The organism is Shewanella sp. S1-58-MNA-CIBAN-0166, assembly GCF_040310085.1.
Taxonomy (GTDB): domain Bacteria; phylum Pseudomonadota; class Gammaproteobacteria; order Enterobacterales; family Shewanellaceae; genus Shewanella.
In genome coordinates, this window is sequence record NZ_JBEOPN010000011.1 from 1 (window position 1) to 57671 (window position 57671).

General features: G+C 41.9%; 43 protein-coding genes and 1 pseudogene (1 of these 44 running past the window's edge). 19 read left to right on the top strand and 25 right to left on the bottom strand.

What is annotated here, in order from left to right; genetic code table 11:
- Positions 1 to 487 precede the first annotated feature (487 nt).
- The gene (locus tag AAEY99_RS08560) at positions 488 to 2977 is read right to left on the bottom strand and encodes an EAL domain-containing protein (protein WP_335691147.1); all 2490 of its coding nucleotides are present in this window, start codon (positions 2975 to 2977) and stop codon (positions 488 to 490) included.
- Between the two features lie 419 nt (positions 2978 to 3396).
- Here AAEY99_RS08560 and AAEY99_RS08565 point away from each other — a divergent pair, with 419 nt between their 5' ends.
- The 3 genes from AAEY99_RS08565 (at position 3397) to AAEY99_RS08575 (ending at position 6602) form a co-directional block, all read left to right on the top strand.
- Complete coding sequence (locus AAEY99_RS08565) at positions 3397 to 4047, top strand: hypothetical protein (RefSeq protein ID WP_350978964.1); 651 nt, start codon at positions 3397 to 3399, stop codon at positions 4045 to 4047.
- 245 nt (positions 4048 to 4292) lie between these two features.
- On the top strand, positions 4293 to 5270 hold the full coding sequence (locus AAEY99_RS08570; RefSeq protein ID WP_157822763.1) for an ABC transporter substrate-binding protein: 978 nt from the start codon (positions 4293 to 4295) through the stop codon (positions 5268 to 5270).
- Between the two features lie 3 nt (positions 5271 to 5273).
- The gene (locus AAEY99_RS08575; RefSeq protein WP_101085175.1) at positions 5274 to 6602 is read left to right on the top strand and encodes a diguanylate cyclase domain-containing protein; all 1329 of its coding nucleotides are present in this window, start codon (positions 5274 to 5276) and stop codon (positions 6600 to 6602) included.
- Here AAEY99_RS08575 and AAEY99_RS08580 read toward each other — a convergent pair.
- Positions 6572 to 7126, bottom strand: coding sequence for a hypothetical protein (locus AAEY99_RS08580; protein ID WP_197708403.1), 555 nt, complete (start codon positions 7124 to 7126; stop codon positions 6572 to 6574). The genes AAEY99_RS08575 and AAEY99_RS08580 overlap by 31 nt on opposite strands.
- 487 nt (positions 7127 to 7613) lie before the next feature.
- Between AAEY99_RS08580 and ubiD the strand changes: the two genes are divergently transcribed.
- The 3 genes from ubiD (at position 7614) to AAEY99_RS08595 (ending at position 10581) form a co-directional block, all read left to right on the top strand.
- A complete protein-coding gene (gene ubiD / locus AAEY99_RS08585; RefSeq protein ID WP_101085174.1) occupies positions 7614 to 9095 on the top strand; it encodes a 4-hydroxy-3-polyprenylbenzoate decarboxylase in 1482 nt (493 codons plus the stop codon).
- A gap of 80 nt (positions 9096 to 9175) precedes the next feature.
- Entirely contained in the window at positions 9176 to 9874 is a 699-nt protein-coding gene (gene fre, locus AAEY99_RS08590; RefSeq protein WP_101085173.1) for an NAD(P)H-flavin reductase, read from the top strand.
- A 128-nt stretch (positions 9875 to 10002) separates the two neighbouring features.
- Entirely contained in the window at positions 10003 to 10581 is a 579-nt protein-coding gene (locus tag AAEY99_RS08595; RefSeq protein WP_101085172.1) for a nucleoside triphosphate pyrophosphohydrolase family protein, read from the top strand.
- A gap of 141 nt (positions 10582 to 10722) precedes the next feature.
- On the opposite strand, the gene AAEY99_RS08600 is transcribed toward AAEY99_RS08595, so the two are convergent.
- From AAEY99_RS08600 to uvrD, 4 genes are all read right to left on the bottom strand, one after another.
- Positions 10723 to 11742, bottom strand: coding sequence for a hypothetical protein (locus AAEY99_RS08600; protein ID WP_350978963.1), 1020 nt, complete (start codon positions 11740 to 11742; stop codon positions 10723 to 10725).
- Positions 11743 to 11896: 154 nt separating this feature from the next.
- Positions 11897 to 12817: an alpha/beta hydrolase gene (locus tag AAEY99_RS08605; RefSeq protein WP_350978962.1), complete on the bottom strand. Its 921-nt coding sequence runs from the start codon at positions 12815 to 12817 to the stop codon at positions 11897 to 11899.
- Between the two features lie 33 nt (positions 12818 to 12850).
- A complete protein-coding gene (gene ubiA / locus AAEY99_RS08610) occupies positions 12851 to 13711 on the bottom strand; it encodes a 4-hydroxybenzoate octaprenyltransferase (RefSeq protein ID WP_101085169.1) in 861 nt (286 codons plus the stop codon).
- Positions 13712 to 13748: 37 nt separating this feature from the next.
- Positions 13749 to 15932 carry a DNA helicase II gene (gene uvrD / locus AAEY99_RS08615; protein WP_011638834.1) on the bottom strand — a complete coding sequence of 728 codons (2184 nt, stop codon included), beginning with the start codon at positions 15930 to 15932 and terminating at the stop codon, positions 13749 to 13751.
- 431 nt (positions 15933 to 16363) lie between these two features.
- Here uvrD and AAEY99_RS08620 point away from each other — a divergent pair, with 431 nt between their 5' ends.
- Entirely contained in the window at positions 16364 to 17242 is an 879-nt protein-coding gene (locus AAEY99_RS08620; protein ID WP_351010077.1) for a LysR family transcriptional regulator, read from the top strand.
- A gap of 197 nt (positions 17243 to 17439) precedes the next feature.
- On the opposite strand, the gene AAEY99_RS08625 is transcribed toward AAEY99_RS08620, so the two are convergent.
- The 3 genes from AAEY99_RS08625 to AAEY99_RS08635 form a co-directional block, all read right to left on the bottom strand.
- Positions 17440 to 18378, bottom strand: a complete 939-nt coding sequence (locus tag AAEY99_RS08625; protein ID WP_101085167.1) for an SPFH domain-containing protein — start codon at positions 18376 to 18378, stop codon at positions 17440 to 17442.
- Positions 18378 to 19307: an SPFH domain-containing protein gene (locus AAEY99_RS08630; protein WP_101085166.1), complete on the bottom strand. Its 930-nt coding sequence runs from the start codon at positions 19305 to 19307 to the stop codon at positions 18378 to 18380. The genes AAEY99_RS08625 and AAEY99_RS08630 overlap by 1 nt, the downstream gene beginning before the upstream one ends.
- 232 nt (positions 19308 to 19539) lie before the next feature.
- Positions 19540 to 20001 carry an NfeD family protein gene (locus AAEY99_RS08635; protein ID WP_351010080.1) on the bottom strand — a complete coding sequence of 154 codons (462 nt, stop codon included), beginning with the start codon at positions 19999 to 20001 and terminating at the stop codon, positions 19540 to 19542.
- A gap of 509 nt (positions 20002 to 20510) precedes the next feature.
- Between AAEY99_RS08635 and AAEY99_RS08640 the strand changes: the two genes are divergently transcribed.
- Positions 20511 to 21263: an outer membrane protein OmpK gene (locus tag AAEY99_RS08640; RefSeq protein ID WP_351010082.1), complete on the top strand. Its 753-nt coding sequence runs from the start codon at positions 20511 to 20513 to the stop codon at positions 21261 to 21263.
- Between the two features lie 186 nt (positions 21264 to 21449).
- Here AAEY99_RS08640 and udp read toward each other — a convergent pair whose 3' ends face one another.
- Positions 21450 to 22208, bottom strand: a complete 759-nt coding sequence (gene udp, locus AAEY99_RS08645) for a uridine phosphorylase (RefSeq protein ID WP_011638840.1) — start codon at positions 22206 to 22208, stop codon at positions 21450 to 21452.
- Positions 22209 to 22647: 439 nt separating this feature from the next.
- Here udp and AAEY99_RS08650 point away from each other — a divergent pair, with 439 nt between their 5' ends.
- A complete protein-coding gene (locus AAEY99_RS08650) occupies positions 22648 to 22869 on the top strand; it encodes an HP1242/YdcH family protein (RefSeq protein WP_351010085.1) in 222 nt (73 codons plus the stop codon).
- A gap of 62 nt (positions 22870 to 22931) precedes the next feature.
- On the opposite strand, the gene AAEY99_RS08655 is transcribed toward AAEY99_RS08650, so the two are convergent.
- Complete coding sequence (locus AAEY99_RS08655; RefSeq protein ID WP_011638842.1) at positions 22932 to 24107, bottom strand: type III PLP-dependent enzyme; 1176 nt, start codon at positions 24105 to 24107, stop codon at positions 22932 to 22934.
- 358 nt (positions 24108 to 24465) lie between these two features.
- On the opposite strand from AAEY99_RS08655, the gene AAEY99_RS08660 reads away from it, so the two are divergent.
- A complete protein-coding gene (locus AAEY99_RS08660) occupies positions 24466 to 25299 on the top strand; it encodes a mechanosensitive ion channel family protein (protein WP_351010088.1) in 834 nt (277 codons plus the stop codon).
- Positions 25300 to 25913: 614 nt separating this feature from the next.
- Positions 25914 to 27131: a ribokinase gene (rbsK, locus tag AAEY99_RS08665; protein ID WP_351010090.1), complete on the top strand. Its 1218-nt coding sequence runs from the start codon at positions 25914 to 25916 to the stop codon at positions 27129 to 27131.
- A 137-nt stretch (positions 27132 to 27268) separates the two neighbouring features.
- Here rbsK and AAEY99_RS08670 read toward each other — a convergent pair whose 3' ends face one another.
- Entirely contained in the window at positions 27269 to 28243 is a 975-nt protein-coding gene (locus AAEY99_RS08670; protein ID WP_351010092.1) for a nucleoside hydrolase, read from the bottom strand.
- A 463-nt stretch (positions 28244 to 28706) separates the two neighbouring features.
- Between AAEY99_RS08670 and AAEY99_RS08675 the strand changes: the two genes are divergently transcribed.
- Both AAEY99_RS08675 and AAEY99_RS08680 read left to right on the top strand, forming a co-directional pair.
- Positions 28707 to 29123 (top strand): hypothetical protein, encoded by a 417-nt coding sequence (locus tag AAEY99_RS08675; protein ID WP_101085159.1) that lies wholly within the window; start codon positions 28707 to 28709, stop codon positions 29121 to 29123.
- Complete coding sequence (locus AAEY99_RS08680; protein ID WP_162023905.1) at positions 29120 to 29314, top strand: helix-turn-helix transcriptional regulator; 195 nt, start codon at positions 29120 to 29122, stop codon at positions 29312 to 29314. The genes AAEY99_RS08675 and AAEY99_RS08680 overlap by 4 nt, the downstream gene beginning before the upstream one ends.
- 156 nt (positions 29315 to 29470) lie before the next feature.
- On the opposite strand, the gene nhaC is transcribed toward AAEY99_RS08680, so the two are convergent.
- Positions 29471 to 30883, bottom strand: coding sequence for a Na+/H+ antiporter NhaC (gene nhaC, locus AAEY99_RS08685; RefSeq protein ID WP_351010095.1), 1413 nt, complete (start codon positions 30881 to 30883; stop codon positions 29471 to 29473).
- 506 nt (positions 30884 to 31389) lie between these two features.
- On the opposite strand from nhaC, the gene AAEY99_RS08690 reads away from it, so the two are divergent.
- Complete coding sequence (locus AAEY99_RS08690) at positions 31390 to 32523, top strand: ADP-ribosylglycohydrolase family protein (protein WP_351010202.1); 1134 nt, start codon at positions 31390 to 31392, stop codon at positions 32521 to 32523.
- Here the strand turns inward: AAEY99_RS08690 and ovoA are convergent.
- From ovoA to AAEY99_RS08710, 4 genes are all read right to left on the bottom strand, one after another.
- Positions 32495 to 34657 (bottom strand): 5-histidylcysteine sulfoxide synthase, encoded by a 2163-nt coding sequence (ovoA, locus tag AAEY99_RS08695; RefSeq protein WP_335691177.1) that lies wholly within the window; start codon positions 34655 to 34657, stop codon positions 32495 to 32497. The genes AAEY99_RS08690 and ovoA overlap by 29 nt on opposite strands.
- Positions 34658 to 34772: 115 nt before the next feature.
- Positions 34773 to 35906, bottom strand: a complete 1134-nt coding sequence (locus tag AAEY99_RS08700; protein WP_351010098.1) for a MalY/PatB family protein — start codon at positions 35904 to 35906, stop codon at positions 34773 to 34775.
- A gap of 101 nt (positions 35907 to 36007) precedes the next feature.
- Positions 36008 to 36667: a thiopurine S-methyltransferase gene (locus AAEY99_RS08705; RefSeq protein WP_182743103.1), complete on the bottom strand. Its 660-nt coding sequence runs from the start codon at positions 36665 to 36667 to the stop codon at positions 36008 to 36010.
- Between the two features lie 98 nt (positions 36668 to 36765).
- Positions 36766 to 37113 carry a hypothetical protein gene (locus AAEY99_RS08710; RefSeq protein WP_101085154.1) on the bottom strand — a complete coding sequence of 116 codons (348 nt, stop codon included), beginning with the start codon at positions 37111 to 37113 and terminating at the stop codon, positions 36766 to 36768.
- Positions 37114 to 37404: 291 nt separating this feature from the next.
- Here AAEY99_RS08710 and AAEY99_RS08715 point away from each other — a divergent pair, with 291 nt between their 5' ends.
- The gene (locus AAEY99_RS08715; protein ID WP_350978948.1) at positions 37405 to 39237 is read left to right on the top strand and encodes a protein kinase domain-containing protein; all 1833 of its coding nucleotides are present in this window, start codon (positions 37405 to 37407) and stop codon (positions 39235 to 39237) included.
- Between the two features lie 150 nt (positions 39238 to 39387).
- Here the strand turns inward: AAEY99_RS08715 and AAEY99_RS08720 are convergent.
- From AAEY99_RS08720 to AAEY99_RS08730, 3 genes and pseudogenes are all read right to left on the bottom strand, one after another.
- Positions 39388 to 41783, bottom strand: a pseudogene (locus AAEY99_RS08720) (zinc-dependent metalloprotease).
- Between the two features lie 40 nt (positions 41784 to 41823).
- Entirely contained in the window at positions 41824 to 45534 is a 3711-nt protein-coding gene (locus AAEY99_RS08725) for a response regulator (protein ID WP_192114159.1), read from the bottom strand.
- A gap of 281 nt (positions 45535 to 45815) precedes the next feature.
- Entirely contained in the window at positions 45816 to 47210 is a 1395-nt protein-coding gene (locus tag AAEY99_RS08730) for a PhoH family protein (RefSeq protein WP_351010102.1), read from the bottom strand.
- A 331-nt stretch (positions 47211 to 47541) separates the two neighbouring features.
- Here AAEY99_RS08730 and rapA point away from each other — a divergent pair, with 331 nt between their 5' ends.
- Entirely contained in the window at positions 47542 to 50448 is a 2907-nt protein-coding gene (gene rapA / locus AAEY99_RS08735) for an RNA polymerase-associated protein RapA (protein WP_192114157.1), read from the top strand.
- Between the two features lie 129 nt (positions 50449 to 50577).
- Positions 50578 to 51453 carry an alpha/beta hydrolase family protein gene (locus AAEY99_RS08740; RefSeq protein ID WP_243756324.1) on the top strand — a complete coding sequence of 292 codons (876 nt, stop codon included), beginning with the start codon at positions 50578 to 50580 and terminating at the stop codon, positions 51451 to 51453.
- Between the two features lie 51 nt (positions 51454 to 51504).
- Here the strand turns inward: AAEY99_RS08740 and AAEY99_RS08745 are convergent, their stop codons facing one another.
- Positions 51505 to 52311 carry a crotonase/enoyl-CoA hydratase family protein gene (locus AAEY99_RS08745; protein ID WP_350978942.1) on the bottom strand — a complete coding sequence of 269 codons (807 nt, stop codon included), beginning with the start codon at positions 52309 to 52311 and terminating at the stop codon, positions 51505 to 51507.
- 434 nt (positions 52312 to 52745) lie between these two features.
- Between AAEY99_RS08745 and AAEY99_RS08750 the strand changes: the two genes are divergently transcribed.
- Positions 52746 to 53741: a response regulator gene (locus AAEY99_RS08750; RefSeq protein ID WP_101085144.1), complete on the top strand. Its 996-nt coding sequence runs from the start codon at positions 52746 to 52748 to the stop codon at positions 53739 to 53741.
- A 15-nt stretch (positions 53742 to 53756) separates the two neighbouring features.
- On the top strand, positions 53757 to 54713 hold the full coding sequence (locus AAEY99_RS08755; RefSeq protein ID WP_162023916.1) for a GGDEF domain-containing protein: 957 nt from the start codon (positions 53757 to 53759) through the stop codon (positions 54711 to 54713).
- Between the two features lie 83 nt (positions 54714 to 54796).
- Here the strand turns inward: AAEY99_RS08755 and rraB are convergent, their stop codons facing one another.
- From rraB to AAEY99_RS08775, 4 genes are all read right to left on the bottom strand, one after another.
- Positions 54797 to 55225, bottom strand: coding sequence for a ribonuclease E inhibitor RraB (gene rraB, locus AAEY99_RS08760; protein ID WP_351010105.1), 429 nt, complete (start codon positions 55223 to 55225; stop codon positions 54797 to 54799).
- A 101-nt stretch (positions 55226 to 55326) separates the two neighbouring features.
- Positions 55327 to 56061, bottom strand: a complete 735-nt coding sequence (locus AAEY99_RS08765) for a 1-acylglycerol-3-phosphate O-acyltransferase (protein ID WP_101085141.1) — start codon at positions 56059 to 56061, stop codon at positions 55327 to 55329.
- Between the two features lie 160 nt (positions 56062 to 56221).
- Complete coding sequence (locus AAEY99_RS08770; RefSeq protein ID WP_351010108.1) at positions 56222 to 57007, bottom strand: metal ABC transporter permease; 786 nt, start codon at positions 57005 to 57007, stop codon at positions 56222 to 56224.
- A 4-nt stretch (positions 57008 to 57011) separates the two neighbouring features.
- A protein-coding gene (locus tag AAEY99_RS08775) for a metal ABC transporter solute-binding protein, Zn/Mn family (RefSeq protein ID WP_351010111.1) crosses the window boundary here: on the bottom strand, positions 57012 to 57671 show its 3' portion. The gene runs 246 nt beyond the window's last position; the window shows 660 of its 906 coding nt (coding positions 247-906); the start codon falls outside the window, past its right edge; it ends in the stop codon at positions 57012 to 57014.

The window sequence follows — 57671 nt, forward strand, 5'->3', positions numbered from 1 at the left end:
TAATCCAATAACGTCATTTTTATTAAGGTGTTTTACGGATCTAAATATCAAAACCGTTTTGGCAAGGATGTTTGACCATGTTAACAACGCGTCCCCAAGCAAGTTGATAACGTACAGCAACAAACATTCTAATAATAAGCGCAAAATATCTTGCATCCTTGCCGCTTTATCGCTCTACCGTTAGTAGTCAAGAAGACAGCTAACATAACAGTTCAGGCGTTATTGGGTCCCCAGACTCTATAATCCAATAACGTCATTTTTATTCCAGCCTCTGGCTGACAAGCTCAAAACAATAATAATCACGAGCTTGATAACACTCTGGAGCATCAATGGGTACAGGTTGATAGCATTGGAGTGTTGGATACCCTAGTGGCATAAATATAACCACAGACAATGCAAACAAAAGCCCCAACGCAAAGGATGCAATGGGGCTTTTTCATTTCTATTAACTCAAAAACAGCTTAAGCTTAACTGAATAAGCCACCGCTTATTCATCGACGGAATTTACACCTTTAACACATTTACTGCTCTGCGATATGAAGGCTTCAAAATCAGTGCTATTGAGTGGGCGACTAAACAAATAACCTTGACCCATAAAACATCCTAATTCAACTAATGCGTGGCTTTGCGCTTCAGTTTCAACACCTTCGGCAATTAGCACTAACCCCATCGACTTACCCAACGAAATAATCGTCTTCACAATTTCATAATCATGTTTATTGTTGAGCATATCTTTCACAAACGACATATCAATTTTCATTACATCAACATTAAACTTTTTCAAATAGGCCAAGCTGGAATAACCAGTACCAAAATCGTCAATAGCAATCTTAATCCCTAATGATATTAACTCACTCAACTTGTTTTGCATGTCCGCTGCATCAATCATCAATGCAGTTTCGGTAATTTCCAATTCAAGTAAATGTGCCGGTAAATTATGCTCCAATAGTGCTTTCTTGATCATATCGGCTAAGTCGGGATCAGCAAACTGTGCCGCGGCCACATTTACCGAAATAGGAATCGTATAGCCCATTTCTAACCAACGTTTAGCTTCAGCACAGGCCTTATTAAGCACTTGTTTACCTAGCATAATAATTAAACCGGACTCTTCCGCTAATGGAATAAACTCTGCGGGAGAGATAAGCTCACCCTCATCATTGGCCAGTCTAACGAGAGCCTCAGCACCAATAATAATGTTTGTCTGTAAATCAATTTTAGGTTGATAATGCACAAAAAGTTCATCATTAATTAATGCTTTTCTTAAACGAGTCTCTAAATGATGGCGCTCCATAAGCGAACTTTCTAAATCATGCGAGAAAAAGCAGAAGCGATTTCGGCCTTCCTGTTTGGCACGGTACATTGCCACGTCCGCATGCCTCATTAACTCCTCGGCATCTAAAGCATCATTTGGGAACACACTAACACCAATACTTATCGACACATTAAACTTCTGATTATCAAGAATAAAAGGTTCATGCATCGCTTCAACTAATGTAGATGCTAATTGCGAAGAGGCCTCAACAGAGCGAGTCTCGCTCATTAAAATCACAAATTCGTCACCACCTAATCTCGCTAATGTATACGATGCAGGTATTAACGAGCGTATTCGTCTTGCCATCATACAAATGAGCTCATCACCATATTGGTGGCCTAAGGAATCATTAAGGTATTTAAAATGATCAATATCGATTAATAGTGCAGCTGCTTTGGTGCCATAAGATCTTGCTGTAGAACACGCCACGCTCAGTCTGTCCTGGAGTAATATCCTGTTTGGTAAATCAGTTAACTGATCATGGTTGGCTAAATGGCTCATTTTCATCGCCATCGCCATCGCTTCACTCACATCATGAAACACCATAATGGCGCCAATCATTTCACCATTCTCATTACGGATTGGCGCGGCTGAATCCTCCACATAAAAAACATGCCCTCCACGTGACGTAAGTAGGCTGTTTAGCGCCATTGCCACAATGCGCTGCTCGCGAAGAGCTAAATATAACGGGTTCAATAATGGCTGCTGAGTATCAGAATCTTTCAAATGCATCACATTTTCAATTTTTTGATGTAATGCCTCTTTTAACCGCCAACCCGTCATGCGCTCCGCAATTGGGTTCATAAAAGTAATAAGCCCTCTTGTGTCGGTCGCAATAACAGCATCACCAATAGAATTGAGTGTTACTCGAAGACGCTCCTTTTCAGAGTACAGCGCTTGCTTAGCATGCTTTACTTCAGAGACGTCAACAACAGTAACCAAGTAGCCATCGACTCCAGCACTTGATTTCATTTTGGACTGAAAGACTTCATAAAAGCTCATACCGTCACGGTTAGGGACTGTGACAATGTACTTTAATGCATCTGAGGTAATATGACGGTGATGATTTAAAATTGCATTACTGAGCGCTTCAGGAAAAATAGTCGAAATATGCTTGTTTTTAACATCACCGACCAAGCTATCAAACCACAAACCAGTGTTGTCATTACTAAATAAATTCTGACCTAAATCATCCCAATAGGTAATAAGCATTGGGACTTGATTAACTAATTGTTGTAGCTCTTCTTTAGCTTTAATAATTAATTGGTTTTGCTGCCTAAATTTAAGTTGTGTATGGACTCGTAAACAACAAATAGAAGCGTTAAAAGGTTTAGTAATAAAATCGACCCCACCACTTTCTAGCGCCAATCTTTCAAATTCAGGCTCAGTGTGGCCGGTAATAAAAATAATTGGAATATCGCTAAATAATGGATTAGCTTTGAGTGCACGACACACTTCCCATCCATCCATGTCAGGCATCTCAATATCGAGTAAAATGACATCAGGCTTAATTTTATCCACTAACGCGAGTGCATTAGTGCCAGACTCTGAAAAAAAGATATTACCAAGAGGCGACAAAATATCTTCCAGCATAAATATATTTTGAATATTATCGTCAATAATCAAAATTTTATAAACAGTATTGGATAAACCCGATAACAACATAGAAAAATAACTCCCTTATTTTCAGCTAGATAACATCCATTTAATCTTAAGGTTATCTGTAACCAACATACATTTATAATAGCTTAATTTTTTTACGTCTATCAATAATAGGCAGCAACGTAACCCACTACCTTAATTTAATGAAAACAACACCTACATAATAAGTACATTATGTTAACTTAGTCGATACCAAATGTGCTTGACCATAAAAGATATGAATACGCGAAAACGACATAAACACAAAAATGGTACACAGTTTCGTTAAGTAATATATTTGCACAGCATGTATCCAACGTGCATCTTAATATCTGCCTACATACTAGCGCGACCATATTCAGATAGACAATTGAGTTATCGTTATTGAGAGGCTGTTGAAACACTCATAGGCAATACAGGTAGACTAATTAGATGAGTTTGAAATGAACATGAGTAATACTGAACGACGTATCACGCTATTTTGTGCAGAACATCAGCTTGAATATCATCAGGCTGTTAATCGTTTTAGCGGCAATAAAGCCACCTATTTTAAGTCTGTTCAGCTGTTTATTAATGACTTAACCTTGTATATCCAACAAACAATGGCTTCACCGAACATTCCGGCAGACTTTGCACCTATGCTGCATACACTAAAAAGTTCTGCTGCTACTTTAGGTTTCACCGAATTAGCCTGCTACGCACGAAACCATGAAATTAAACTAGCACACTACTCTCCTACTGAATTTAGCCAGTTTCATAAGATATTATTGGCAAAATTAACCACGAATAAAGATCTAGCGATAATGCTAGCCTCCTTGCTAGAAATGGAATTACAAGCATCAAATAGCCAAGAGAACATACCGATATTAGCAGTGAACAGCGAATTTATTATGATATATGACACGCTAATGGAAGAAGTTAATCACTATAATATGAATGCCATTAATACATTTGCCAAAATAGCCAATACACTTAACCTCATTGCACCACAACATATTGAATTATTAACACAATCAATTAACCAATTAAAGTTTCAACAAGCAGAAAATATATTAGCTGAGATATATCCCCGCATATTGAATATTCAACAGTGACACAGACTCATCAGGAAAATCATAATGCATTGAAATTAATAAACAAATAAAATATAATCTTGCTTTCCCTATTGCTCACTATAAATAAATTAATGTCATCACTCATACCTTAGTACTAACGCTATTGATTGATATTATTAAAAAATCTTTTGTTTGCAAAAATTTAACATCAAAAAAAAATACATTCGCTACACTTAACCTTATTCACTCCTTATTGAAGTATCTTTATGATCAAAGTGTTGAACATGTTTATCTTAACTTTCATATTAATCGGCATTGTCAGTTGTGACCTTGGCACAAGCAAATCACTTACCGCTTCCGCCCTAAAAGACCCCATTAAAATTGCGGTATCTGGCACACCTCTTTCTGCACCTTTTTTTATTGCACAACAACAAGGTTACTTTAGAGCGAATGGGCTTAATGTTGAGCTAGTGAGATTCGACAGCGGAGTGAAATGCTTTGACGCCCTTAAGAATAAACAAGTTGACCTCGCCACGGCCTCAGAAACTGTGGTCATGTTTAATAGCTTTAAACAAACAAACTTTTCTGTATTAGCCAGTTTTGTCGAATCAGATAATGATCTAAAATTACTGAGTTTAACACCGCAAAAATATCAACAACTGGATAATTTAGCCCACGCACGCATAGGGATAGTAAAAAGCAGTGCCAGTGAGTTTTTTTTCGATAGTTTATTGATTATGTATAACAAAACTCAGCAGCCAATCGAGCGAGTATATTTACCTGCGGAGCAGCTTATTCCGGCGTTATTAAATAATGAGGTTGATATTATTTCAGCTTGGGAGCCCTTAAGTTATTTGTTAACACAACAAGTCCCCTCAAATACCAACGTCATCAGCAGTCGCGGCCTATACCACTTATCGTTCAACTTAATCGAGCTTAAAGAGACAAGGCTATCAACTACAGAAAAGTTAGCGCTACTCAAATCAATTAACGACGCAACCGATTATATTCATACACACCCAGATCTTGCTCAGACGAAAATTAGCCGTGTATTAGATATCGATCAATCCCAACTTAGTTATTCCTGGAATGACTATACTTTTCGGTTATCACTCAGTAATGCACTCTTTTCTAACATCCAAACTCAAAGCCAATGGGCAATTGATAATAAATTAGTCTCTGAAGAGAATAGTGTTGATTTTAGGCAGATTCTTGACCGAAAATTGTTTGAAAAGTTCACCAGTTTAGAGGCGGGATGGTAATTTATGATGTTATCTAAACGTCTAAAACTGACCGCAACACTCTGTTCACTGCTTACATTGATTGTCGGCTTGTCATTGATACAAGTTCACTATTATCAACAACAAATATACCGCCAACTCAATTACTCAATGAAGTTACAAATCAACATTGATAGTTTGCGTAGTCAACTGTGGCTTTACCAAGAGTATACAGATGACCAAGGGTTATCAGAGTTAAATATACGCCAAGCTGAACTGGCCAAAAACCTCTCAGAAGACATTCAATGGGGTACGCAACAAAAACTCATTATTGGAAACCTGAATAGACTGAATACCAATATTAGAGCACTTATTAATACTCAAAATAGCTTTCATAGTAAACAAGTCGATGTGTCATCCACCCTCACAGCAGAACGGTTATTTAAAGCAAAATACAGCATGGTTATTGAAGAGATGACTGAAGAAATGTTTAATCTTCATCAATTATCGATTAAACAAGCGAGCCAAAAACAACAAACGTTATTATTCCTTGTCGGAATGGTGCTATTGATATTAGCGATTCTGGTCACCGTATGGTCATTTATGACACTCATTCGATTTAAGAAAGGGTTAGCCTCACTCAACCAAGGGATGGAAGCACTTGCGGCTGGAGACCTAAAGAGTCAAATTAATTTCAGTGATACCGATGAGTTATCTGCACTCGCCCATAACTTCAATAGAATGAAGCTTTCACTTGCTCAAATCACCATTAAAAAGGATGAATTAAAGCAAGAAGTAGACAGCCAAACCCGTAAATTAATTGAACAACAAGACCAACTCATTTTCTTAGCTGAACATGATGAACTAACCGGTATTTATAACCGTCGCGCATTCATAAAACAAATTGATACTGCTATAGCAAGGGATTTACGCGGAGAAAATCAAGCGGCACTATTATTTATTGACCTTAATAAATTTAAAAATATTAACGACACCCTGGGCCATAGTATTGGTGATGAAGTGATCATGACCATTGCAAAACGTTTGGTTAATAGTCTACGCGCTACCGATATAGTGGGCAGACTCGGCGGCGATGAATTTATCGTTTGGCTTGATATGCTTCCTGAACCAATTGATATTGAACATAAAATAAACCAGCTATTAGCCAGTATTAAGCAACCGATTATTATTGGGAAGCATACCTTAGAAGTTGGCGCCAGTATCGGAATTAGTGTACTGCCAGAACATGGTTTAAATAGCCGAGAACTCATCACTGCAGCCGATACAGCGATGTACCAGGCTAAAGCAGACCATAGCATTGAGTATTGTTTCTATGCAGGCAGCTATGGAGCCTCTACTTTGGCTACCTCATAGGTTTGAGTGTTCCAGTCAAAATAATATTCAACGCCTTGCCATTCATAAACGGTACCGTTCGCGCGCTGAATCACTTTGGCATTTTCAGGTAAACGACTTAACCCAGAAGCATATTGAACTTGAGTAGTCGTTCGCTGCGGCGCAGATATCACTGCAGGTTCAACGACTTGGTAGCTTTGGCGAGGTGCAATATTAACCGTTCGATAAGGGTAATAATTATCGTTGTTGCGACGATATTCGTCTATACCCCAGCGATTGTCATATCGACTGCCATAGCCATTATATCGACTAAGCCCAATCGTCGGCCCCCAAACACTATTCCAACCAAATCCCCAGCGCCATGGGTCACGATAATGCGAAGAATGACGTCGACCTTGATGTTGATAACCTACCGAATGTGACACTCTATCGCCTAGAGCAATATCCAATGGCACTTTCGCCTGCACAGACAGAGTCAAGCTGCATAGTAAACAAACTCCACTCCCAAAAGACCATAGCAACACAGGGAATCTATTAATCGGCATACATCACCTCCAGCACATTATCGACACCCACCAGTTTACGCTAAGTCGAGTTAAAGTCGATATCCGTTATGGCTCTGAAATGATAGGTCTACTCAATTATTATTCACACCTATAACCATCATTCACTCCAATAGCATAATCAAACGACTTAGAGAATTTCATTCACTCGATAAACTCTCAATTGATGCCTCCTCAATTGATGTGATTATATTATTGGTATTAACGCTTATAGCCTTTCAAAATGATTAGTTAATAATCAATAACAGTTAATGGTGTGGCACAATAGCCTTAGATAGCTGACTACCTGATGAACTGATTAAATGACATTCAGATATTTACTCTCAAACGAAAAGAACTAATATCCAATCTAACCAGTATTGAACCCCGCAGAGCAATACCAATTTATATGGATTGGTATTAACCCTATATTAGAAAAATGCTATAGTGCGCGCCATATTGGTTTGGATTTCATTTACAGGCGGTAAACATGAGTTTTAAAGATTTACGCAGCTTTATCGATCATTTGGAAAAAAATGGCGAGTTAAAGCGCATTAGCTACCCTGTTGACCCTCATTTAGAAATGACAGAGATCGCCGATCGTGTTTTACGATCTGGAGGCCCCGCACTGTTATTTGAGAATCCGACCAACCATACCATGCCAGTACTGGTTAACTTATTTGGCACGCCTAAACGTGTTGCTATGGCATTGGGTAAAGACGACCCTTTGGCTTTGCGTGAAGTCGGTGAATTATTAGCATTCTTAAAAGAACCTGAGCCACCAAGTGGCTTTAAAGATGCCATCGCCAAAATACCTATGTATAAACAGGCATTAAATATGCCGCCTAAAACAGTGCGTAATCCGCCTTGTCAGCAAGTGGTTAAAACCGGTGATGAAGTTGACCTAACATCGTTGCCAATCCAACATTGCTGGCCTGGAGATGTCGCCCCATTAGTGACTTGGGGACTCACCATCACCAAAGGACCGCGTCAAAAAAGACAAAACCTAGGTATTTATCGTCAACAGTTATTAAGTAAAAACAAGCTGATTATGCGCTGGCTTGATCACCGTGGCGGAGCCTTAGATTTTAAAGACTTTAAACAGCTTCATCCGGGAGAGCGTTATCCTGTCGTAGTGGCATTAGGTAGCGATCCGGTGACCATTTTAGGGGCTGTCACTCCTGTGCCAGACTCCATGAGTGAATATGCTTTTGCAGGTTTACTGCGCGGCGAAAGAACTGAAGTCTGTAAAGCCATTAGCTGCGATCTTGAGGTGCCAGCCACCAGCGAGATTATTCTTGAAGGTTATATTGACCCAGATGAGACAGCAGTAGAAGGTCCATATGGCGATCACACTGGCTACTATAACGAAACTGACTCATTCCCAGTATTTACCGTAACTCACATTACTCATCGTAAAGACGCCATTTATCATAGTACCTATACCGGTCGTCCACCTGATGAGCCGGCCATGTTAGGCGTGGCGTTGAACGAAGTATTTGTCCCCATTTTACGTAAGCAGTATCCAGAAATTATTGATTTTTATCTGCCGCCTGAAGGTTGTTCATATCGTATGGCTGTGATTTCAATCCGTAAGCAATATCCTGGTCATGCTAAGCGTGTCATGATGGGGGCCTGGTCATTCTTGCGCCAGTTTATGTATACCAAATTTATCGTTGTTGTTGATGACGATGTCAATTGCCGTGATTGGCAAGATGTTATTTGGGCCATTACTACACGAATGGATCCTATTCGCGATACCATGATGGTAGATAATACTCCAATAGATTATCTTGATTTTGCCTCACCCGTTGCTGGTTTAGGATCTAAGATGGGTTTAGATGCCACTAACAAATGGCCTGGTGAAACCACGCGAGAATGGGGAACCCCTATCGTGATGGATGAAAAGACAAAACAGAGAATTGACCAAATTTGGGATGATCTCGGCATACAAGATATGCCAACATTGTAACTACAGCGATCCGATCCGGGCGTAAATAGCTATAATTAACTCGTTGATAAAAAATTATAAAAGGGTTTAAAGGACGTTAGATGAAAACCATTCGTTGTCAGATAGAAAAAGTCACCCCGTTTAATGACGCTGTATACCAAGTGTTCCTTAAACCCGAAGCAGCCTTTGACTTTAAGGCTGGCCAATACCTAACTGTGGTCATGGGTGAAAAAGACAAACGTCCTTTTTCTATTGCTTCCGCGCCTAATGCAGCGTTAATTGAGTTGCACATTGGTGCCGCGGTTAGCGAAAGTTATCCAATGCAAGTTGTTGAACGCTTACAAACAGCGACACATATTGATATTGAAGCACCTGCTGGCGAAGCTTTTTTACGAAGTGAGAGCCATCGACCACGCATCTTAATTGCGGGCGGCACGGGTTTCTCATACATCAAAAGTATCGTTGAAGCACAGATTGCTAACGGCGAAACCATTAATACTAAACTGTATTGGGGTTGTCGTAACGAAGAAGCTATGTACTATCAAGACATCGCTCGTCAATGGCATGCCGATCATTCTTGGTTAGAGTTTATTCCAGTAGTAGAACTTGCTGACGGTAATTGGGAAGGTAAAAAAGCTAATCTACTCGAGCAGATTAAGCAGGATTTTGTCAGTTTGAATGGCTACGATATCTACATTGCTGGCCGTTTTGATATGGTTGGCACTGCACGAGAATTGTTCCGTGAGCTTGGCATTGAAGAAGCCCATTTGTATGGTGATGCTTTTGCATTTATCAAATAGGCTTTCCCAATAAAACCATTAAAACCGGCTATCTTGCCGGTTTTTTTATCGGTAAATCGACTGATTGCCTTTGTATTCCATGGCTCATTTATTTAAAATTAGCGCACATTTATTAATAAGGTACTCCAATGAAACTCAGTCAACTCACTCAGCCTATCTATGACCATTTATATCGCGATATTTTTGAGTTTCGCAGTACTTTTGATTTACCGGTTAACGACAGTGCTAGCCTAGACGACAAAGCTGATACCTTACACACCTCATTAATTATTGAAGAAATGACCGAGCTTGCAGAAGCAGACTCTCGCATGGAACAAGCTGATGCGATTGTTGACTCTGTCTATGTGTTAATGGGTCGTTTAGTGCACATAGGTGCGTCTCAGGTAAGCGATCGTCTAGAGATCAGCTATCTTATCGATTTATTGCTTAACGTGGCTAAAAACCGTGAAATAGACTTTATCCAATGCTGGGATGAAGTGCACTCAAGCAACATGAGCAAAGTATGCCGTAACCAGCAAGAATTGGATGAAACCATCGCCTTTTACGCCAAGCAAGGTGTTGAGATAGTCGGTAGCACTAAAGGTGAGTTTATTATTGCTAAGTGCGCTAAAGATGTCGATATGGCGGGTAAAGTGGTTCGCCAAGGCAAAGTATTAAAATCAGTTTATTATCGCCCTGCAGACTTAACTAAGTTAGTACGAGACTAGGTTAGTGCAAGATTAAGTTAGTACGAGACTAAGTTAGTGCGAGACTAATCAGCCAATCAACTACAGGGCTTTCACTTGCGAGTACTGATTTACCCATAAAAAAATGCGCTTTTATCAGCGCATTTTTTATGACGTTTCCGGTTACACAGCCACCGAGATTTTAGCATTATTAAGCGCCTGAATGAATCGCTGCGGCTCATCCACACTCAAATGCACCGTTTTCATCGGTTCGGGTAACTGACCCATACCACCATGATAAATGACCGGACGGTTGAAGGTAATAGTGACATTACTCTGCCCACGGCCAATCATAATGGTTTCTGGCTCATCTTTATTTAATTCAGTTGATTGTTGATCAGCGGCACTAGCAATATCGGCAATGTTCACTACCATAAATCCCCACAATGAATTATTGATCACTAAGTTATCCCTGATTAAATACAAAGAGTAATAACGTGATAATCGATGGTTAGCCACGATAGACATTAAGGTATAGGCAATAATGCTCGAGACAATAATCGCCACCCACTCACTCCACGATGCCAGTAATACGTAACTCAGACTCGACGCACCAACACAACCAATTAGCATTAACCACACATGCCAGCGTGTCGCGCTAACAAGATTGATATTGGCAATTACTGGTGGATGATGACGTGAGAACCATGGGATAGAATAAAACCAGTTAGTGGCTTCACTGGCGAGAATAAGCGCAATAGTTAAGCTTTTATCATCGCCATCCCGATACGTTTCTACCGCCCCAACTCTAGGATCGCCCTTAAGCTTTCGTACCTTAATCAAGCCACGAACAACACTCACCACCAAATACAACTCAATGACCAACAGCACCGCAATAATCGGATAGCGTAACCATGCAATAAACTCAAAATAATGCGCGACTTCAGCAGGAAAACTTAACCGAGCAACCAAGCTGCTCAAACTGAAAATAACAATCAATTTCCACAGTTTCTGGCCACCCATTTTAATAATGCAATACCAGTAGCTCAGTGGCAGTAACACAAAATACAATCCGCAAATAAGATATAACGACCACTTGTCAGCGTCACTTGTTAACGACTCTGGTGTCCACTGAACGCCTATCACAAAGCTCAACACCATTAAGACTAAAAAGACTAACCGATACTTAACCGTGGCTCTCATTGAATACTTATCCCTGTATATGTTACTGACCCACGCCATATCATTATTCTTAATATAAACGTGAAGATACAAGTTGTTAACATATCAGCAAACATTAGTTTCACCGCTATTGATTGGCACAAAAATTGTTACTAAAAATTGCCGTGAACGGGTATCAAGATAAGTTGCGCTTGAACAGCCAAGTTAAACCATGAATCGCGGTGGTAGGAAAAGCCATCGAATGATCGGCCTCGGGGATGACTAGCAGCTTGAGTGCTAAGTCACCAGATTGCGCCGATGGATGGGATTGGAGTCGTTTAAATAAAGCCTGCGCATCTGCAACCATCTGATGACCATTATCGGTATAAGGTGGTTTTTCTAATTCGCCAATGCCAATAAACACCTTGGCAGATATTGCTGATGTTTGACTAAAACGCTGAGCAAACTGCTGCAATAATTGTTTATTGTCAAACCACAGAGATGGACTGCCCAATACGTAATAATTAAATAACTTTGGCTGTTCTAATAAAATATAAGCACCCATTAACCCGCCTAGCGAATTACCCACAAAGGTGTTTTGTTGGCTGTCGACCCGATAGTTTTTTTCAACGAAAGGCATAACAACCTGGCTGATAAAAGCAACGTGTCGCTTGGCCTCGCCAGTGGGTAGTTTCCAACTCGCATCGTGACTTGGGGTATAGTCGCGGATCCGACTCGCCGAACCTTTGCTTGGCCTCTGATAGCCTATAGCGACTAAAATAGCTTGCTGCATCATGTTACTGTTCATTGGAAATCGCGTCGCACCAGACACCACTTGCAAGCTATACATGGAGTCAGTCATGTATATCACTGGATATTGATGTGAACTATTTTGCTGGTATTTTTTGGGGAGCTTGATCATCACTTGATAGTCACGATCGCCATCTTTAAGCACAAATTGGCGGGTACGAGGAATATTGACTACTGCAGCTGTGGAATGCACATCGACAGCGTTGCTTGTTAAGCCTGGCAGTACAGCATCATTGTTAGCTGACGCACTGGCTAGAGATAGCCCACAACACATTATCGCGCCGATTAACCCATAAATTGTTTTCATGCATCCCTGCCCTATGGTAATAAACCACAAACGTTAAATCATATAATCCAACGCAAGTGCGATAAACAATACCATTCCGGCCCAGTTATTATTTAAAAAGGCTTTAAAACATGGTGCACGTTCACGACCAAAAATTAATCGTTGCTGATACACGGCAAAACCAATAAAGCTGATAATACCTAAGCCGTAAATAATCCCACGGTCGGCCACCAGCCCAGCCATCACAAAACACCCTAGTGCAGCAAGTTGAAACAAACCGATAATCTGTCGATCAAAGCGACCGAATAAAATAGCCGTTGATTTAATGCCTACTTTTAAGTCATCGTCACGATCGACGATGGCATACATGGTGTCGTACGCTACCGTCCAACACCAATTGGCCATAAATAACCACCACGCTTCAACTGGCACTTCACCAAGTTGAGCGGCATAGGCCATCGGAATTGACCAACTCCACACAATGCCCAAAAACATTTGTGGCATGTTGGTCACCCGTTTCATAAACGGGTACATCACCGTTAAAATAATCCCCACCACAGATAACTGCACTACCAGTGGATTAAGCCATAATACTAAGCAAAACGCAGCCAAACCTAAGAGGGTAAATAGAGTCAGTGCCTCTTTAACAGACACTTCCCCCGACACCAACGGTCGCATACTCGTACGCTCAACATGAGCATCTAGTTTACGATCGGCAAAGTCATTAATAATGCAGCCATTGGCGCGCATAATCACCACGCCAACAATAAAGATTAACAACACCTTAATGTCTGGCAGCCCTTGAGCCGCTAACACCAGTGCCATTAAACACGGCCATAGCAGAAGCAAGGTACCAATAGGCCTATCTATCCGCATTAATCGTGCATAAGCACGAAGCTTATCTTGCAATGTCATTGGCGTCATCTCTCCATGATTTAGCAAGCGAAACACGTTAACAACGCTCTAGTTTTGCTAACGACACCAACAGCCATTTACTGCCAAAATCGACAAACTCAACCTGCACACGTCCTTTTTCACCAGAACCTTCAAAGCTAGTCACGACCCCTTCACCAAACTTAAAGTGCTTCACTTTAGAACCCACTTTATGACCGGTGTCGTTAAAACCATGAGGTTTTTTAGTGGCAACCGTAGCCTTAGCAGGAAAACGCTGACTAACTGACGGCTTAACCTGAGCACGTATACGGATTTGCTCAACAAACTTTTCGGGAATTTCGTTAATAAACCGTGATGGGCTAGCATAATCTTCACGGCCATAAATACGACGAGACTCAGCATAACTGATGTACAGTTTTTGCATAGCACGGGTCATACCGACATAACACAAACGGCGCTCTTCATCTAAACGATCGCCTTCATCCAGTGCCATCTTGCTCGGGAATAATCCTTCTTCAACGCCCGCCATAAACACCATTGGGAACTCAAGCCCTTTGGCTGAATGCAATGTCATCAACTGCACGGCATCGGTAAAGGCATCAGCCTGACCTTCGCCAGCTTCTAATGCTGCATGAGACAAAAAGGCATTAAGTTCGCCCATGTCTTCAAGCTCTTCAGGCATTTCAAAACTGCGCGCAGCAGTAACCAACTCGTTTAAGTTTTCAATTCGAGCTTGGGCTTTCTCGCCTTTTTCGGCCTCGTACATGGTACGCAAGCCTGAACGGTCAATCACATCATCAGCCATCCGGTACAGCAACATATCTGCCGTATCCGTTCGCATCGCAATAATCAGTTCCATAAAGCCATTGATGGCATTAGCCGCACGCCCGGCAAGGACTTTCTCTTCGATTAAACTCACGCAAGCTTGCCACAGCGTCAGTTCATGCTGTCTAGCGGTTGAGCGGATGATATCCAAAGTACGATCGCCGATACCACGAGCTGGCGTATTCACCACACGCTCGAATGCCGCATCATCATTTTGGTTATTAATCAGACGCATATAGCCCATAGCATCTTTAATTTCTTGTCGCTCGAAGAAGCGCAGACCACCGTAAATACGATACGCTAACCCTTTGTGTAAAAAGGCTTCTTCTAATACTCGCGATTGCGCATTTGAACGATATAAAATGGCGCACTCGCTCAAACTGCCGCCCTTTTCATGCCAGTCGCTAATGCGTCCAACAATAAATTTGGCTTCATCCATTTCATTAAAGGCGCAATAGACCGAAATGGGCTCGCCATCTTTATCTTCGGTCCATAACTCTTTGCCCAAACGATCTGGGTTATTGGCAATCACAGCGTTAGAGGCATTCAAAATATTCGCTGTTGAACGATAATTTTGTTCTAAACGAATGGTTGTTGCACCTGAGAAGTCTTTTAAGAAACGATGTAAGTTTTCAATTTGCGCACCACGCCAACCGTAAATAGATTGATCGTCATCACCGACAATCATCACATTGGCTGTGTTACCGGCTAACACACGGATCCACGCATATTGAATCGCGTTGGTATCTTGAAACTCATCGACTAAAATATGACGGAAGCGTTCTTGGTAATGTGCCAGTAAATGCGGTTTATTGAGCCATAATTCATGAGCTCGTAGTAAGATTTCGGCAAAGTCGACCAAACCTGCGCGATCGCAAGACTCTTGGTAAACCTTATAAATATTCAGTAAATTTTGTTCAATCGGAAAACCGCCCGCATCGATATGCTTAGGACGTAATCCTTGGTCTTTTTTGCCGTTAATATAGCCTTGGGCCTGACGAGGAGGATATTGCTTCTCGTCTAAATTAAGGCTTTTAAGAATGCGTTTCAGTAAACGTAACTGATCGTCAGAATCGATAATCTGGAAACTTTGCGGTAAATTGGCATCTTGATAATGGGTTCGCAATAACCGATGCGCTAAACCATGGAAGGTACCGATCCACATCCGCCCCATGTTAGTGCCCACGACCTTTTCCACCCGTTCACGCATTTCTGCCGCGGCTTTGTTGGTAAAGGTGACTGCCAAAATAGAATATGGACTTTGTTGTTCAACTTGCATTAACCACGCAATACGATGGGTTAATACACGGGTTTTACCACTGCCGGCACCCGCTAACACCAACATATTTGAAAGTGGCGCGCCGACTGCCTCACGCTGTTTATCGTTTAGGCCGTCTAATAATGATGATACGTCCATTTTTCCTCCCAGAAATCTGCGAGGCATTATATCTTAAATAGCGAGATAATGGCGTGCAATACTTCAGCTATTTTATGCCCACTATCACCTTAGGTAGCAGAGTGAACCTTTAGACGACATTAATATCAAAGTCACTAAAATCACTCACTTGTGATGTTCTAACCGCGAAAATCACACCTAAATTGACAAAGCTGTAAGCGAAAATTACTATATAAAATAAACAATTAATTAATGTTAGCGTTAAGTAATTGGCCTAATAGGCTATTAAACACTCACATTCATGACTAAAGAAACTAGATTAAGTTTGCTTTTTATGGCGAGTAAATCTGGTGACATGTCGGTTTATGATCGATATGTTCAATGCCATTAATACTAAAAAGTCCATTAAAATGGATTTATTGTCCACAGTTTCAGCTGTATAGGTTGCCATATTGAATATCAAAGATTTAGAGCTATTCATTGCTGTAGCAAAGTTAGGCAGTTTTTCAAAAGCGGCAAAATCTTTTGATACTCGCAGAGCATTAGTCAGTCGCCGGATTGGAGAAATAGAAAAACAGCTCGGGGCTCCGTTATTTACCCGCACAACAAGAGTCATGGCCTTAACCTCTGCAGGTCGACAATATCTTGCTCAAATCGAACCTTTAGTGAATCAATTAAATCATGCCGGATATGTGTTTAAACATCGTCATGATGAAGTACAAGGTAATTTACGCATTGGTTTATTGCCTTTCGTCGACAAGTTGATGGATGAATATATCGCTCACTTCATTCATGCGTATCCGCAAGTCCAATTAGAGGTGTTAATTGTGTCTGGTGGCAGTAAAGAGCTCAATCGTTTAGGGCTCGACTTGATTATTGATGTCGGTCAAGTAAACGGTGCAAATATTGCTGTACATAAGTTGACGACTTTTGAGCGTAAAATTTATGCTAGCCCAAGTTATTTAGAAAAATCATCACTGATCGAAAATACCGATGACTTACAATACCATTCATTACTAGGCTTTAGAGATGCACATGGGCAACTAGAGCAGACTTGGCATTTTCAGCATGCAAATGTACCAACTCATTATAAAGTTATCTGCAGCGACTTTAACTCGTTATATCACTTATGTTTAGCCGGGGCGGGTATCGCTTTATTACCTCATGTTATTGCTCACGAGGCAGTAAATCAGGGACGATTAATTAATATTCTACCGCAACACAGCATTGGCTTTGCCGATATCAGCTTGGCCTATTCGACCAAAAGTCTTCAATCGCCTGTGGCAAAAGCCTTTTGCGAACATTTACTTCGAGAGATGGTTCCCAGTTAAAGCGGTAAAAGCGGTAAAAGCGGTAAAAGCGGTAAAAGCGGTAAAAGCGGTAAAAGCATAATTAAAACAGACTGCAGCGGTAAAGGTATAATTTAAATAGACTGCGGCGGTAAAAACAATAAAAAAGGTTAGCGAAATCGCTAACCTTTTTTATGTAATGTTCGTCACGCGGTGGCGTGACATAGCAGTATTAACGATTATTTTTTATCGTCTTTTAAGCCAATACTTTGCATCCAGTATTCAAAATTAACTAGATTACCCGGTAACACAATACGGCTATCAGGTTTGCTTAAACCATCTAGCTGCTTCATATACTGTTCACCAAGTTGCATACGCAATGCACTTTGTCCGCCTTCAGATGAAATAACCACCGCTAATCGTTCTATCGACTCAGCAGTTGCTTTCGCTAAAGTGAGAATTTCTTGCGCTTTACCTTCGGCCTCATTAATGCGGCGTTGCATCTCACCTTCAGAACGGTTAATGGTTTCTGCCATTACACCTTCTGAACGATTAATCTTACTTTGCTTGTCACCTTCACTTTTAGCTAATAATGCCCGACGTTCACGCTCGGCATTCACCTGCATTTCCATGGCGTTTTTAACTGTTTCTGGTGGGGTGATATTTTTAATCTCATAACGATGCACTCGAATGCCCCACATAGAGCCAGCTTCGTCGAGAACTTCAACCACTTTGGCTGATATCACATCACGCTCTTCAAAAGTACGATCTAAATCTAAGGTACCAATCACAGAACGCGTAGTTGTTTGAGCAAGTTGAATGGCGGCATAACGGTAGTCGGTAATACCATAACTGGCTTTAACGGGATCGGTAACCGAAATATAAATCACTCCATCCACTTCAACATTAACTTCATCACTGGAGAAACATTCTTGTGGCGGTACATCAATCGTTTCTTCCTTTAAGTCGTGGATATAAGCCACTTTATCGACGAAAGGGATCAGTGCATGGAAGCCTGCATCTAAGGTATTGTGATATTTACCTAAACGTTCAACAATATAAGCCGACTTGGTCGGTACAAGACAGATAGACTGGAATAGTTTTAGCACAAAAATAGCAAAAATTACGCCCCAGATAGCCATCACAATAAAATCAGTATCAATTCCGTTAATCAACATTAGCGAGCTCCTTTTGCTGATGAGTTTGATACGGCATGAGTTACTTGCTCCATACCTTCAAAAAAGCCTTCTAGCTTGGCCATTTCAGCAGGCACAACAGAGACTTGAGCTTCAGATAAAATCTTGCCCACTTGACCAATAAACTGCTCTTTAAGCAACATGTTCATTGCGTCATTGCCGCCATTTACCGTTAAGGCCTTGCAGATCATTTCCATGCCTTCTGCTTTTGCAGTGGCAATAATAGAAATTTCTTGCCCTGTACCTAAAGCCTCATTAATGCGCTTTTGTTTTTGACCTTCGGACAAATTAATCGCCTCTTGACGTTCACCTTGCGACATATTGATCATTGCTGCTTTTTCAGCATTGGCCAAAGTGATCTCGGCACGCTTGCGACGCTCTGCTTCCATTTGTTTTTCAAGGGTGTGAATAACTTTCATTGAAGGGGAGATATTTTTAATCTCGTAACGTAATACTTTGATCCCCCAAGGATCAGAAGCCTTATCAATTTCGCGCACAATGGATTCATTCAAACTGTCACGTTCAGAAAACGTTTGCGACAAGGTCAGCTTACCTATTTCTGAACGCATGGTTGTTTGCGCTAAGTTAACCGCTGCACGGCGATAGTTTTCAATACCATAGCTGGCCAGCTTGCCGTCCATCACTTTAAGGTAGACTAAACCGTCAACTTCCAACTGGGTGTTGTCTTTTGAAATACAACTCTGCGGCGGCACATCTAATACTTCTTCACGAGTGTCGTGGCGATAAGCAACCCGATCGACAAAAGGAACAAGAAAATGAAACCCTGGCTCGAGCACGGTACGAAACTTACCCAAACGCTCAATAACATGCACTTCACGCATTGGCACAATTAACATGAGTTTGAACAAAATGAACATTACAAATAAAAAAACGATTGTTAACACAAACATATCTACTCCCTTTTAATCTGACTTTCCTAGATAACACTTAACGGCAATCACAACACGACGATTTCGAAACAATACTTAATTTACGAAACAATATTCATGACACTAAATTTACGAAACAATAATGACAAAACAATATTCATATCACAATAATCTGAATTTTTTACAGTTAAGTACTCAATAACCTCAACTCCCGGTAACAACTCGCAGCAACAAAAGGTTATCAACTAAATCGCTATACAGAATCGATGATAGGTTCAACAACAAAAGCAATATTATCCCGACAAATGATCCTGACTTTGGTACCTTTTTTTATCACGGTACCATCACCTAAAGCAGTCCAATCAGTACCCAAACAGCTAATTCGACCGGTCTTTTGACCAGGGCCGATGGCTTGCTTAACGATAGCGACTTGATTATAAAGATCCGCCTCTTCATCGGTATTATCGACATGTGAATCGCCGCCCACTAAACGCTGGGTCACATGACGAAAACTCAGTAATAACACCATTGAAGCCATAAACCATAATGTCAGACTTTGTACCAAGCCATCGATAATGCCAACAGCTTGTGCTGCTGCGACGATAACGCAAGCCGCACCTAATAAAATAACGATACCACCCGGAATGATAATCTCCGAGATCATCAATAACAGCCCAAGCACTAGCCAGACTGCGATCGGATTTGAAAGCTCCATATTCTCCCCCATAAATGAGAATGTCCGTAAATTCACTATAACAGCTTTATTTATTAATGCGACATATTATGTCAAAGCGTTGTTGCGAACAGTAAACGGGACAAACGATTCATCAACTTACCATTACCACACGAATACGTATCGCTAGTAATGAGTAACTGTAATAATAAGTCCCCCTATAAAAATCAGTATTACTGCAAAGTGACATTTTATTTGTCACCATGGTGGTATTCGTTTTAAGTAAGATAACAGCGCCAATCAAACACCTTTATGCGTTACATCGCATTGACAGTGCTAATACCTGTCATAAGATTATATTGATGATGAAAACAATGAAATCTGTACATTCTGGTCGGTTTTAATTGTGCTCTTTCAAAATATTGAATATATTGCGCCCCATTGTGCACGATTGGGAATAATAGGTCACAAATTTAACCTCGATCGCTATAAAACTTACCTTTAAACTGTCAAAATTGACGTCTCTGATCATTTTACTAACCGGAAGAAAAATGAAAAAAATCTACCTTTTAGCCACATTAGTACTCTCACAAAATGTTTTTGCTGACGACTTAGTTCAATGGTGGGATGTTAGCGCTACTGTCTTGCATGGCGAAAACTATGACTTAGCGCCATCAGAAAGACAAACAACCATTACCCTAGAAACAGCCGGTGCTTGGAAGTATGGCGATTGGTTTGCATTCCAAGATTTTATTAATTTTAATGGTAATAATAACGGTGTTAATAGTTCGACTTATGGCGAAATATCTCCGCGCTTCAGTGCTAGCAAAATATTGGGTCAGCCAGTGAGCTTTGGTGCGATAAAAGATGTCTCTTTAGCATTAACTTACGAAGAAGGTGAAGGTCCAGTTCACAGCATGCTTTATGGTATTGGTGTAGACCTTGACGTGCCATTTTTTAGCTATTTACAACTGAACACTTACCGCCGAGATGCAATAAGCAGCGGTAATATCAGTGATGGTTGGCAGTTTACGCCGGTATTTAGAATCGACATGCCAGTGGGCAATGCCAACATTATTATAGATGGCTTCATTGATTGGGTATTTTCTGCCGACAACAACGGCTACGACGAAAACCTGCACATCAACCCACAAATAAAGTATGACTTAGGTAAAACACTGTTCGGTGATCACAAGCAAAACAAACTGTTGGTAGGTTTTGAATATGATTACTGGCAAAGCAAATACGGTGTTGCGGGTATCGACCAAAATACCTACTCAATTATTGCGCAATATCATTTCTAATTGATGCCGCTATTGATATAAATTAGATAACAAAAAAGGTGCCTAGGCACCTTTTTTAATGATTACATTTCAACACTCATTGATTTGAGGCAATTTGTTTTGCGTAATCCGTTTTAACGCCATCAGCCTTAACACAATCTGTTTTTACACAATATCTTGTTATAACGTGATGATTAAAACATTAGCTTAAGCTAATAATTTTTTCGCTGCTGCTACAACAATAGACACGGCACTTACTTCAGTCTTCTTCATTGTCGCTTCGTCAGGGATCTCTTGCTGTGTGCGGTTTACAATAACACCGGCAACACATGCTGCACGCCAACCTTGAGTTGCACACATTGTAAATAGCGTAGCTGATTCCATTTCATAGTTCAGCACACCCATTGACTGCCACTCTTTCATAGAGCCAACATAACGCTGCGTAATGCGACCAGAAACAGTATCGTAACGCTCTTGACCTGGATAGAAAGTATCAGAAGAAGCAGTAATACCAATGTGCGGCTCTAGACCAGCGTCACGACATGCTGCAACCATAGCAGTTGTACATTCAAAGTCTGCTGCTGCTGGGAACTCAAGCGGTGCAAAGTGTAAGCTTGCGCCATCTAAACGCACAGAAGCTTGAGTCACAATCACATCACCCACGTTTACGTGCGGCTGAATTGCGCCAGTTGTACCTACGCGTAAGAAAGTTCTCACACCTAATTGTGCTAATTCTTCAACCGCAATAGAAGTTGATGGTCCACCGATACCGGTTGAACACACAACCACGGCTTTGCCATCGATATAAGCTAAGTAGCTTGTGTATTCACGATGGCTCGCTAAGAACGTTGCGTTGTCCATTAACTCAGCAATACGCTTAACACGTTCTGGATCACCAGGAACGATTGCTAAGGTAGCGCCATCTAACATTTTTTTAGTTAATCCTAAGTGAAATACATCGGACATTGTGAAAACCCCTTTCAGTTTTGAATATTAAATTCTTATAACCCAGACTTTAACCTAGTCTTTAGGGGGATAAGGTTAACTTGATCACATATAAATTCATAATAGTTAATATTCATTCGTTAAATTATTACTAATATATGTCCAAATCCCACCAAATACACCCGTTTCAGCATAGTTGAAGGTCGATAGAAACAACAAATATCTTATCTCGCTTAACAATCATTAACGTGATTTACATCAAGTTAACCTCGCTAAAATGGTTTTAGGCTGAAAGTAAGCATAACCACTGAGCATAAAGTTAATCAATATTAGATTCAACACATCTCATTTCCAAATTGTGTTGCTGCTAAAGCAAGCATCATGGTTATTGGCATAACATCTGATGAATACAAATTGAAATGAGCCCGAAATCCGCTGACTCAGCTTAAAGGAGTAACTTATGTTTCCAGAGTACCGAGACTTAATCTCTAAACTTAAAGTCACAGATAAGCACTTTATCAAAAAGTTTAATGACCACAATCAACTCGATGAGCAAATTACCGCACTAGAAAAGCACAGTAGTAGTGATGCAACAGCTGAATTAAAACTAATTAAAAGCACGAGATTACACCTTAAAAAACAAATATTAGATATTTTAAAAAATCATCAACAAGAGGTTTAGGCGCACATAAAAATAAAGGACGCTAGTGCGTCCTTTAGGATGTCGTCAAACTACACCATTAATTAAAGATAATAATCTTTAAGTGGTGGGAAGCCGTTAAAACATACTGCTGAATAGGTCGTAGTGTAAGCACCAGCGGTTAACCAGTACATACGGTCACCAATGGCTAAGTCAACCGGTAAACCATAGCTATAGTGCTCATACATAATATCGGCACTGTCACAGGTTGGGCCGGCAATAACGCACTTATCTAACTCGCCTTTACGCTCAGTATAGATTGGGAATTTAATCGCTTCGTCCATGGTTTCAATTAAACCAGAGAACTTACCCACATCTGTAAATACCCAGCGCTCTAATGCAGTGTTTGATTTACGCGAAATCAATACCACTTCAGATACCAATACACCAGCATTTGAAAGCAATGAACGGCCAGGCTCTAGAATAATCTCGGGTAATTCGTCACCAAAATCTTCTTCTAGGAAATGCTTAATCTGCTGAGCATAAACACCTAGCTCATTCGTTTTATCCATATAGTTGGCAGGAAAACCACCCCCTAAATTGATCATCTTTAACACAATGCCATGTTCTTCTTTTAAACGGTCGTAAATGCTTTTCACTTTACCGATAGCAGAATCCCACGCACCGATATCACGTTGTTGTGAACCAACGTGGAAAGAAATGCCATGCGGTTGTAAGCCTAACTCTTTTGCCAATACTAATAAGTCGTACGCCATTTCATTTTGGCAACCAAACTTACGTGATAAAGGCCAGTCGGCTGTGTGTGTACCTTCAGTTAAAATACGCAAGTACACTTTTGAACCAGGAGCTTCTTCCGCAATCATGCGTAAATCGGCTTCAGAATCTGAAGCAAACATACGTACGCCTTGTTCAAAGAATGATCGTACATCAACGCGTTTCTTAATGGTGTTACCGTAGCTAATACGATCAGCAGAAACACCTATCGACGTGACCATTTCAAGTTCATAAATGGACGCGATATCAAAGTTTGAACCTTTGTCTCGTAACAAGGTTAAAATTTCTTTGGCCGGATTTGCCTTAACCGCATAATAGATATTAGCGAAAGGAAAATTATTAACCATATCATCATATTGTTTCGCAACGATTTGGGTGTCAATAACTACAAATGGCGTTGGCTTATCTTTAGCAAATGCCTCTATGCGGTCAAACGTGTCCTTGTCATAATAATCTGCAACATCAATCGATTGAAATTGGCTCATTAGGCCAGTGCCTCCTGTAAGTAGGGCGATAAAAGTGTCATTACGAATCTGTAAAAACATGCGCAGTAAACGATATTTTCAATCAATACGCAACGAATTTTTATGCAAAAAGTATACTTTTTTATTCTTCGAGAAATATCAATAACACGCAACGCCTTACTAGCTTAATACACTGCGTTATTGATTAGTTTCTGCGTCTAGAAAGTATAGACATTTGTCAGAAAAATACCCATAAAGTCGTTGGAAATATTTTCGCCGTGATGGCATTTAACACTCATCACAGACTTACACCTTAGAGTAAAAAGTTGTTATCATCCAATTTGATAACAACTTAACGTGCTTCAATAAGGAACATAGAATGAACGAACCCAGTTTAGATCAAGAGCTCCAACAACTGCAAAATGTCTATAGCGTCATCACTGAGTTTGTTGTTGAGTACAGCTTTCAAATTGCGGGTGCGATTATTATTTTCTTATTGGGGCTTTGGGTGGCAAACAAAGCCGCCAACGTTGTCGCCGCTCAACTGAAAAAACATAACATTGATATCACCCTCAGTAACTTTGCTTCCAACTTAGTTAAAATCATTATTATTGTGATGGTTGCTGTTATCTGTTTAGGCAAACTAGGGATTAGCGTAACGCCAATGGTGGCTGCTATTGGTGCTGCTTCACTCGGAGCAGGCTTGGCATTACAAGGAATGTTATCTAATTATGCTGCCGGCATTACCATTATTGTCACCCGCCCTTTTGTGGTTGGCAATACCATTGAAATTAAAGGTGTCAGCGGTGTGGTTGAAATCATTAAACTAGGCCAAACCATATTAACCAACGAAGAAGGCGAACAAATCAGTATTCCCAACAAGCACATTGTCGGTGAAATTTTACATAATTCATTCGCTTATAAATTGGTTGAAAACAAAATTAACATTGATTACCAAGCTGATGCGGGTCATGTTATCCAATTAATTAATGGCGTGCTTGCCGCTGCTCCGGCAATTTATCAAGACAAGAAACCATTAGTCGGCATCAATGGATTTAATACTGTGGGGATAGAAGTTGGTGTACGTTATTGGGTACCGACAACACGCTATTTCGAAGAGAAGTACCACACTAACCTAGCCATAATCAAAGCACTCAATCAAGCCAAAATTAAGATACCTTGCCCGGTAAAGGAAATACATTTACAGCACTAGTTTTAATAGCACTCGTATTCACAGTTCTGTATTCACAAGGCTGAAGGTTCTCTTCACCGCATAAAGTCTCACGATTGAAAGGGCTGCATATAAGGCTGAGTGGAAGCAGTTGCACTTTTTAGTCCATTCAATCTAACTGGCCCTAACAAACTCAATTGGGGCCAACAGACTATTGCCACCAATGGAGATTCCCGCGAGACTATATTGAATAAAGCAATTCATCACGTAGTCGTGGGCTGATCCGCAAAGAATGCAATGAGGATAGCAGTACAGACGCTACAAGCCATAATTAATAATCAATCACTTACGACAACAAAGTAAACTCGCTCACCATATATTTACTCTCAAAAACCACTGTGAATAGAATGAATAATATAATATATGCAGTAAACCCCGTCTTCCTTACTAAGTACATTTAATGAAACTCACTTCACTAAGCGCAATAAATTAAGCTGATTTGACTAAACTCATTTAAGCAGGCTCATTGAAATAAATGCGACCAAATCATTCTCCCCCCCAAACAACCAATAGCAAACGAACCAACTGGTTCACTTTGCATGTTAAGCTCTGGTCTTTATCACAATTTATTTTCTGCTGAAGCACTATATTCCATTATGAAAAAACTAAGTCGAAATGAAAGACTGGCTGTTATTCTCAAGTTACTCAGTATGCATAAAAAACTGTCTAACCAAAAAATATCCACATTACTGGCAGTAACCGCTAAAACGGTTCGTTGTGATCTCGTGCAGCTGGAAAAAGACGGTCTAGTAAAACGAATTCATGGCGGAGTCTGTCAGTCTGAAGGCGCGAATATCAAAAAGTATAGCTTGGACGCTATGTTGGCAGAATTACTCGACCGCAGCATACTGAATCACAGCAAAGAACTCGACTCAAACCAAGGTAGATTAATCAAAATGAAACATAATGTATTTGTACTTGGCTCATTCAATGTCGATATTGTGGCAAAATTAGCACGCTTTCCCCAACCGGGCGAAACCTTGCATTCAAGTAGCAGTAGTATTGGCGCTGGCGGCAAAGGGGCAAACCAAGCTTATGCTGCGGCTAAAAATGGTGCCCATATTACCTTTATGACTAAAATTGGTACTGATCAATTTAGTCAATTTGCGCGCCAACACCTCAACAGTACCGGCATAGACAACACGATTATTCTCGAGTCATCAACTAGCCCGACAGGTACCGCGATGATTTACGTTAGTGAACAAGCTGGCGAGAATATGATTGCGGTCAACGAAGGCGCAAACATGACGCTGACCGATGATGAAATACACTCAGCCAAACACCATATTGTTAGTGCACAATTATTTTTAACCCAGCTTGAAACCAATTTTGATGCTATCAAGCTCGCGATGAGCATTGCCAAAGACAATGGCGCAAAAGTGATCCTCAATCCGGCGCCGTATCATCAGAGAACTCTCGAGCTATTACCTTTGGTTGATATGATCACCCCTAATGAAACAGAAGCTTCGTTAATGACAGGAATCGAAGTAACCAATCTAGACAGTGCTAAGCAGGCCGCGATTGCAATACATGCCTTAGGCGTAACATCGGTAGTCATCACTCTCGGATCTGATGGGGTATTACTTTATGAAAATGATCAATTCACCCTGCTAGATGCACTAAAAAGCGCGGTTGTTGATACCACTGGTGCAGGCGATGCTTTTAATGGCGCTTTAGTCGCTGAGCTTGCTAGAGGCAGTACACTGCATCAGGCCGCTAAATATGCCAACGCTTATGCGTCACTCGCTGTTGAGCGCCTCGGCGCAGCAAATATGCCAGACGGCTCACTTGTCGCAGCAAGACTTAATGCTTAATAGCGAGTGCAGAGTTCTAATGTAAAGCACTAATGTAAAACACTAATGTAAAATACTAGAGTCGAACTCCCATGAAAAAGCGCAGTAATTACTGCGCTCATTTGCAAGCGGTATTAGTCCGCCAGATGCCGACAGTGCTATTTCAATCTTGCGGCATAATTGATAATACTGTCGCGATATAGCTCCAATAGTTCGGCATCTTTGACCGCGACTGCAACCTGTTGCGGCGCCTGATTCATCCATTCATCATGCGGGTAAACACGGTCATCAATCTTCTGAATGGTCATTCCTTCGGCAACACCATCGACAACGACTCGTATTGGCCCTTCTCTAAGTGTGAACAACTCTGGATTAATCACATAGGCAATTGCAGAGGGGTCATGCACATGGCAAGCTTCTAAGCCCACTTTTTCACTATAAAACCTCAAATAGAACCGGCTAACATCCCAAATAAATTGGCCAACGTCGCCTGCATTGTCACGCAATTGATCAAGATAATCACGAGTAAAAAAGCTTTGTTCAGTCACGTCTAAGCCAATCACAACCACAGGCCATGAGGCCGTCAACACTATATCAGCAGCATGAGGGTCATCGTGTACATTAGCTTCGGCAAAAGGGGTCACATTGCCACGATGACCGTTCTCACCAAAAGCGCCACCCATAATGACCACCTTGTTAACTAAGTCGACAATGCTTGGGTCAGCCTGAAGCGCTAGCGCAAGGTTAGTTAACGGACCGATGGCCACTAAAGTAATCTCACCAGGCTCCGCCTTTACAGCGTCAATGATGTATTGATACGCAGGCCGCGGATCAGCTTGACCTTCTACTTCGGCTGGGACATTCACATCTCCAAAGCCACCTTCACCGTGAACAACGACCGTTGGGCCAACAGGAGGACGTACGATAGGCTTACTCGCGCCAGTGACAATATCGGCCTGCAGCTGAAATTTTTGTTTAAGATAAAGCGCATTACGGGTCGCATTTTCAATGGTCACATTGCCATAAACCGTGGTGATGGCCTTAAGATCAATATCGGGATGTGCTTCGGCAAACAGAATAGCAAATACATCATCAATACCGGGATCTGTGTCTAATATTATTTTAGTTTTCATGGGGATCACTGTCCTACTTTATTAAGTGAATCGATACACTATAAGGTTTTACTGAATATCCTGCGATGATACTCACAGGCCCTTCAATCCATATCAACAAGATATTCGAAGATGATTAGCGACTGCGACAAACAAACTGTTACAGGGTCCTGAGGCTCATTAAATCCCTTGGCACTATACAAAAATAGTGCCGACAGAAGTGTGATTGTTCGTCAAACTTTAATCTGTAAGTGAACATAATGGTTCACTTACACGTGTGCAACTGGCTATAACAAGTTTGATATGAAATAGGCCGAATATTATATTTTGCCTTACATATCCCACCTTTTAACCCGAGTTGAGGTTAATTTACAACACCTCGAAAAAGTAAAGTTTACTTGACAAGCATTAATAGATTGCGATAACTTAAAGTCAAGCTTAGTTGACATAATGACAACTAAACACGACCAAGGGAATGTTGATAATGTCGCCACTAACACACAATCAAGACTGGAAAAATACCAACAAACATAATACAGCTCGTTTAGCAAAATGGACTTTAGCGTGGGTGATAAGTATGGCCGTCGCCAACTTTGGTCCACAATTTATTTGGCAACAAGATGTCATCACCATAATGGCCATTGGCATTAATTTCATGATGGGTATCGGGATGATTTTAGCCAATAGACGCCAACTACTTGGCTTAGATGAATTGCAGCAAAAAATTCAATTAAATGCGATGGGCCTCAGTCTGGGGGTGGGGCTAATTGTTGGCTTGAGCTACTCAAATTTAGACACAACAAACTTAATAGCTGGTCACGCGGAAATTTCTCACTTGGTGATCATTATGGGACTCACCTATTTAGTCGGTATTATTTTAGGCCATAGGAAGTACCAATGAAAAATCGCCTAAAAGTACTCAGGGCAGAGCAAGACCTGACACAAGCACAACTAGCAGACTTACTTAATGTTTCCAGGCAGACGATCAATGCGATCGAAACTGGTAAGTTTGATCCTAGTTTGCCATTAGCCTTTAAAGCGGCACGTTTATTCAAGCTACCTATTGAAAGTATCTTTGAAGACGAAGTGTAGCTAATAGTATTTATAATCAATGCTATAAATACTATGTTATAAAAACAATGCTATAAAAAATGTTAAACGCTATGGCGGTCGATTCAGCTCAAGCATTGGCTAAATTTACAGTCTTAACGCTAACAGTCCTATGGATTGATAAGAGATTAATATCCTTTACGCCAAAGCTGGTTTAGTTTTCGGCTTGAGAAGCCCAATACCAAAGGCGGCCATTGCCACTGCGATGATGGCATTAAGGTAGTTGAAAAAAGCATAGGGCGCGTAGTCAAGTACGTCTACCCCTAGAGTGGCGGTATAAAAGGCACCTGCTGTGGTCCACGGAATAAGGCCTGTAGTCATAGTGGCACCTTCTTCAACTGAGCGCGAAAGAATGGCGGCCTCTAAATTTTGTTGCTCATATTTGGGCTTAAACAGTTGGCAACTGAGAATAATCGAAATATAAGCCTCTCCCATAGCAATGTTACCTAAAAAACCGGACATAATCGTCGTCGCAATAAGGGTGGCGGTGCGCTGCACTCTTTTTATGATGCCGGCTAATAGTGCGGTGAGAAATCCCGCGCCGTGTAAAATGCCGCCTAGCGCGATAGCCATTAACGCCAGCAGCAAGGTCCAGCTCATACTGCTAATGCCGCCGCGACCAAGCAAAGCATCTAAACTGGCGATACCCGTTGATTCGGGCGTATTTTCCCACAGTGCATTAAGCACGGAGATAGCACTTTCTTGCTGATAAAAAATCGCGATTAGCACGGCGAGTATTATGCTGCATGACATCGTCACTTCTGCGGGCACTTTTCTAATGCTCAGTACCGCGAGTAAAATCAGTGGTAATAACGTAATCAGCGGCGTAAGGCTGTAATTGTTGGCAAGTGAGGTTTGAATTGAGGTAACTTCTGCCAAGTCTAGATTTTGCTCACCATAGTTAAATCCGATCGCTAAAAATATTAAAAAAGTGAGGATAAAAGTCGGCGTAGTAGTGAACAGCATGGCATAAATGTGTCGATAAAGATCGGTGCCAGCACTCATAGCAGCAAGGTTTGTGGTATCTGAAATCGGCGACATTTTATCACCGAAGGTTGCACCGCAGACAATCATACCGGCAACCAAAGGTAGGGGGATATTCATGGCAGAGCCGATACCAATAAAAACCACACCTAAAGTGCCGACGGTACCCCAAGATGTTCCAGTTGCTAGCGACATCAAGGCGCACAGTAATAAACCAACGGCCAAAAACAAACTCGGACTCAACCAGCTAAGGCCATAATAAATAAGTGTGGCGATGGTGCCACTGTGCATAAAACTAGCAATCACCATGCCGATCAATATAAATATATAGATGGCAGGCATGGCTCTGGTGAGGGCGTTAGTCATCAACTCACGTATCTGTATATAGCCGTAACCAAGACTAAAAGCGTTGAGTCCTACCCACAACAGGCACAGAAACATTAGTGTATGCAGGCTGATCCCTAGACCAAAAAGTCCACCCGCTATGGTGATGATAATCACGCTAAAACAGATAAGAGACTGCAAAAAACTAGGGCTACGGGGTAAGTTAGGAGTGATTACAGACATTGGCACACATTATGGTAACAATTGGGATGAAGCTGAGTATATCAGCACAAGTAATTGGGTAAACTACAAACAAGCAGGATATTAAAAATAAACATTTTATCTATTATAAACAGCATGTTAAATGCCAAGTAAAAGCCAACTCAAAAGATATATCATCACAGAGTGCTGCACATGATTATTTATACATTCATTTACAAGCTCATTTACAGGCACATTTATAAACTCAATGGGTTACATCCTCTACGTCCTCCCCATACTCAAAAAAGCTGTTGCGCTTGTCGGGTTGAAGATTTTGGTTGCGAAATAAATTTAGCCTATTGCCTTAAAAAAACGTCTAGTTTTGTATAAATAACGTATCTAGTATGACCACATACGTTTTTAATCAATATTCACATGGTAAAAATTATCCATTAGTTATCGATTCACAACCTATTGTTGCGGAGTCTATTGTTGCTGTATCTAATGCAGATACGTATTCTTTTTTACCATGTGAAAGAGGCATTATCATGAATCACAACCCTTCTCAGCCACTTCGCGTTACCTGGGCACTTAAAACAAGCTTTATTGCTGATGCTTTGGCCATGCCAGTGCATTGGTATTATCAACCGATGGAAATCGAGCGTGCCTTTACTGGTGGTATTCAGCGCTTTGAGGCCGCACCTGAGTTTCACCCTTCATCTATTATGTCCTTGCACTCCAAACATAAAGGGGGGCGACAGTCCAATGATCGGTCGTCTAAGGGGCATTCAGCTAACGATCAGTCGCCGCAAGTGGTAGGCGATATTATTTTAAAAGATAAGGCGCAGTTTTGGGACAAACCGAATGTACATTATCATCAAGGCATGCTGGCGGGTGAAAACACCCTCAACGCCCATTGCGCTCGAGTAGTGATGCGCACCCTGGCGAGTTCGCCACACCCCTATGACCGACAAGCATTTGTTAATGCCTACATTGACTTTATGACAATAACTCCCGCCGCTCATCCCGATACTTATGCAGAGTCCTACCATAGAGGATTTTTTGCTAACTTGGCGCAGGGACGCAAGCTTGAAAACTGTGGCATGATAACTCACGACACTGCATCTATTGGTGCATTGGTGACCATAGCACCTTTGGTTTTTTCAGAACGACTTAAGGGCATCAGCGAAGCCGAAATAAAGATTACCTGCCGAGCGCATCTGGCCTTAACCCATCCTGATGAATCTTTAATGCAGGTATGTGATAGCTACGTGCAACTGTTGTGCGCTCTGATGGATGGGCCGGATGAAGCAGGCGTTAAGGCTCTTTTACTTGAAGCAAGCATAGGCCTAACCAGTACTAATTTAGCCGGTCTGTTAAAACGTAATGTGCCCGACAATCAGGTCGTCGGCCAAATATTTTCAAGGGCATGTTATATTTCAGATTCTTGGCCTGTCGTCTTGTATTTGGCCTGTAAATACCAACATGATCCTTGGCAAGCACTGCGAGTGAATACTAACTTAGGCGGTGACAACGTACATCGAGGAATAGTGCTGGGAACCTTACTGGGATTGCAAAGCGATGCTGTGGCCACCAGCTGGTTTGAACAACTGGCAGACCACAAATTGATTGCTCAAGAAATTGAGACACTTATCAGCGTGGCAAGCGCTCCCAAACCGTAAGTTCAGACAAAGTATGCTGAAACTTGTGCTGAGTTTCGCGGATCACAAACGGGACTTTGCGCGGCTCACCAACCAACTTAAAATGGCTTGATAGTTGATCTTTCAAGCCATCTAACGTGCTGTAGTTTTCACCATCTTTTTTGAAACCACCTATCCACTCTTCCTTAGGTGTATGTTCTTCCAACCACGTGTAAGGCGATGCAATAATAAGCAAGCCGCCATCATTGATGCGCTGTGCCATATCCGCCAGAAAACGACTCGGCTGGTAGAGTCGGTCAATCAAATTAGCGGCTAAAACTAAATCATAAGCCGTGAATTGGGGTTTGAGGTTACAGGCGTCGCCTTGATGAAATGCGACACGGTTTGCATAAGTGTCCAACCCTAATTCTTGCAGGGTACGAGTATGATAGCTCACTAATTCGCCTTCTTCGGCACGGGCGTAACGCACTGCGCCTTGCTGCGCCATTTTAGCTGCTAGGCGAGTAAAGTTTGCTGAAAAATCAATACCGTCTACTTCATCGAACTGGCGGGCCAACTCAAAACTTGCTCGGCCACAGGCACAACCTAAGTCAAGTGCTTTACCGGTGGGTTTACCCTTCATTGCCTCAAGTGCAATATCAGCTAAAGCTTTAGGAAAATTCTCTACGCCATACCAGGTGTCACCAAAGTGAAACTCTGCATATTCTGACAATAATTGGTCACTTTCGTAGTAAGCCTTAGGAGACGTTGCCTCAACTTCAGAGGCAATATAACGAAATCCGGCGTGCTGCGTAAAGTGACGCCTAAATGCATAACGTGCACTAAGACGCGCTTCGTTTCCACTTGAAATCCATGAACCACCTTTGATCAAGTTGTGTTTACCATCAAAAGTTGGCGTGGTGAAATCGTCATACAGTGGATGTACTTTAAAGTTATCGAAGGGGTAAATAGGCGTTTCAGTCCATTGCCATACGTTGCCCACCACATCAAACCAATTGCCATGTTGATAGCGTGTTACCGGGCAGCATGATGCAAAATGGTCGAGATGCAAGTTTGCATTGGCCGCGCTGCTACCCAGCTCTTCTACGCCCGCTTGTGCACACAATCGATACCATTCGTCTTCAGTTGGCATGCGAATTTTCTGTCCAGTTTCTTCAGTCTTCCATTCACAAAACGCTTTCGCTTCATGATAGTTAACTTCGGCAGGCCAGTCCCAAGCCATATCAATTTCTTCCGTCATTAAGCGCAAGCGCCAGCCATTGTGCCAACGCCAAAATGCTGGGTGTTTTGCCTCAGTAAATTGCCGCCAAGCCAGACCTTCATCACTCCAAAAACGATTATGCTCATAACCACCGTCCTCAACAAACTCGAGGAACTCCTGATTGCTGACTAAATATTGGCTGGCTTTAAACTCAGCTACCTCAGCCTGATGTTGGCCATATTCATTGTCCCAGCCATAAAATGCACTATCAAATGATTGTCCAAGATTAACTGAGCCAGCGGCGACGCTTATTAGTTTATTTTTTGGGGCTTGGCCAGCATCTTTACAAGCTGGCCATTGAGGTAATGGCTGGACTTTAGCCAACTCATGTTGGCGAATGAGTACCGACGATGTCTCAAGGTGAATCCGTTCGTGCTCAATACCCATGACGATGGGCCACCAGGTATTTTCCCAATCAATGGGTAGGGCAAGGTCCAAGGTATCAATTAATGTTAATACTGTGGCGCGCACTTTTGCACGGTAGTCTTTTACCGCAGCAACACTGGGCCAGTCATAACTGTCTTCAGACAGATCATCCCAGCTCATTTCATCAACGCCCACAGCAAAAATAGATTCCATATGAGGATTAATCCGATCGGATATCAGTTTTGCCAATAGTAGCTTGTTGATGAAAAAAGTGGCCGTATGCCCAAGATAAAAAATAAGCGGGTGGCGCAAAGGTATAGGTTTTTGATAGAAACCAGTATCGTCGCGCAAACAATCAAACAGTTGCGTATAGGTATCAAAGGTGTTGGTGAAGTAAAGCGCTATTTCTTGGCGCTTATCATCCACGGTGCCACTGTCCAGTGTAGGGGTTCGGCGCAACGATCCAGAGTCAACAAATGTTGCGGATCGTTTAGCCATTCCTTGAGCGTTTTGTATAGGTAATGTCATCGTGAAACACGTTCCTTTAATTCTTATTCTATATTCATACGATTAACTACTGGATAAAGGGTCAATTTTTTTACTTTATATTGATATTACCCGTAAAAAAAAGTTTTGCCGGTGGTTAAACGTCTCTGCCCTGCAGTTTTTTAATTGCTTCGACTAAATAAACTCGTGAACAGCCGAAGTTCAAGCGAAAACAGTCTTTATCACCAAAGTCTCTGCCCGCTGATGGGCCGACACCTTTGGCTTCACACCAGGCTTGCGTATCGGGGACTTGTAAACCGCTGGCATCAACCCACAGTAAAAAAGTCGCCGCGGGTGAGATAGCTTTTAAACCGTCGATTTTGTTGATTTCAGTCACTAGATAATCACGATTTTCAGTTAAATACGCCACTTGTTGTTGATGCCACTCATCGCAATGCCTGAAGGCTGCATTGGTGGCGGTAAGACCTGTGACTGTTACCGATGGTAACCTGCCGCGGGCTGCATGGTTGAATGCTACTCTTAATTTTTCGTTTGGAATAATAGCGAAAGACGTACCTAATCCCGCGATATTGAAGGTTTTACTGGCGGCCATTAATGTCACTGAATGCTCAGCCAATTCTGGATGCGCACTGGCGGGTAAATGTGGCACGTCATCTAAAATTAAATCACAGTGTATTTCATCCGAGCACAGCATGACGCCATGTTTTCTGCATATTGCTGCAATTGTGTCGAGTTCTGCTTGGTTTAAGACGGTTCCAAGCGGATTCATTGGATTACACATAATAAATAAGCTGGCTTTAGGATCCGCAGCAGCCTCTTCCAAGGCATCAAAATCGAGTGTCCAGCGACCATCCACTTCTATCGAGCCGATACAAGTTCGCTTGAGATGATTAATTGCCGGTGCAGCCAATATAGGAGGATAATTGGGTGTTTGTACGATAACCGTATCACCTGCTTGGCAATAAGCTTGAATAGCCACATTAAATGCAGGCACCACACCCGGAGTCCACACTAGCCAACTAGGATCAATCTTCCAGTTATATTGACGTTGACACCACGCCACAACGGCCTCACTGGCATCGGTATCGTGAGCTGGAAGGGTATAACCGAACAGGCCATCATCAATGCGCTGATGTAAGGCAGACAAAATAGGCTCAGCACAGCGAAACTCAGTATCAGCAATCCACATAGGCAATATATCTGTACCTTTGTATTTTTCCCATTTATGGGCTTTTGACGATGTGCGGTCAGGTTTATCACTGAAGTTCATTGCGGATCCTTTGATTATTCATTTGCTAGTCTACAGAAAACAGCCGACTTAGCCTGTTATAAAAAAACCTACCGATGTTATAGGTAGGTTTTAGGGTCTGTTTATGATTTTCGGGTCAACTTATAAACAGCTTCATTAAGCCAAGGCACGTGTTTATTCATAAACCTCGGATTGTCAGCCAGTACATCAACACACTCCAATAATTCAACATCAAAATATGGCGTTAAATAGCTTTTAACCCAATCTGGACTAACTGCAAATGGCGGCCCTTTTAGAGTATCTTGTAGGTAATCTAGGGTAATTAATAAGCCACTTACATTCGCCGGTATAAGCGCAGCGAGTGCTTTAACATACTGTTGGCGCATTTCTTCTGGCCACGCAATCAGGGCAGCACGATCGTAAAAACCACTAATCGACGCTGTTGCACTTTTGGGTAGAGTAAAAATATCCCCTTGATATAAGGTGACTTGATCGGCAGAAAAGACTACATGTTCGTCGGTAGGATTAACTTGATAAGTAAGATCATTGTCGGTAAAAAATTGTTCAACTGCGAGGGTATTGAGTTCACATCCCAGCACAGTATGGCGCTGCTCGGCCAAATAAAACATATCCAATGATTTACCACATAGAGGAACGAATACCTCAGTGTTTTCATTCAAACCAATATGCGACCAATATTTTACTAAAAAAGGGTTCACTTGGTTTTGGTGAAAACCAATTTGTTGTAACTGCCATTTTTCATGCCAAAAGCTGGGTTCCATGATGCTATTCTTCAGTCAAGTTGCTAATGAGATGCTGGCTACTTTAAAGACTAAAAAAAAAGGATGCAACCTCCCTTAATGATTTGGCATTCAACTGCCTAAGCTTTACCGTCTAGTGTCATTTGTACTTGCCTTAACCAACGACAGTTTTCACATTGGCACTTTCTGCGCGACATGTGGTGTGGGCTTAAATTTGAGTCAATGTAATCGACCGCTATTAATAATTGTTGCTTTAATTGGTCAACCGACTTCATCTCAAGCGCAACCATTTCATCGTTATGATTAATCCATAAACACTCCTCCCCCTGATGACAGGTTATGCATTGCTCATCACTTTGATTAAAAAACACTGCATGGGGACAATGGGTGACTTCCATTGATTGTAAAATTCGCTGCCGAGGAAAATTAAATAGCTGAATTAAATCAGCTTTATTTATATTATGCATATAACCTCTCACAAAAACGTTGATTAACTAGTACAGCCATAGTACCGAGTGTTGATTGATTTTGATTTGATATAGGTCAAGGTTTACTTATCATAATTTTTTAGATAGGAAGCGGCCGTTTACAATTAAAAATCCTTGCTCACAGAAAATACTGTGCGGTATTGAGTCAAAGAACCGCCATGTTTAAATAGACTGCGTGGATGTTTGGATACAATCTGTTGTTTTCAATAAGAAGCACTTGCCGCAGTAAGGTTAATCAAGGTTTAATGGACTTAAAAAGGAGGCTTACCTTTGCAAACACCGCAACTGCAACACTTTTATATCAATGAAGAGCAGTCCATCTATCTGCTCAGCGCCAATGATGCACGCAAGCATAAGGCCTGGATCCGCTTGTGTAAGCAACAGCTGAGTAAATTGGGATATCAGCAAATTGAATTTATTGGTAAGGGAGCCTATGGCTTTGTATTTGCGGGTATCAATGAGTTTAGCCAATCACATGTGTTTAAATTCTCAAGGGTAAACTTACCCCAAAGCGTCCAAGATAGGCTTGAAGAAGAAGCCTATATGCTTAGCCAAGTAAAACACCCCAATATACCTGGGGCGATAAAATTCGAGCGGGTCGGTAAGCAAGGCATTTTAGTAATGGAACGGGCTCAAGGAGAAGATCTCGACAAAATTTGCCAGCGATTAGGGGCTTTACCGCCGGTAATTATCGTCAGTATTGCGAGACAATTAGCCAATATTTTATATTATCTGCGTAAGGGTAAGCCTTTAGTGCATGGCGATATTAAGCCATCTAACTTGGTTTATGATATTGAAACCGACAAATTGTCCTTAATCGATTGGGGATCTGCGGTATTTGCTCAGCGAGATGAACACGGCCGCGCGGTCGATGACAATGTCATGTCCTTACTATCAAGCGACCAACAGCACACTAACGCGCGCATGGGCGATGTGTATTTTATTGGTGACGAACAACTGAGCGGTGCGTTATCTACACCTCGATTCGACGAGCAAGGCGCTGCTGCAACCTTATATGCACTCGCATCAGGACAAATTAGCCGTTTCGGCACAAAAATCATTCCAGCCACCAGCATAGGATTACCTATCGAACTGGCAAAAACACTCGATGCAATGCTCAGTGATGATGTTGAACGGCGCAATCTTGCGGGTGACTACTTTCTCAAAAGTCTACGCCACAGCCATCGAATGCATTTGCCGATATTATCGACACCTCCGCTAGCACCCGACATTCCGGTGTGGGCTCAACCGCGATCTAAAGCCGTCGAAACCGTAAGTTACAGCTCGCGTAAATCGTTTTTGAAAGAGCACAATACTCTGGATCCCATTGCCAAAATGGATGATGTGCAATTAGAAAAATACTATCGCAATTTTATGGTGGGTATGGCCGATACCGAAAAAGGCTTTATTGCCGCAGTAGGCCGTTTAGCACAGTATCCAATCGTCGGCGGTTTGGTGATCCATTGGCAAGAGTCTGGGGTGTTTATCGACTCCAATTTAGCTATTTACGATCCCGACAGTAAAGCGCCGTTAGTGTTAGCAGTAAATAATATGGTCACCATGGCGCGAGGAATTAAGCGGATTGGGGTGTTCAAGGCTTGCTTCTTTAATGCCAAAGACACCTTACACCTTGAGCGAAAAAGTACCGAGCACCAATATAAAATAACCGGTGAACTGCAAATGCCTTTTGAGGTCGGTGATGTGCCCACCTTAGAAGATAAGTCTCGGCTGCACTCATACTTTGAAGACGGTAAAGATCCGGAAGAAAACTTGGAACTGCCAGCAGAAATCATGACCGAACTGGGGTGGTTAAATCAAATCCACCATACTGGCTGTATTATTTTTGAAGCACTACCAAACCATTTAAAAATCCACAGTTACTTACGTTTATTAAATCCACGAAAACAGGCGGCATTTCGAGCCTGTTTGGATAGAATTATGACTCACGCAAATAAAATTCAAGGTCATGGCATTTCAGGTTTTATGAAACTGCCCTATAAAAACACTCGCCAATTTAGTCATATCGATCGTAAAGCAGATGATTTCTACCCTAGAAACCCTAAAGTCATCGTTGCAGAAGCCACTTTACCGCAAACAAAATAGCCATACTCCAAACACTATCATCATGCTGTTGCGGTGATACAAAGCAATACGCGACCCCAATAGAGGTCGCGTATTATCCGCTATACATCACTCAACACTATCACTCAACACTATCACTCAACACTCTCACCCAACACTATCAGCCAACACTTAAATTGGCGAGCCAGGAGGCAAGTCCACCGGCTTGGTGATTAATCGATAAGTAGGATCGGTCATGCCTTTAGTGATACCTTGAAACAGCCAGTCGTAATGCGCCGATTGATAATCGCTGCCACGGTTACTGCGGCGTTTAAGTTGCTTAATAATATAGTCAACTCTTGCGGCTAACTGTGCTTTGACTTCGGGCGCTGTTTTAGGGCTATGGTACGTTGCTAACAAACTATCAATCACCACTGTATTGACGCGCATTTGCATCGCTAGGCCCTGTCCACTCGGTAAGTCTTGATACAAACTGGCACCCGCAAGCTTATCGATTAATTGAACCACCGACAGTTGCTGACTGTCTTCCATATAGGCCTGACTGACACGGTTTAAACGTTCAGGGGTTAATAATTGCGCCACAATGTGACGGCTCAACACTTCTGCCATCGCCACAGGATCAGTTATCACGCCTAAGTTTGATCCAAAGCTTTCACGAGTTTTTCGATAATTACCGGCTTTTGGCACTAACGCTTGCAACACATTACTTGGTACTAACAAGCTCTCTGTTTGCAAACTCGCCAATAATGCATCGAGCGCAGCAAGTTGCATTTTAGGCCGAATATAATTCCAACGTACGCCAGAACCTACTTGCTGATAACTGTAATCCGTCCCGCCAATCCACTTTGCTGCGGCTTCTATTTGATAACGCGTGAGCAAATATATGGGCACAAATACATCGGCTAATTCGCCATGAGGTTCACCGGCTAATAAAGCATCTGAGTTAAAGTCATCCATCGCTTTACGACGCACTGTTTCTAAACGTACTAACTCTGCTACCGCATCGTTACCACTATCCCATAAACTGGCGTATGCATTACTGGCGCTGGCACTACGAGAGTCTGCTTCCCCAATATATCGAAAGCCTTTAGTTAGGGTCGACGTTAACAAAGACTCGGTCTGCGTAAGGCCTCCATAACCATAAGCTATGGTGTATTTGTCCCACTCACCAATTCCTTCGGTGTAAGGCGTGGCAATATTAATTTTACCGCCTTGAATACTCACGTACGGATGCGGATAATCCATTACTGAAGCATTATCGTTTGTTGATGCGGCAAAGTTATGGTCAAGCCCTAGGGTATGGCCCACTTCATGCGCTGCTAACTGGCGAATACGGGCAGCGACAATGCCATGGCGGCATCAGCAGCGGCTTTACGATCAGGCCAACCAGCCGTTAGCCCTCGAGCAATAAGATGATCTTGGCGTACTCTTAAGCTGCCAAGCGTGACATTACCTTTAATGATTTCACCGGTACGAGGGTCGGTTACTGCTGCGCCATATGACCAACCTCTTGTGGCGCGATGCACCCATTGAATCATGTTATAGCGTACGTCTTGAGGGTCTGCACCTTCTGGCAACAATTCAACTTTAAAGCCGTCAATGAAACCGGCATCAGTAAATGCACTTTCCCACCAACGTGCACCTTCCAATAACGCACTGCGAATAGGCTCAGGTACACCTGGGTCGAGGTAATAAATAATAGGTTTAACCACTTTACTGGGAGCATCACCCGGAGTAACTTTTTCTAATCTGTGGCGCAGTAAATGGCGTTGAGTCAGTGGTTGATCAACTGCGGTAGAATAATCGGCATATTCATCAGATAAATAACCGCTCATGGGATGATAACGACGAGGTTGATAACCCACATCAGGGAGTTGCACAAAGGAATAGCGCACTTGAACAGACAACAATTTACCGTCTGGAGTCACTTGCTCAACTTGCTTGCCTGCTTTGCTGGCTTTAAAGGTTAAATTAACATCAATATCAGCATTACGTTCAAACGATTTAATCTTTTGCGGCAATATCACTGAGCGGCTGCTGTCTAAGCTGTACAAACCTTGCTTAGTTGCCGTTAATACATCCGACACCCCATGCAAATCATTAATCACTAGGTCATTAATCGCGACTAATGCCGTTTTACCTTCTACTAATTTACCGCGCCATAAAATCGATTCAGCAAAAGCTTGTGTGACCGCTTGACGCTCAGCAACGTTATCACTGGAGGCGCGAAAATAGGTATTAAGCTGCTTGAGCACAACATAAGGACCATGCTGTTCAAATTGTACCATTCGGGTTTGGCCTAGCTGGCCACGGTCTAAACCGATATCATTTGAACCAACACCATGAGGTAAACTGGTCAGCAATAGAAAGGGTTGATTGAGCTTATTCGTTTGTAAATAAAGCTGTGCGGATTTGGCATCATAAAATAGATTGATAAAGCCTTTTGCCACTTCAGCATTATTAATTATTTTTTGGGCTGAGTCGCTGGCAGCCATTGCTGCGTTAGAAAGTAATGTTGCTGGTGTGATTGCCAGCAACAGCGCCAATGAAATACTTCGGCGGACCATAATTAATCTCCCTGTCGTTTATATCCTATCTTCAAAAATACTAATCGTCTTTATGATTATGTTTATATGTAATCCAATGAGATAAGGTTTCAAATAATTCAGTAAGCACAATCGGCTTAGTGATATGCGCATTCATGCCTGCTGCTAAACTTTTTTCTTTATCACCCGACATTGCGTGCGCAGTCATGGCAATAATGGGCATTTGTTGTTTGCTATAACGTTTGCGTAATTCGGCGGTGGCAGTTAATCCATCCATTACCGGCATTTGAATATCCATTAACACTGCATCAAATGGTTTAGAATCAATCACATCTAATGCCACTTGGCCATTGTCGGCTATCACAACTTCATAACCAGCACTTTTGAGTAATTCAGATGCCACTTGTTGGTTAATAAAGTTATCCTCAACCAACAATACTAAGCCAGAGGCTTTAGCGGGTTCGGCTTCAATAATAACCGGCATTGCATTTAGCTTGGGTTCTTTGGCAAAGGCATTAATAATTTCATCAAATAACGCCGAGGCCTTAAACGGTTTTTGTAACACTGCATAAACAGAATTTTTTTGCAGCTCATGGTCTAACGGTTCAGCAGCATAAGCGGTCATTAAGATAATAATAGGACGCTTTGCTAAGCTACCATCTGCGACCATTTCATCTATCGCCTTAATAACATCACAGCCGTTCATTTCAGGCATCATCCAATCCAACAACAATAAATCGACTGGTTTTTTACGCAATATATCCAGTGCTTTTTGACCACTGTCAGCCGTGTTTACACCAAAGCTAAAGTCGGTCATCAATGTCGAATAAATTTGTAATGCACTTGGGTTGTCGTCAACCACCAGCGTTGTCAGGTTATTTAACTGTTCTGGCACCACCAGCGGCTCGATCACTTGTTCTTCGGCAATTTCAAAGCTAATGGTAAAACTAAAAGTACTGCCGGCGCCCAGTTCGGACTCAACTTGCATGGTACCACCCATCATCGACACTAAATGTTTACTGATAGATAACCCTAAGCCTGTGCCACCATATTTACGTGTGGTTGAACCATCGGCTTGTGAGAATGCATCAAACAGCATTGCTTGTTGATCTTTACTGATCCCAATACCGCTATCGCGTACCCAGAACTTCATGGTAATACGGTCGTCACGCTCACCCACATCTTCACAACCCAGCTCAACTTCACCGGTTTGGGTAAATTTGACCGCATTAGACAATAAATTAACGATGACCTGACCTAAACGCAGTGGATCGCCATACAAAATAAGCCCTGCGGTAACAGGCGCATATAGCAGTAATTCAACGCCTTTTTCTTGCGCTTTAAGCGCATTAATATCAATAACATGATCAAGCACTTTATCCAGCGGAAACGCGACTCTTTCTAATTCTAATTTGCCTGCTTCAATTTTAGAAAAATCTAAAATGTCATTAATAATTCGCAGTAACGATTGGGCAGAAAAACCGGCTTTATTAAGATAATCTTGTTGCTGCACGGTCAAGCTAGTGCGTTGTGCTAACTGCAACATCCCAATAATCGCGTTCATAGGTGTCCGAATTTCGTGACTCATGTTGGCCAAAAATTCGCTCTTGTACATGTTGGCTAACTCGGCGTCTTGTTTTGCTTCAAGCAAGGCGACTTCGTTACTCTTCTGGCGGGTAATGTCTTTATGAGTACCTAGCATCCGCTTACTACAACCATCCTCGGAAAACTCAACCGCTCGACCACGGGATAACACCCAGTAATACTGGTCATTTTTACCGCGCATTCTAAATTCGATTTCATAAGTGCCAACCGGATCGCGCACATATTGAGAGCGGTACTCTTGGACCCGTTCTCGATCGTCAGGATGATACAACTCATCGATTGATTCGAGTAACGGTGGAAACTCATTAGCTTGATAACCCAACATAGAATAAAAAGCCGGATTACAAATAATCTGTTCAGAATCAATGTACCAATCCCACAGGCCATCTTCTACCGCATCCATAGCAAGATGATAACGTTGCTCAGACATACGTAACTGTTCAGCAGCTTCATATTCACGGGTAATATCGCGCCAAACAGAGATCAAACCTAATAGATCGCCACGGCGATTGTAAAACGGTAATTTAAAGGTATCGAGTAATACCGGTTTACCTTCAATATTCACTCGTTCTTGGTAACGCAAGGAATGTTGCTGGGTCAGCACTTTGTTGTCTTCTTCACCAATGCGCAAGCCTTGCTCTGGGCTCACCACTTCTGATGACGTTAAGCCTATAATCTCATTTTCGGTATAACCCAGCATTCTTTCAGCTGACTTATTACAGCCTAAGTATTTGCCTTCTTTGTCTTTAAACACGATCGCTTCAGGGATCGAATCGATCAATGATCGTAACAGTGCAAACTCTCGCTCACGGCGCTCTGTTGTTTCACGTAAACGCTGAGTGCGCCTAGCAACTAAGTTATCAAGACGTTTGTTTTGTTCGGCAAGATGATGAGTATACTGACGGTTTTCTTCAAAAATACGACTCACTAGCGCAAACCATGGCTCCCAACCACGGGTAATTTTCTCTGGCGGACGGATAGGCGTTTGTGAACATGCTTCTAAATGGGTTAACAAACGTGAAGCAGGGCTAACGAATGCTCGGCGAGTTTGCCAATGCACTATGGTAACCAGCAGCGACAAAGCCAATACCACTAACAGAAAACTCAGTTGCAGCTTGTCCCAAGAATCTTTAAATAAATCATCTTCATCTTGCAAATACAGTAATCGCCATGGCGCGTTATGCAGTGCCACACTATGAATATAATAACCGTTTCGCAATATGCCTTCGTGGGCATCAAATAGCTCAGATTCCGATAATGAATGTAACTCTGCCGGAATTCGCTGGCTTATGTGATAAACCTTATTCATTTCACTGGAGTCAAAATCACTGTGAGATAAAATATTATTTTGCTGGTCAAGCAGAATCACCGTGCCTGGCATTTTAAAATAGGTGCGAATTTGTTTATCTAACGATGATAACGTCATGTCGAGGTTAATCGAACCAATAAACTCATCTTCAAGGTACACGGGTAACCCAAGCGTAGTTATTAAGCCCTGATTCGTCGAGTCGATGTATGCCTCACTCCAAAACACACTCCGTTGTGGGTTCATTGAAGGTGTCGCTAATTGAAATTGTTTTTTATTGAGCAGCTCATCCCTAAAGCGTAAGTCATTATTTTCCCATGGATAAAATGACATCATCCGACGCTTAGAAATATAATAAATCGACGAAGCTTTAGGCGCTGCTTCTTTCGCGACTGGGAAGGATAACGACAGTTCAAACAGCATTTCAAGCTCTTGATAAAAGCTCTCGCTACGGTCATTTAATGAACCCGCACCCGTAATGCGTCCCATATTGGTAAACGGCACGCCGCTGTTGGCATAATTAGGTTCTAAGGTGAAATACTGGCCATCTTCGTTAAATTTTTCATACTCTGGTAAGCGCTCTTTACGAACAAACTCCCCCAAACGTAAATGGTCCACCGCCACATCACGCAAACTTTTCACCGCACGAATGCTCGACTCAAGCAATAAGTCGATTTGCATAACATGACGGGCAACTTGTTCTTCTCGCTGTTGAATTTGCTGCTCTTTTTGACGTTCAAACATAATGCCAGCGGTCAGCAAAGCCATCACAATCACCCCGATATAGGTGTAAAACACCGCTCGGTTATAATTACGTTGAATAGGAGATTTTAGTTGTAAATCTGGCTCAGTCGGTTTCATTAACCACCCTTGATACAGCGTAAAAAAAAGACCCGCTGTCGAACGAATAACACCAAAAACGGCAGTTATAACAGTAATGATTATGATATCAGGAAGATAAGCTCAAGCACATGTATTAATGGCTCCAGAGATACTTGTCCAACCTGCAAGTAATACAGACTACAAATATTAAGGTATATTGTAGGCGATTGAAAATACATAAGGTTATCTTGTGTAACCTTATGTATATAGACAGGATATAACCATGATTAATAAAGTGATTTCCTTAGCAAGTTAAGCCGTTACAAATGCTCCTCTGCAAACTCCGCTAAACGAGACCGTACGACACCATTAAGATAAATATTGGCGCTGCCTTCAAAGTCTTTAAAACGTTCGACTATGTAAGTTAATCCTGATGTAACCGGTGTTAAATACGTCGAGTCAATTTGGGCTAAATTACCACTACAAATCAGTTTAGTGCCTTCGCCCATACGAGTGATCATGGTTTTAATTTGTGACGCTGTTAGGTTTTGACATTCATCTAAAATAACCACCGAGTTTTGAATAGAGCGGCCACGCATAAAGTTAATCGACTTAAACTGAATATTGGCTTTTTCCATTATGTAATTAACACTACCTGCTGGGTTTACATCATTTTTATGTAGCACTTCAAGCGTATCGGTAATTGCAGCAAGCCAAGGGGTCATTTTCTCTTCTTCGCTACCCGGAAGAAAACCTATTGACTCAGCAATTTCGGGGGTATTACGGGTGACGATAATTTTGTCATATAACTTACGTTCGACGACCAATTCTAATGCCGCCGCCATTGCCAATAGCGTCTTACCGCAACCCGCAGGCCCCGTCAGAATAATCAGTTCAATATCAGGATCTAGCAAAGCATCTAGCGCCATACCTTGGTAAATATTTTTAGGATTAATTCCCCATGCTTCATGATGTAATAAGCGATCACGGCCGCGATCGATCATCTGTAAATGTTTATCGGTTTTACTGACTACTCGACCACAAAAATCCGAGCTTTCATCGATTAAATACTGGTTAAGATAAAAGTTTTCATTACCAAGATGTTCCAATGGTACTTGGTGAACCGTATGCAACCCTCTACGTTCGGTGGAGACTTTATCGACATTTTGCCAAAAATCCCCAGAGAATTGGTAAAAGCCTTTGGCGAGAAAGCGCACATCATCAATCAACTGATCGCTGCGGTAATCTTCTACGCGCTCAATACCTGCACCTTTGGCTTTTAAGCGCATGTTAATGTCTTTAGTGACTAACACGACAGTGCGGGGAAAATGGATTTTTTGTAAATGCAGGGCGGTGTTGATAATGCGGTTATCGTTATTGTCTCCAGGCAGCGAGCCGATAATAAACTCGACTTGATGATCTGGGAAAATCGATAAATGACCAGAAACTTGAGAATGTTCTTCGCGAGTAGGCAATGCAACGCCTTTTAAAATTTGCTCTGGGGTCGTGGGACCACCAAGAATATCTTCTAATGCACGTATAGCCACTCGTGCATCACGACTCACATCTCGTTTGCGGTCCTTTATACTGTCGAGCTCTTCTAACACTGTCATGGGAATAACTACGTCATGTTCCTTAAACGAATATATCGCTAAAGGTTCATGCAGTAACACGTTGGTATCCAGTACAAACAACTTTTTGTCGTTTCGTTGCATGGTGCCTCCAGAGTGCTCTCAATGAATAGATATCAGTATCACTTAACTTAACTAAACGTATAACATTAAAGGGATAATTAAAGTCTCTATTGAAAACAGGTCATTGCCATGAGCAATGCTGCCTTAATAAAATATGTCACTTGTCGGGTAAAAACTCAATGTCATCATCATCGCCTTTGCTTCACACTATGACGTCAATGTGACGCTAACATGTCAAGATGGTGTAAAAATGAACATCTAAACGATAAATCAATGCTAAAATTTCAATCTGGATGGGTTTGGTTTAACATACGCCCCCTTTTTTGTTTCACGCAATAAATGAGAGTAAAAGATGCCGTTTGCCTTAGGTCAACGCTGGATAAGTGATACCGAGTCAGAACTCGGATTAGGAACAGTCGTTCAAGTTGAAGGCCGCATGGTTACGCTGCTATTCCCTGCCACTGGAGAAAACCGGATGTTTTCTCGCAGTGAAGCTCCCTTAACCCGAGTTATTTTTAACCCAGGTGACACTGTCGAAAGCGGTGAAGGTTGGAGTATCACCATTGAAGAGCTTGAAGAAAAAAACCAATTGGTGATTTATCATGGTATTCATAGCGAGACTCAAGAAAAAGTCAGTCTTCGTGAGACCATGCTAAGCCATAATATTCGCTTTAATAAACCACAAGATCGTTTATTCGCCGGACAAATTGACCGCCTAGAACGTTTTGGGGTGCGTTATCAATGTCAGTTATTGCGCCACAAATTAGCCAGCTCAGATTTACTCGGTCAACAAGGCCCACGCGTAGGCTTAATTGCACATCAGCAGTGGATTGCTCATGAAGTGGGTAGCCGTTACGCTCCACGCGTATTACTGGCCGATGAAGTCGGTTTAGGTAAAACCATTGAAGCTGGCTTAATTATTCATCAGCAATTACTCACTGGTCGTGCTGAACGTATTTTAGTCATAGTCCCGGACACACTTCGTCACCAGTGGTTAGTTGAAATGCTGCGCCGCTTTAATTTACGCTTTTCAGTATTTGATGAAGATCGATGCGTAGAAGCTTATGCCGATAATGACAATCCGTTTTATACCGAGCAGTTAATTATTTGTTCACTTGATTTACTGCGCAAGAAAAAGCGTCTTGAACAAGCTGTAGACGCTGATTGGGACTTAATGGTTGTCGATGAAGCTCACCATTTAGAATGGTCAGAAGATGCCCCTAGTCGCGCTTATAAAATCGTCGAAGCCTTAAGTGAAGTGGTCCCTGGTGTATTACTCCTTACCGCGACCCCTGATCAACTCGGTCATCAAAGCCACTTTGCTCGTTTACGTTTGCTCGATCCAGATCGTTTTTATGATTACGATGCTTTCTTAGCTGAAGAAGCAAGCTACAAAGATGTGGCAGAAGCAGCTGAAGCATTAAGTCAGGATAAAAAATTACCCGACAGTGCCATTAACAGCTTAACTGAGTTGCTTAGCGAGAAAGACATCGAGCCAAGCATTCGTTTGATCCAGTCAAAAGATGTTGATGCAGAATCACAGCAAGCAGCACGTCAAGAATTGCTCCAAGAATTGCTCGACCGCCATGGCACTGGCCGCGTACTTTATCGTAACAGTCGCGCATCAGTAAAAGGCTTTCCAAAGCGTATATTTAATGCTTATCCATATGAGATGCCTGCGCAGTACGTGACCGCTGAACGCGTTAACGCCATGATGGGCAGTGCCAAGCAGCCACTGGCTAAAGCAGCACAAGCATTAAGCCCTGAGAAGCTTTACCAGGCCTTTGAAAATGACAGTGCCAGCTGGTGGAAGTTTGATCCACGGGTAGACTGGTTAATTGAGTTCCTAAAATCGCATCGCAGTAAAAAAGTACTGATTATTGCTAGCCAGGCTGAAACTGCATTAAGCCTTGAAGAAGCGCTGCGAACCCGCGAAGGTATTCAAGCTACGGTATTCCATGAAGATATGTCGATTATCGAACGCGATAAAGCCGGCGCTTACTTTGCTCAAGAAGACGGCGGCGCCCAAGCATTAATTTGTTCTGAAATAGGCTCCGAAGGGCGTAACTTCCAGTTTGCTAGCCATTTGATTTTGTTTGATTTGCCGCTTAATCCTGATTTGTTAGAGCAACGTATTGGCCGCTTAGATCGTATTGGGCAACAAAACGATATCCAAATTCATTTGCCTTACTTGCGCGATACCGCTCAAGAAAGATTGATGCGTTGGTATCATCAAGGATTAAATGCATTCGAACTCACCTGCCCGAGCGGTCATGTGTTGTTTAACGAATTTGCCGATGAACTGATTAACGTACTTTGCGACGATGATGAAGATCAGATGACTCAATTGCTGAATCACACCCAGCATCGTTATAAAGAGCTTAAACAGGCAATGGAGCAAGGCCGCGATAAACTGCTAGAGATAAACTCTCACGGTGGCGAGCGTGCCAATGCATTAATTAAGCGTTTGTCAGACAGCGATAACGATACTCATCTCATCGGTTCGGTCATTCGTTTATGGGATATTATTGGTGTCGATCAAGAAGATCGCGGTGAAAACTCAATCATTTTACGCCCTAGTGAGCACATGATGTTCCCTACTTATCCTGGGCTGAATGAAGACGGTATTACGGTGACGTTTGATCGTGAAACCGCTTTGTCTCGTGATGACATTGCATTTATCACCCAAGAGCATCCTTTAGTACAAACCGGCTTAGATTTAATCACTGGCTCAGAAACGGGCACCACCAGTGTGGCAATTCTAAAGAATAAAGCGCTTCCCGCGGGGACGCTGTTTTTAGAATTAATTTACATGGCTGATGCCTCTGCCCCAAAATCGACTCAGTTATACCGTTATTTACCACCGACACCTATCCGGGTGTTATTGGATAAAAATGGTCTTAATATGGCAGATAAAGTGGACTACGCCAGTTTTGACAAACAGCTAAGTGCGGTAAACCGTCACATCGCTAGCAAGCTTGTTAATGCCTCACAGCCTATTTTACATCCGTTATTGGCCAAAGGTGAAGAGTATGCAAAAGAGTCGCTTAAGCAGCTAGTAGTGAATGCTCGAGCTAAAATGACTCAACAACTCACAGGCGAGCTGGAAAGACTTGAAGCCCTAAAAGCCGTAAATCCGAACATTCGTGAAGACGAGCTAGAATATATTCGTAATCAAATGACCGAGATAACGGGCTACATGGATAACAGTCAATTACAGCTTGATGCAATACGTATGGTACTTGTCAGCCACGTATAACGGCTAACTAGCATTAAATAATGTTGTATTAATCATGTCGTGTAAACAATGCCCTGTATATCAGGGCATTGTTTTTATTCGCGGTTATACATTAAGCTAACCGCATTATGGTGTTATTCGCTCGAGGTTATGGTGCAACTAGGACAATTTAGTCGGTTATTAATCGTAACGATAAGCATATTACTGGCAGCGCCTGGCGCAAAGGCACAGCAACCTTACGGCTACTTACCTACCGATGAAATCAAATTTATCACTATTGACGGTAAACAAACTGAAGTGCTTGTAAGGTCTTGGCAGAGTAAAAAACACTTTGGTTCAGCGATGATTATTGCTGCGTCGGACACCGATGCTGATGCTGCCGGCTTAGCCAGCTACTTACGAACCAATATTAATGCCCGCGGTTGGGCAAGTATTAGCTTAACCCCAGCAAAAGGGCTATATCGGCCTAACTATGCAACAAAACCAGAAGAAATCACTAAAGCAGGCACCGAACAACTGCAATTAACCAGCAATAAAAGTATCCCAAAGTATGAGTCGTCTCAATTGCTTGAATTACGTAACTTTCAGCAAAGTAATCTCAATGAAGCCCTGAACCAATTAACCTCAACCACCAGTTTATTTCCTGGCGGCAAGATTCTAATTGTTATTGATGACACGGCCGGCATGGTCACGAATCTGCTTTATGACAAAAAAATTCCCATCCCTGATGTGCTAGTCATCGTCAACGCTTATCGCGAATTTGAGTATTTAATTGATCCGCAAAGTCAGCGTAAATCGATCGCCGAACAATTAGTCACCATGTCGATCCCGATCCTTGATATTCAATCCGCCGATGCACATCCGAATTCAATTGAACAAGCACCTACCCGCCTCAACTACAATCAAGTGAAACCTGCTAAGTATTATCGCCAATACCAAATGAGCTTGGACTTAAGCAGCCCTAGTGGCTGGGAAGAAGCCCTCGATCAAATAGAAGGCTTTTCCAGAACCGTTATCGGAAGATAGTAAATTCAGCGTAGCCATGACTAAAAATAGAGCATTAGCGAAAACAGATTATTACCACCAAGATTGACGAGAACGATAGGCTTTATCAGGATTTTTAGTTTGTCTAATCGCAGCAATCACGCGGTTTTTACCCAGCAACAACCTTATTTGGCTTAGTGATTCTCGGGCTAATAGGCTGCGCACTGAAGCGGTCCAACTTTGATTGATGCTGCGTTTAATCGCAGCATTAGCATCCGGGGAAGTGCGGATGATTTTTTGGGCTAATAAAGTGGCACACTCATAAGCGTTATCACTTATTTGAGTCACCAAGCCTAGCTCAAGCGCTTGCTCGGCAGTTAAAATATCCGCGGTATAGGTCAACATCAACGCTTTGTCTTTGGGCATAATTTGCCTTAATGCCACCAAACCAGCCATATCTGGCACAAGCCCCCACTTTGCTTCCATTATCGACAACTTACAGTTTGGCGTCGCAATACGAATATCTGCCCCTAGCGCAATTTGAGTCCCACCGCCGTAGCAACAACCTTCTAGAACCGCAATAACAGGAACAGGCAAACGCTGCCATCCCAACGACACACGTTGGGCTAAATTTGCATTACCAGGCAACCACTTGAATAAAAGCTTTAATGCACTTGTAGGTGAACTCGCGACACTTTTCACATCCAAGCCTGAACAAAAGTTACCTTCAGCACCCGATAAAATAACCGCATTAACTCGTTTATCGCCACGGAGTTGTTTAATTACGTTATCAATCGCAGTAAACATTTCAACATTAAGCGCATTAATTTTACTGGGTCTATTTAAGCAAACATGGGCAATGCCATTATCTACCGTCAACTTAATTAACTCTCTTTCCATGAAACACCCTGTTACTGGTCAGTCCAGTTTTTAGACTAACATATCTGGACTATCTGGCGAATAGTAATAACATGACAAATAATCGGCACTGGTCAAAATATTGCCACACGTTATTTTGAACAAAATTTCATTGAGTGTTAGCCTGATATATTATCAATATAAGCATAACCATCTAATCTTCATGTTTTTACATAACATGTAACACCTGATTGATATGACATTGATGACTTTGTGGCAACGGCCACATAAATGTTACAAACTTAATTAAATGTTAAAACTAAGTTATCAATATTGTAAGCAAATAAGTATAATGATCTAACGAACAAAAAATCGCTGTAAATAGTCTTATAATAATAACTATCCGCCTCGCACCACTCGCAGTTGCATTAACGAGTTTTTTTCCCCTAAAGGCGAAATAAGGAAGACCAGCAACAATGACCATTCCAATATTAATATGCGACGATTCTGCGCTCGCCAGAAAACAAATGGCAAGAACTCTCCCCAAAGATTGGGACGTTGAAATTAGCTACGCCACCAATGGCGCTGAAGGCCTTGAAGTTATTCGCGCAGGTAAAGGTGAGATTGTGTTTCTCGATCTCAACATGCCAGTCATGGATGGTTACGAAGTACTTCAAGCGGTACAACAACAAGATTTACCGGCACTGATTATTGTGGTGTCAGGTGATATTCAAATTAAGGCTCATGAACGAGTCAAAGCATTAGGTGCCCTCGACTTTATTCAAAAACCCGTTAGTGCAGAGGCTATTAGCCATATTCTGCAAGAGTACGGTATTTTGACTCTTACCCAGGGTAATAAAGCTGAAGAAACGCCAATGATGAAAGTTGACATGCGTGATGCATGTCAAGAAATAGCCAACGTCGCCATGGGCAGAGCCGCTGACTTGCTCGCTAAGCTTCTGGATGTATTTGTACTACTGCCTATTCCTAACGTTAATGTGCTTGAAGTCAGCGAATTAACGATGGCCTTAAAAGCCACCGAACGAAACTCAACAGTCTCTGGGCTTTGCCAAGGATTTATTGGTGCAGGTATCGCGGGTGAAGCGTTATTACTGTTCCATGATTCTAGTTTTGAAGATATGGCCAAGTTAATGGGATTAGAAAATCCAAATGATATTGGTACTGAAATAGAAGTAATGATGGACACTGGTAATGTGCTCATTGGCGCTTTTTTAAATGGTATTTCTGAACAACTCGACATGAAATTCAGTCAGACCCATCCAGTAGTGCTTGGCAGACACTGCAGTGTCAACGAGCTCATTCACGACAACTCTGACAAATGGCAGCGCACTCTCGCGATGGAAATTAACTATCGAATAGAAGATTACAATATTGAATGTGATCTTCTGCTGCTATTTACTGAAGACTCAATTCCTACGCTGAACTACAAACTTGGCTATTTACTCGACTAATGTTGGATACTTTTTATGTCAAATGATCAAAGTGCGATGAACGAACTCCACTGGCTAATCGATATGGTGCAAACCATTGAGGTTGGTTTAGTTGTGCTCGATCGCGACTATAACATCCAACTTTGGAACGGTTTTATGGAAAACCACAGCGGTGTCTCACCCAATTCCATTAAAGGTAGTAATCTATTTGAAAAGTTTCCCGACTTACCCGCCACGTGGCTAAAACATAAAATGGAGTCGGTTTTTTTACTTAAAAATCGCACCTTTATTAGTTGGGAACAGCGTCCATACGTATTTCAGTTTAAAAACTATCGCCCGGTGACTGGCCGAGCCGATTTTATGTACCAAAATATTACCTTACTGCCATTAGCTTCGTTAACAGGGCAAATCACTCATATCAGCATTATTATCTATGATGTGACCGATATTGCGGTTAATAAACTGCAACTTAAAGCCGCTAATGAGCAACTTGAACAACTCAGTCAAACCGATGGTTTAACCCTTTTGCATAACCGTCGCCATTGGCAAAGTTGCATGGAAAAAGAATTCGATCGTTATTCACGTTATGGCGATGCGGCATCATTGGTGATGATTGATATTGATAATTTCAAGCGCATTAACGATGAATATGGTCACCCTGCCGGTGATAAAGTGATCCAACATATTGCCTATTTGTTAAAGCAAGCATTGCGTGACACTGACTGTGCTGGCCGATATGGCGGAGAAGAGTTTGGAGTGGTGCTATCTAAGACAACCGCAGAAGAAGCTCTCAACTTTACCGAACGATTAAGAAAGCGCATTGAAGCATCGGAAGTCGCATTCGAAAACCGCCTCATTAGAGTCACGGTGAGTCTGGGCATTAACGATTTAGATTCTGAAATAGATAATAGCTCAACCTGGTTATCGGGTGCAGATAAAGCCTTATATGTCGCTAAGCAAGAAGGCCGTAACAAAAGCATCATCCATAAATAAGCGCCTAGCAAACTTTTTGGTTATCCATAAAAAAACGCCCATCTTTGATGAGCGTTTTTTTATGGAATTAGACCATCGATTTATTAGTGAAATGTACCATCTTCATCTTCATAGTCATATTCTTCATCGTCTTCGTCTTCTTCATCGCCTTCAACTTCATCACCGACAAAAAAAGTACCCCAACCGTCGTAGTCTACTTTTTGCTTGCCCGCAACGAGAATCAACTGTTCACATGCTTTATCCAGCAAAGGCACTTCTAGCTTATGCTTGGCAATAGCGTCAAAACAGAAAATAATCGAGCCATCTTCAAGTTCCATTTCTTCGGCATCATTCACTTCAAAACCAAGCTTAAATGCATCAACAGCGGCTTTTTCTAAACGATCAAAATTAGTCGCCGAGAAATGATGTTCAATTGTATATTCCGCATCAGGCTCTGAACCATCAGCAAGTAAGGCATCAACAATTTCAAGATTCTCAGCAAATTGCTCTTTTAACTGACGCTCAACAGACATGGATTACTCCGTAAATAGGACTCGTAAAAATGTTAATCAATTATACCCAAACTGACACAAGTTGCGAGCTTATGACGGATGTTTGACGACCAATAACATGGTTAAGCTTTGGCTTGCTGCATTAATGCTTCTGCTTCTTTGTTTAATTCAACTAAACGCGCCGACATAACTTGATGCACCTTAGCGTTTAACGCTTTAACATCATTCTTATCTAAGCCCGCAGTTGCTATCGGCTCCTGCATTTCTACAATCACCACACCGTTGTTCCAACGATTAAGGTTAATATGATTCTGACAAGAAGCTAATACTGGCACTATTGGCGCTTGAGCAGCGACTGCAGTATGGAATGCACCCACTTTAAAAGGTAATAATCCACGACCGCGTGAACGAGTCCCTTCAGGGAATATCCACACTGATAATAGTTTATTTTTCATTTTATCTACCGTTTTAGCCATAGTATCGAATGCACTATGACGATTGTTACGATCGATAAGGATATTGCCTGATAGCCAATATATTTGCCCAAATAAGGGTACCCACACCAAGCTCTTTTTACCTAAGCTGACAGTCCCTTTAGGCACAACTGACGTATGAGTAAATAAATCAAAATTATTTTGATGATTGGCTAAATAAATACACGGTTGCGATGTTGCACTGACTGGATGAGCACGTCTAATGACCTTAATGCCTAATACCGGTGCAACCGAACCAAAAAAACGGGCAACCAAATGTACATTGTCGCGATGCATTGGCCGCACAAGGCAAATAACAACTGAAAATATAAAGGCTAAAAATAACAGCACAACGAGAATGATTGAACGAGCGATAAGCAGCACAGCATACTCCTGCAATAAAATTGGCGTCAGTATAACGATGCTAGTCTAGGGACTCAACGTTTTGTTTACATATGTACGCTGAAATACTCTGCCCCTGTGATCTGGGGCAGAGTAACTTGTATATATGACAGAAGCTTATATAAAGCTAGATAACAGATATTTATTTAGCTGGTTGTTGTGCTGACACTAGTGAACGTAGTTTAAGTAACATTCTAAACAACAATGCACTTAATGCTAATGTCGCAACAATAGCGGCACCACTGGGTAAGTCATAGCGAGCAGACAACAGTAGCCCAGCAATATAACCCACTATGCCTACGCCATAAGCCCACACTAACTTGGTTTTACCTTGATACTTATTTAATGCCAAAGCCGGTAAAATAAGCGTGCTAAACACTAAATACACGCCTACTAACTCCACCGACAAAGTAATCACTAATGCAAATAAAAAGTAAAAACCTGCACCATCTAATATCCGTGGTTTAGCGATGATCACCCCAAGAATACCTGCAGAGACTACTGCAGGTAATGCTAACTGAGACCAACTCACCCACAATATTTGACCCGACATTAACTGCTTTAATAATTCAGCTCCATGAGGATCATTGGCTAACAATAACATTGCCGCCACCGCACTGAGCACATAAAAACAACCAATAAATGCCTCGAGTTCACCGACTAAGTGTTTTGCCATCCAAGCGATAACTCCAGCACCGGCTAATGCAAACAACGCTGGCATCCAAACATGAGCAAACGGTAACGCTTCTACTCGATGATCTATGTGCGATACGATTGCCCCCAATGCAGCGACCTGAGCGATAGCCAAATCAATGAAGATAATGCCACGCTTAAGCACTTGTTGACCTAACAACACATGAGTTGATAACACTAATAGCCCTGCCACTAACGCAGGCAACAAAATAGACAGTAGCTCGACATCAAACATAGTGTTATTTCACTCCATTTAATAACGTCAGCAAACTATCATATAGACTGATTAAGTCTTTGCTTTCATCGTTACCACCTACCGACATCGGTAACACCAATACCGGCAGATTTGCGCGTTCACCTAACCATTTAGCTCCGCGTTCATCTTGATATGAAGCGACGATTACCGCCATTACATCGCCTTTTTCAGCACGAGTAAGTAATGAGGCTAAATGGCTGCTGGTGGGTGCTAAGCCGGGTTTAGGCTCAAGATCTGCCACTTGCTCTATTCCAGTCCAATTAAATAAATAACGGAAGCTCGAATGATAAGCGATGACCTTTTTACCGGCTAAGTTTTTAGCTTGCTCTTGCCACTGCGGTATTTTAGCCTGCCAACGTTGACTAAAGTCGCTCAATGACTGGGCATAACGACTGGCATTTTCTGGATCAACTTCAGTAAGCTTAGCGCTCAAGGCCTGCGCAACGGTCAACATCCGCAAGGGATCTAAATGCAAATGAGGATTTCCCTTTGCATGCACATCACCCATTGAACGATCTACTTGAGTTAACTTATCCAAGGTATCAATTTGGTCTGCTGCAAAAAACAAGCCTTTATCTGTTGAGTTAACCTGAGGATTAGCAGACTTCATTTGTAACATTGGCAACCAACCAATTTCTAAATC

Coding starts and splice junctions, on each gene's coding strand:
- AAEY99_RS08560 (WP_335691147.1), bottom strand. CDS start 2,977: ATGTTGTTATCGGGTTTATCCAATACTGTTTATAAAATTTTGATTATT.
- AAEY99_RS08565 (WP_350978964.1), top strand. CDS start 3,397: ATGAACATGAGTAATACTGAACGACGTATCACGCTATTTTGTGCAGAA.
- AAEY99_RS08570 (WP_157822763.1), top strand. CDS start 4,293: ATGTTTATCTTAACTTTCATATTAATCGGCATTGTCAGTTGTGACCTT.
- AAEY99_RS08575 (WP_101085175.1), top strand. CDS start 5,274: ATGATGTTATCTAAACGTCTAAAACTGACCGCAACACTCTGTTCACTG.
- AAEY99_RS08580 (WP_197708403.1), bottom strand. CDS start 7,126: ATGCCGATTAATAGATTCCCTGTGTTGCTATGGTCTTTTGGGAGTGGA.
- ubiD (WP_101085174.1), top strand. CDS start 7,614: ATGAGTTTTAAAGATTTACGCAGCTTTATCGATCATTTGGAAAAAAAT.
- fre (WP_101085173.1), top strand. CDS start 9,176: ATGAAAACCATTCGTTGTCAGATAGAAAAAGTCACCCCGTTTAATGAC.
- AAEY99_RS08595 (WP_101085172.1), top strand. CDS start 10,003: ATGAAACTCAGTCAACTCACTCAGCCTATCTATGACCATTTATATCGC.
- AAEY99_RS08600 (WP_350978963.1), bottom strand. CDS start 11,742: ATGAGAGCCACGGTTAAGTATCGGTTAGTCTTTTTAGTCTTAATGGTG.
- AAEY99_RS08605 (WP_350978962.1), bottom strand. CDS start 12,817: ATGAAAACAATTTATGGGTTAATCGGCGCGATAATGTGTTGTGGGCTA.
- ubiA (WP_101085169.1), bottom strand. CDS start 13,711: ATGACATTGCAAGATAAGCTTCGTGCTTATGCACGATTAATGCGGATA.
- uvrD (WP_011638834.1), bottom strand. CDS start 15,932: ATGGACGTATCATCATTATTAGACGGCCTAAACGATAAACAGCGTGAG.
- AAEY99_RS08625 (WP_101085167.1), bottom strand. CDS start 18,378: ATGTTGATTAACGGAATTGATACTGATTTTATTGTGATGGCTATCTGG.
- AAEY99_RS08630 (WP_101085166.1), bottom strand. CDS start 19,307: ATGTTTGTGTTAACAATCGTTTTTTTATTTGTAATGTTCATTTTGTTC.
- AAEY99_RS08635 (WP_351010080.1), bottom strand. CDS start 20,001: ATGGAGCTTTCAAATCCGATCGCAGTCTGGCTAGTGCTTGGGCTGTTA.
- AAEY99_RS08640 (WP_351010082.1), top strand. CDS start 20,511: ATGAAAAAAATCTACCTTTTAGCCACATTAGTACTCTCACAAAATGTT.
- udp (WP_011638840.1), bottom strand. CDS start 22,208: ATGTCCGATGTATTTCACTTAGGATTAACTAAAAAAATGTTAGATGGC.
- AAEY99_RS08650 (WP_351010085.1), top strand. CDS start 22,648: ATGTTTCCAGAGTACCGAGACTTAATCTCTAAACTTAAAGTCACAGAT.
- AAEY99_RS08655 (WP_011638842.1), bottom strand. CDS start 24,107: ATGAGCCAATTTCAATCGATTGATGTTGCAGATTATTATGACAAGGAC.
- AAEY99_RS08660 (WP_351010088.1), top strand. CDS start 24,466: ATGAACGAACCCAGTTTAGATCAAGAGCTCCAACAACTGCAAAATGTC.
- rbsK (WP_351010090.1), top strand. CDS start 25,914: ATGAAAAAACTAAGTCGAAATGAAAGACTGGCTGTTATTCTCAAGTTA.
- AAEY99_RS08670 (WP_351010092.1), bottom strand. CDS start 28,243: ATGAAAACTAAAATAATATTAGACACAGATCCCGGTATTGATGATGTA.
- AAEY99_RS08675 (WP_101085159.1), top strand. CDS start 28,707: ATGTCGCCACTAACACACAATCAAGACTGGAAAAATACCAACAAACAT.
- AAEY99_RS08680 (WP_162023905.1), top strand. CDS start 29,120: ATGAAAAATCGCCTAAAAGTACTCAGGGCAGAGCAAGACCTGACACAA.
- nhaC (WP_351010095.1), bottom strand. CDS start 30,883: ATGTCTGTAATCACTCCTAACTTACCCCGTAGCCCTAGTTTTTTGCAG.
- AAEY99_RS08690 (WP_351010202.1), top strand. CDS start 31,390: ATGAATCACAACCCTTCTCAGCCACTTCGCGTTACCTGGGCACTTAAA.
- ovoA (WP_335691177.1), bottom strand. CDS start 34,657: ATGACATTACCTATACAAAACGCTCAAGGAATGGCTAAACGATCCGCA.
- AAEY99_RS08700 (WP_351010098.1), bottom strand. CDS start 35,906: ATGAACTTCAGTGATAAACCTGACCGCACATCGTCAAAAGCCCATAAA.
- AAEY99_RS08705 (WP_182743103.1), bottom strand. CDS start 36,667: ATGGAACCCAGCTTTTGGCATGAAAAATGGCAGTTACAACAAATTGGT.
- AAEY99_RS08710 (WP_101085154.1), bottom strand. CDS start 37,113: ATGCATAATATAAATAAAGCTGATTTAATTCAGCTATTTAATTTTCCT.
- AAEY99_RS08725 (WP_192114159.1), bottom strand. CDS start 45,534: ATGAAACCGACTGAGCCAGATTTACAACTAAAATCTCCTATTCAACGT.
- AAEY99_RS08730 (WP_351010102.1), bottom strand. CDS start 47,210: ATGCAACGAAACGACAAAAAGTTGTTTGTACTGGATACCAACGTGTTA.
- rapA (WP_192114157.1), top strand. CDS start 47,542: ATGCCGTTTGCCTTAGGTCAACGCTGGATAAGTGATACCGAGTCAGAA.
- AAEY99_RS08740 (WP_243756324.1), top strand. CDS start 50,578: ATGGTGCAACTAGGACAATTTAGTCGGTTATTAATCGTAACGATAAGC.
- AAEY99_RS08745 (WP_350978942.1), bottom strand. CDS start 52,311: ATGGAAAGAGAGTTAATTAAGTTGACGGTAGATAATGGCATTGCCCAT.
- AAEY99_RS08750 (WP_101085144.1), top strand. CDS start 52,746: ATGACCATTCCAATATTAATATGCGACGATTCTGCGCTCGCCAGAAAA.
- AAEY99_RS08755 (WP_162023916.1), top strand. CDS start 53,757: ATGTCAAATGATCAAAGTGCGATGAACGAACTCCACTGGCTAATCGAT.
- rraB (WP_351010105.1), bottom strand. CDS start 55,225: ATGTCTGTTGAGCGTCAGTTAAAAGAGCAATTTGCTGAGAATCTTGAA.
- AAEY99_RS08770 (WP_351010108.1), bottom strand. CDS start 57,007: ATGTTTGATGTCGAGCTACTGTCTATTTTGTTGCCTGCGTTAGTGGCA.